We start from the raw sequence: 57434 nt of genomic DNA, 5'->3' as shown, positions 1-57434 counted from the left end.
TGACTGCACAACCGTCGGACGACGACGTGATCGGTCAGCTCGGCCAGCTTCGCGACGGTGCGCGGGAGATCTCGCGCCAACTCACCGATCCGAGCAGCGACTACCGTGGCGGGCTTCTTGCCGCGGCGGCCGGTGCAGGTGAACTCAACACGGGACTAGGCCAACTGTCCGACGGCGCAGGCCAACTCGCTACCGGCGCACAGGAACTCTCCACCGGCCTCGGGCAGTTGGACACCGGAAGTATCGCGCTCCGTGACGGTCTCGGGCAGCTATCGGCCGGCGTCGGCGAGCTCGACGCGGGCAGCGCAGAACTCGCCACCGGTTTGTCCGACGGCGCCGCCCAGGTGCCGCAGTTCTCGGACGACGAACGCGCCACCACAGCCAATCTGCTCTCGTCCCCGGTTGCCGTCGACGCGCGGAACAACTATCCCGCAGCCGGTTTCGGACCGGGAGCCGTCCCTGCCGTAATCTCGGTGGCACTGTTCCTGTGCGGAATTCTCACGTGGTTCGTCGTCCGTCCACGACGCGGACGTTCACTGAACTCGCACACCAGCGTGGTGCGTGAGGGGCTGCGCCGCTACCGCATTCCCGCCCTGGTCACCTTGGTCGCGGCGCTCGTGTTGTCGGTGGTGTCACTGACCGTGGCAAACGTCGAACCACCTAGTGTTCTGGCGATGATCGCAGTGATGATCCTGGTGGGTGCCGCCGCGGTCAGCTCGGGCAGGCTCTTCACCGTTGTGTTCGGAGCCGTCAACGGAACCTTCATCGCATTGGGCGCCTTGATGATTCAGATCTTCGCCTTCGGCGCGGTGTACCCCATCGAACAGATGCCGACGGTTCTGCAGTGGCTGCACGCCCTGATGCCACTCACGTGGGCGCGCAACGCCATGCGCATGGTCCTTGTCGGATACTACGGCCCGAAATTCTGGGTGGCGGTAATCGCTCTGGCTGCCTTGGTGATCGGAGCCGTCCTGTTCACCATCTGGTGGCGCCGCCGACAAGAACCGCCGACCGACGCCGATGACGACGCGCCGATCACCGAGGAGATCGTGTACCTCCAACCAACGCAAATGTAACTCGGCGCAAACCTGAGTCAGCGCAAACGTGAGTCGGATCAGCGAACGAGCGTCGTACGCATCAACATGACGTTGTAGTCGGCCCACGTGGTGGCAAGGAAGTACAGATCCGAACCACTGGACCACGGGTGGATGTATGCAGCGTAGATACCGGGAACCTCGACCAGATTGACCAATGTTTCCGGTGCCGTCCACGGACCGACCGGACTGGTAGCGGTTCGCATCACGATCGAACTGAACGCGTCGGCGTACATCGCCACGAACTTGCCGAGGAACTCGTTGTACTGAACGGAGATCTCCCCGATGCGGCCGTCCATGACGGGTACGGCCGCAGCGGGATCGGCACGGATCCAGCCGTTTCCGTTCCAGTACTCGTAGGCGGAAAGATCGAGGATCGCCCCCTCGGGCGCGCGAGAAAGTCGAACCTCGCCGGATCGTCCCGCGGGGGTTCCGTAGTTGTAGACGAACCCGCCGTCCTTCACCATCGAGCTCATCTGGAAGTTCTCGCTACCGGCGACGGGGGCGACACCCGCGGGAAGAACCCCACCGATGTTGGGGCGCAGCGTCTCCGGACGCGTGGTCCACGTCTCGCCGTTGTCCGAGGAGGTGGCAATCTGTGAGTAGTTTGTACTCCACTGCCCGGCCTCGCCCCAGTTGCGCACCGACATGTAGCTCAGATACTGCACACCGTTCACTGCTATGCCGCTCGTGGGGATACTGGAAGCCTCGACGCCCGGAATCTTCAGACCGGAGATGATCTCACGCGCCTGACCGGTACCGTCCTTCGGCGCGCTGTCGATGCGCATCCCGTCGGCGAGTACCCGATCCGAGCTGCGGAAGAGCACATTACTTCGCCACTCGCCCACCAAACCGTCGCAGGTGGGGTTACGACTGAGCCCGGTGGTATCGCCGAAAGCGGTCAGAATCTGCCCCGCACCGTTGTCCCACATGATGCCCAGGTCGGTTCCCAGGACATTGAAGCGATCAACCGTCTTGTTGGGACTGTATGTGCCGGTGATTTTTTCGATCGCGGTAGTACGACCGGACAGACCTGGCAACCCTCCGGTGTTGCCGTTGAGCCACGGCGCCGCATTGGCCGGACCTCCACTACTACCGACGCCACTGACTCCGACGCATCCCGGCGCAGCCATCGCCGGCGAAGCCACCGCCGTGACGGCAGCAGCTGCCAGAGCAGCAACTACCCCGAACACCCCCAACGATCTCCCCGCGCGAAACATGACTCCCCCATGGCCGGGATTGTTGGTGTTGTCGTCGTCGTTCCCCCCGAACCTCGGACAATCTAGCAACTGCAGTCACAGATAACCCAATCAGACAAAGACGCGAAAAGGCCTGAAAGTCATAGTAGTTCAGACTTTCAGGCCTTTTCGGACAGAGAAGATCAGTCAGTAGGTCAGCGCGCTCCGCTCGCACCGCCGTCGAGTGGAATCACCGCGCCGGTCAGATAAGCCCCGGCACGTGAAGCCAGGAAAATGGCAAGACCTGCAGCATCCTGGGGAGTTCCGACCCTGCCCAACGGGACCGAGTCTGCCACAGCCTTTGCACTTTGCTCGTCCTCGAGGAGGAATGCCATCATCTTCGACGGGAACGGGCCCGGCGCAATGGCATTGACCGTGATCTGTTCCCCCGCAAGCGTTGCCGCGAGCTTGCGCGTCAACATGTGCACCGCAGCCTTACTGGCTCCGTACGAGAAGTTCTCCGAACCCGACACCACGAGTCCGTCGATCGATCCGATATTGATCACGCGCGCGGGATCTTCCGCAGTGGCTGCAGAACGCAACTGCGGCAACAGCTTCTGCGTCAAGAGGAAGATTGCCTTGACATTGATGTCGAAAATCTTGTCGAAGCCGGCGGCCGGAAAATCGTCGACGGAAGCTCCCCACGTGGCACCGGCGTTGTTGACCAGTACGTCGAGCGTCGGCGAAATCTCGGCGACCTTCGCAGCGAGGCTCTCGATCCCCTCGTCCGTGGACAGATCGGCCGGATGCGAAATGCAGGTGCCGAACTCCGAAAGCTCTCGCGCGGCTTCGTCACAGGCTTCGGCTTTTCGGGCCGAAATGACGACCGTCGCTCCGCCTTCGACAAATCCGCGAGCGATCATGTATCCGATGCCGCGTGATCCACCGGTGACCACAACGGTCTTGCCACTGACGTCGAACAGTCCCTCGATCAAGCTCATGCGACCTCGAAAAGCCCGGCAGCACCCATGCCGCCGCCGATGCACATGGTCACCACCACGAGCTTGGCTCCGCGCCGTTTTCCTTCCAGAAGAGCATGGCCGACCAGACGAGCACCCGTCATTCCGTACGGATGGCCGACGGAGATACCGCCGCCGTCGACGTTGTACTTCTCGGGATCGATCCCGAGCTTGTCGCGGCAGTACAGGGCCTGAGAGGCGAAGGCCTCGTTGAGTTCCCAGAGATCGATGTCGTCGACCTTCAGTCCGTGAAGATCCAGCAGACGCGGAATCGCGAACACCGGTCCGATGCCCATCTCGTCGGGAGCACAACCCGCGACAGCCATCCCACGGTAGATACCGAGAGGAGCCAACCCGCGGCGTTCCGCCTCGCCTGCCTCCATCAGCACCGAAGCGGAGGCACCGTCCGAGAGCTGAGACGAGTTGCCCGCAGTGATGGAGGAATGCGCACTGACAGTCCCGTCGGCCAGAACCGGTCGCAAACTCGACAGCCCTTCCAATGTGGTGGAAGCGCGGTTGCCTTCGTCCAGGGTCAGCGTCACGGACTCGCTGCGGATCTCACCCGTCTCCTTGTCCTGCACCTGCTTGATCGAGGGCAGCGGGACGATCTCGAGATCGAACCGACCTGCGTTCTGAGCTGCTGCGGTTCGCTGCTGCGAGACGAGCGCGAACTCGTCCTGCTGCTCGCGGGTCACTCCGTAGCGCTCGGCGACGATCTCGGCCGTGTGCAGCATCGGCATGTAGATCGACGGCTTGTTTTCCTTCAGCCACGGATCAGCCGCGCGGAAGTTGTTCATATGATCGTTCTGGACCAACGAGATCGATTCGACTCCGCCGCCGACCGCGATCTGCATTCCGTCGTCCACGATCTGCTTTGCTGCGGTCGCGATGGCCATGAGCCCGGACGAGCACTGACGATCGATCGTCATTCCGGAAACCGAGTCCGGAAGCCCGGCCCGCAGCACCGCTTGCCGTGCGACGTTGCCGCCGGAAGATCCCTGCTGCAGCGCGGCGCCGAGGATGACGTCCTCGACCTCGCCGCCCTCGAGGCCCGCGCGCTGAACTGCATTCGAAATGGCATGTGCAGCAAGCTCTTGAGCCTGAGTGTTGTTGAACGCGCCGCGGTACGCCTTACCGATCGGGGTACGGGCGGTGGAAACGATGACAGCTTGCCTCATCGGGGAAACCTTTCGTCGAACACGAAGTGCTGTGCGCCTTTATTAACCGCCGGGGGTTAATAAAGGCGCACAGCAAGAATCAGGGCTGGAAAACGACGCGACCGACAGTGGTGCCGTCGCCGAGGCGACCGATACCGTCGGCAACGTCCGTCAACGACAACCGCTCACTGATCAGTGGTTTGACCAAGCCGGCATCGGCGAGCCTGGTGAGCTCGACGTGGCAGTCGTCGATGGCCTGCTGGTTGTAGGCCTTGTACAGCCCCCAGTGCAGTCCGATGATCGAATAGTTCTTGATGAGAGCGTGATTGAGGGCCGGCTGCGGGATCGTGCCACCGGCGAAGCCGATGATGACGATCCGTCCCTCGAAGGCGATGCACTTGGTGGACTTCGCGTAGGCGTCGCCGCCGACCGGATCGAAGACCACGTCGGCGCCCTTGCCGCCGGTGAACTCCTTGACCGCTGCCACGAAGTCTTCACTGTGACGGTCTACGACGAGGTCTGCGCCGAGCTTGCGCGCGTACTCGGCCTTGTCCGGGCCGCCGACGACACCGATGACCTTGGCGCCTGCCGCCTTGCCGAGTTGCACTGCCGCACTACCGACACCACCCGCAGCAGCGTGGACCAACAACGTCTCACCCTCGAGCAGTTGGGTGCGGCGATGCAGAGCGAACCACGCTGTCTGATAGCCGATGCTCAGAGCGGATGCTTCCGCGTCGTCGAGAGCCGACGGCGCCGGGAACGTGTTGTTCTGATCCAGTACCGAGTACTCGGCGAATCCGCCGGACGGCAGACTCGGATTACCGATCACCCGGTCCCCCACTGCGAACTTGGTCACCGATTCACCGACCGAGACCACTTCACCACACAGTTCGACACCGGGTGTGAAGGGCAGCGGCGGCTTGATCTGGTACTCACCCCGGCACATGAGGACGTCGGGGAAGTTGGCCGGAGCCGCCAGCACCTTGACCAACATCTCCGTCGCATTCGGGGTGGGATCCGCGGTCTCCTCCAACGCGAGCACATCGCGGGGTTGACCGAGTTCGTTGACGCGCCAAGCCTTCACAGCAATTCTCCAGACAGATAGTGGGTGAGTTTCAGGACGAGATCGGGAGGTCGACCAACTCGGCGAGGCGTGCCCGATGCTGATACGCGGTTCCCAGCGACAGCTGATCGCTCTTCGCCCGTTTGAGGTACAGGTGCGCCGGATACTCCCACGTCATTCCGATACCACCATGAAGTTGGACGCATTCCTCCGCAGCATGAACCGCGACGCCGCTGCAGAATGCCTGGGCCACCGTCGCTGCGATCGCCGCATCGGCGTCGCCGCGCGCATAGGTGTCCGCCGCATATCGTGCTGCCGCTCCCGAGGAGCTGACTTCGAGCCAGAGATCGGCGAGGCGGTGCTTGATCGCCTGGTACGAACCGATCGCCCGGCCGAACTGCTTGCGCTCCTTCACATACGCGAGAGTCGTTTCGAGGCACCACTGAGCTACAGCGAACTGTTCGGACGCCAGAAGTGCGCTTCCGCAGAGCAACGCTTCCTCGACCGCTTGCGCCGCATTGCCGCTGTCGACACGGACCGACGACGAACCCGAGAACTCGACGTCCGCCAATCGGCGCGTCATGTCCAGGGACAGAACCGGCGTGACGGTAGCGTCGGCGATCCGAACGGTGTGCAGCTCAAGGCCGCTCTCACCGGCAACCGGAACAACAAGAACATCGGACTCGGCGACGCCGGCAACCGTCGTGACGCTGCCGACGAGTCCACTCGCCGTTACCTTGACAGTAGGTGTGAAAGTTCCTGGTGCAGTGGACAACGGGACGACCAGAGCAGCCGTCGAATCCCCCGCTGCCAATTGACCGAGCACCTCGGTCTCGCCGGCCTTCAGCAACGCCGTCGTCGCCAGCACCGCGCTGGTGAAGAACGGAACGGGAGCGACCGCACGTCCGATCTCCTCCATCACGACCGCCGCCTCACGCGTCGACGCACCTGCACCGCCCAGTTCCTCGGGTACCAGCAGTCCCGCCAAACCGAGTTCCGACGCCAGCGACTTCCACAGCCCGGTGAAGTCGGCGGACACGTCGTCGTACGCCGTGACCACGGTGTCGGCGCCGGCCCGCTCGCTCAGCAGTCGTCTGACGCTAGCTCGCAGATCTTGTTCGGTCTCGGAGTACAGCAGATCGGCGCTCATCGGGGTAGGTCCTTCCAGGCGATGTCCTTGTCGACGCGATGCTCGGGCGGCAACCCGAGTACACGTTCTGCGATGACGTTGCGCAGGATCTCCGACGTTCCGCCCTCGATCGAATTGCCCTTGGCTCGCAGGTACCGGTATCCGGGTTCACGCCCGGTGAAGTCGACGGAATCCGGTCGACGCAGCGTCCAGTCGTCGTAGCGCAGACCGGCTTCGCCGTGCAGCTCGAGGTCGAAACCCGAAATCTGCTGAGCCAAACCGGCAAACGCGAGCTTCATTCCCGAGCCTTCGGGGCCAGGCTGGCCGGCGGCGAGCTGCTGGCGCAGTCGCTCACCGGTCAGACGCGCAACTTCGGATTCGGTCCAGAGCCGCATCAACTCGTCGTGCATCGCCGGATTACGCAGCTCGGGCTCGTCACGCCAGGCCTGAGCGACCTTTCCGATCATGCCTCCCTCACGCGGTGCGCCCGAACCGATGGCAACACGCTCGTTGTTCAGGGTGGTTGTCGCAACCTTCCACCCCTGGCCTTCGGCTCCGAGGCGATTGGCGTCCGGAATCCTGACGTCCGTGAGGAATACCTCGTTGAATTCGGCCTCGCCGGTGATCTGACGCAGCGGCCGGACATCGACGCCCGGGTCGGTCATGTCGCAGATGAAGTAGCTCAGACCCGCATGCTTGGAACGTGACGGATCGGTCCTGGCCACGAGAATCGCCAGCTGCGCATTCTGCGCGCCCGACGTCCATACCTTCTGCCCGTTGACTATCCAGTCGTCGCCGTCGCGGACGGCGCGGGTAGCGACGGCCGCGAGGTCCGACCCTGCGCCCGGTTCACTGAACAGCTGGCAGTAGACCGTCTCCGCAGTCCACAACGGGCGCAGGAACTTCTGCTTCTGCTCCTCGGCACCGAAGGCGGCGATGGTCGGTGCCGCCATGCCCAGTCCGATGCCGTTCTTGCCGGTGGCCGGGCCGGGTGCGCCGGCGGCCTCCAGCTGAGCGTTCACCTGACGCTGAAAGCTCTGCGGTACACCGAGTCCCCCATGACCTTCGGGGAAATGAACCCACGCCAGTCCGGCGTCGAATCGTGCGCCGAGGAAATCCGACACCGACACACTGTTCGGATCGTTCTCCGCGAGAAGCGTGTTCACCTTTTCGGTGAGATCACGCGATACTGCCTCTTCGTCGAAAGCCATGCCCATTCCTTCGGTTCGAGCGGTGAGCGGACGGTCAGTCCTTGGGTCCACCGGCGACGTAGACGACCTGACCGGAAACGAAGCCCGCGCCTTCACTGACGAAGAACGACGCGGTGTGCGCGATGTCCTCGGGCTGACCGACGCGGTTGACCGGAATCTGCGAAGCGGCAGCGGTCTTGAAGTCCTCGAAGCCGACTCCCATGCGCTCTGCCGTTGCGGCGGTCATCTCGGTTTCGATGAATCCGGGGGCAATGGCGTTGGCGGTGACGCCGAACTTGCCCAATTCGAAGGCCAATGTCTTGGTGAATCCCTGCATGCCGGCCTTGGCTGCGGAGTAGTTGACCTGTCCGCGGTTGCCGAGAGCCGACGTGCTCGAGAGGTTCACGATGCGGCCGAACTTCGCTTCCACCATGTACTTCTGCACCGCACGCGACATGAGGAACGCTCCGCGCAGATGGACGTTCATCACCGAATCCCACTCGGCGACGCTCATCTTGAACAGAAGGTTGTCGCGAGTGATGCCGGCATTGTTGATCAGCACGGTAGGTGCACCGAGTTCTGCGGCCACACGATCCACCGCTGCAGCAACCGAAGCCTCGTCGGAGACGTCAGCGCCCACGGCCAGTGCTTGGCCGCCTGCGGCCTTGATCGCGTCGACGGTTCCGGCACACGCTGCTTCGTCGAGGTCCAGCACGGCAACGGCAAAGCCGTCTTCCGACAGTCGCTTGGCCACTGCCGCACCGATTCCGCGTGCTGCACCCGTGACAATTGCGGTTCTACGTTCCTGGCTCACTGGCCCTCCATAATTTCGTGATTCGACGGACACCGGACGATCTCGTCAGATCCCGGCCTGATCTGCAATTTCCCTGGCTTTGGCTACCAAGGCGTCAATACGTTCCACTGTGGGAGTTCCGCTCTCGGCGGCATTCTGCGGTTCGTCGCGGGCGCGACGCATCACGCCCTCGGCGATCACGGCGATCTTCCACAGCCCCAAGGTGTGCCAGAACTTCAGCGCAGCCGGATCCCGTCCGGTGGCCTCGAGATAGATCCGGGAGATCTCCTCTCGCGAAGGGAATCCCGGGAGCGCTGACGCCGGGAAATCGCCACCAGTGTCCTCCCCGGCCGCCGGCCAGTACGCCAACAAGCTTCCGACATCGGCCAACGGATCACCGAGTGTGCAGAGTTCCCAGTCGAGGGCCGCGACAACTTCGCCGTTCTCAGCGGAGGTGATCACGTTGCGTAGGTGAAAGTCGCCGTGCACCAACGTGGTTTCGGTGTGAGCCGGCTGAGCTGCAATGAGACGTCGGGTGAGATCGTCCAGGTCAGGACATTCCCGCGTCTTCGACTGTTCCCACTGTCCGCCCCAGCGCTTCAGCTGCCGTGCAGCGTAAGGCTTGTGGCTTGCCAGGTCGTCGAGACCGGCCTGCTCGAGGTCGACGGCGTGTATCTTCGCCAGCGTCTGAGCGAGCGAGATTCCGATTGCCCGGCGACGATCTTCCGACAACGCCTCCGCAAGAGGCATTCGGTCCACCACTTCGCCGTCCACGAATTCCATGAGGAGCAGCGGAACTTCGGTGACAGCTGGATCCTCGGTCAACCCGAATACTCGCGGCGAAGGCACGTCGGTGGATTCGAGAGCGCTCAAGATTCGAGCTTCGCGCGCCACGTCGTGAGCCGAGGCCAGCAGGTGCCCCAGCGGTGGGCGTCGTAGCACCCAGCGATTGCCGTCTTGATCGCGAACCAGGTACGTGAGATTCGACTGCCCCAGGCCGATTCGATCGAAGGACAACGGCCCGGTGAAGTCGATCCCCAGGCCTGCTATCCACCCGGTGACCGCTTCGGTATCGAGTCCCACTACTCCGACGCTAGCCACCGACGGACGCTCCCTGCCGGAACGGGAGTGCATCACCCAACAACTGGCCACCGTCGATGGTCATGATCTCTCCGGTGATCCACTGGGCTGCATCCGAAACCAGGAAGGCGATGGCAGCGGCCACGTCCTCGGGTTCACCGATGCGTCCGAGAGCGGTCGACGCGGACACCGCTTCTTCATGTTCTTTCCACAGAGCTTCGGCGAGTTTGGTTCTCACCACTCCCGGAGCAACGGCGTTGACACGAATCTTCGGTGACAACTCGAGCGCCAACTGCTTGGTGATGTGGATCAGAGCAGCCTTCGACGCGTTGTACGTGCCGATCCCGGCCTCGAACGCCATGCCGCCGATCGAGGCGGTGTTGACCACGGAACCACCGTGCTCGCCCATCCAGGCCCGCGCTGCCAGGCCGGTCCACAGGACTGGAGCCCACACGTTGACGTCGAAGGTCTTGGCGAAGCGCGAGTGATCCTGGTTGATGATCGGCCCGAACGACGGGTTGGTGCCCGCGTTGTTCACCAAGATGTCGAGACTGCCGAAACGCTCGATCGTCTGCTCGACGCACTTGCTGGCAGCATCCTCGTCCGTCGCGTGAGCGCCGACGCCGATCGCGTTGCCGTTCACCTGCGCGGCAGCCGCATCTGCGGATTCCTGTGAGCGCGAAGTCAGTACGACGTTTCCGCCCGCCGCCGCAATCGCCTGCGCGGTCGCGAGGCCGATGCCCCGCGATGCGCCTGTGACGATTGCCGTCTTACCGGTGAGATCCAGTCCTGCCATGTCAGTTCGCCTTGACTTCGCGGTACTTGCGCAGTTCCTGCTTGGCGATGGCGCGCTTGTGCACCTCGTCCGGGCCGTCAGCCAGGCGAAGGGTGCGCATGTGGGCGTAAGCCATCGCGAGCGGGAAGTCGTCCGTGACGCCGCCGCCGCCGTGAACCTGGATGGCGCGGTCGATGATCTTGAGCGCGATGTTCGGCGCTGCAACCTTGATGGCTGCGATCTCGGTGCGCGCTTCCTTGTTGCCCACCGTGTCCATCATGTGTGCGGCCTTGAGCGTGAGGAGTCGAACCATCTCGATGTCGATACGAGCCTCGGCGATCCAGTCCTGGATATTCGCGTTGTCGCTGACGGGCTTTCCGAAGGTGATGCGGGTGGATGCGCGCTTGCACATCAGTTCCAGTGCGCGCTCGGCCATTCCGATTGCACGCATGCAGTGGTGGATGCGGCCGGGGCCGAGGCGGGCCTGGCTGATCGCGAATCCTTCGCCCTCGCCGGCGAGAATGTCCTTGGCCGGGACGCGCACGTCCTCGAAAGTGATCTCGCCGTGTCCTTCGCGGTCCTGGTAGCCGAAGACCGGCAGGTTGCGCAGGATCGTGACGCCGGGAGCATCGATCGGAACGACCATCATCGACTGCTGACGGTGGGTGGCGGCATTGAAGTCGGTCTTGCCCATGACGATCAGAACCTTGCAGTTCTGGTGCAAAGCGTTGGAAGCGAACCACTTACGGCCGTTCAGTACGTACTCGTCGCCGTCACGGTCCATACGAAGCTGGATGTTGGTGGCGTCGGAACTGGCAACCTCGGGCTCGGTCATCGCGAAAGCAGAACGGATTTCGCCTTCGAGAAGCGGCTTGAGGTACTTCTCCTTGTGCTCGTCGGTGCCGAAGAGCGTGAGCACCTCCATGTTTCCCGTGTCCGGAGCGGCGCAGTTGGTGGCCTCGGAAGCCAGGTGGCTGCGGCCCATGATCTCCGCGAGCGGTGCGTATTCCAGGTTGGTCAGGCCGGGGCCCCATTCGGGATGCGGGTGAAAGAGGTTCCACAGCCCGCGCGCCTTGGCTTCCTTCTTCAAGTCGTCGATGATCGGCGGCTGGAAGTGCGGGTTACCGGACTCACGCATCTGCTCTTCGTAGACCGCTTCGGCCGGGTAAACGTGCTTGTCCATGAAATCGAGCAGTTCGGCCTGGTACTTCTTGGTGCGATCCGAGAACTCAAACACTGACATGTGAACTCCTGACAGAGAGGGAAGGAAAATTGGGGGCTCGATGTTCGAGATGGCTGTTGACGCCCTCGACGACATCCGGGCCGTGAAATGCATTCAGCATCAGCGATTCCGCACGCCTGGCGGAATCGGTGAAGGTCGAGTGCGCGTCGGCACTCATCTGAGACTTGATGACGGAGAGGGACGTCGGCGAGCAGTTGGCCGCGATGTCCTCGGCGTAAGCAATCGCCGCATCCAGAACGTCACCGCCGCTGACCAGGTGGTCGATCAAACCGATACGGTACGCCTCGTCGGCATCCACCATCCGGCTGGAAAGCAGAAGATCGACTGCTCGACTGTGACCGACCAAGCGGGGCAACATCCAGGAGATGCCGTACTCCGCAATCAGGCCTCGACGCGCGAACGCGGTAGTGAATCGCGTTGCGCTCGAACCGAAACGAACGTCACAGTACAGAGCCTCGACCATTCCGAGCCCTGCGGCGACGCCGTTGACGGCAGCGATCAGCGGCTTGCGAACGGTGGTCGGGAAATCACGGTCCCGTGGTCGGACAAGATCACTTTCGGAGACGTCGCCGACGTTCTTCAAATTGCCGAGGTCAGCCCCCGAGCAGAATCCTCGACCGGAGCCGGTGACAACAATTGCTCGGACACTGGGATCTTCGTCTGCTGCGGCCAAAAGGTCGTAGTACTGATCTTCGAGCTCGTTGGTCCACGCGTTGAGAACGCGGGGCCGATTGAATGTCAGGACCAGCACCGCTCCTCTCTGCTCGGAGAGGACGAGTTCCTCGGTCATCGCGTTCCCGCGAGCAGCGACGCCTGGTACCGGCGCATACCGCGCAGCCAACGGTCGTAGTCGGCGCCCTTCTGCCGGTACATGTCCAGAACGTTCTTGTGCGGAAGGATGAGGAATTCCTCGGCATCTACTGCGGCAAGAACGATTTCGGCGCATTCAGCAGGCTCGAGAACATTGCCTGCCGCAAGCACGGCCCCGGTTGCGGCCTTGCCGACCGGATCGCCGGAGTTCTCGCCTTCGTAGAGAAGCTTGGTGTTGACACCCATCGGACACAGGCAACTGACGCGAACGCCCTGATCTCCGTAGGTGATCGAGAGCCACTCGGCAAACGCGACCGCGGCATGTTTAGTCACCGAGTACGCGGCGGACCCGACCTGACTGAGCAAGCCGGCAGCAGAGGCAGTGCTGATGAAGTAGCCTTCCCCGCGCTCGGTCCAACCAGGGACCAGGAGCCTGGCGGCACGAATGTGGGCGCGAACGTTGACGTCGATCGTCGTGTCCCAGACGTCCTCACTGATGTCGAGGCCCATGCCTCCGGTGACGCCGGCATTGGCGAAGTAGAGGTCGACCGGGCCGAATTCCTTTTCCGCCTGCGCGATGAGGCCCGCAATGACCGTCTCGTCGGAGACGTCGCCACCCGCAGACACTGCTGCGCCGGGATGCTCCATGTTGATCGCCTCTGCCACTGCCGAAGCTGCCGCCCCGTCGAGGTCGGCTACTACGACGCGAGCGCCCTCTGCGGCCAGTCGCTGCGCCAACGCACCGCCGATCCCCCCGCCGCCACCGGTGACAATTGCTACCTTCTGGGCAACCTTCATGAGCGATTCCTCTCGCTTGCGTCATACCTACGCGCTGACAGTGATCCACGTCTCCCCTCATGTATAGTTGAATCCGGCGTCAGTTTCAACCGTCGAATCGCGACGGTCACCCGAACGGCCCGTTCCGTCCTCCTGAACTGCGAGTAAAGGGATCAACGATGACTGAAAACCAATTGCCCGTCCGCCCGTCCACCTTCGCCGAGCTCGAGAAGCTCATCGGCCAGGAACTTGGCCCGACGGAGTGGTACGACATCACCCAGGAGCGCATCAACGCGTTCGCCGAAGCCACAAACGATCATCAGTGGATTCACGTCGACCCGGAACGAGCCGCATCGAGCCCGCTCGGCAGCACGATCGCGCACGGACTCTTCAGCCTCTCGCTGGGCCCACAGTTCTCCTACCAACTCATCCACTTCGACGGCTTCGCCCACAGCCTCAATTACGGCTACGACAAGGTTCGCTTCCCCGCTCCCGTTCCCGTGGGATCCCGGGTCCGCATGCGTGCAACCGTTGCGTCCGCGGAGCAGTTGCCCGGCGGAATCCAGGTGAAGATGAGCCAGGTGGTTGAGCGCGAAGGTTCCGACAAGCCAGTCGTCGTGGCCGAATCCGTCGCTCGCGTCGTCGAGAAAAGCTGAACAGAGAAAAGCTGAAACAAGACTCGGCACGTCCCGGCCGCTCGAACGTCGATACGGCCGGGGCGACCTGCCGCTTCAGGATCGGTCAGGGAACTTCAGCGCGTTAGCCCACAGGTCTGTCACCGTGGCGACAATCTGATCGAACTCCGGCGAACGCCCGTCCACCTCACCCTCATGGAGGGTGAACAGACTGTAGGCGAGCCGACTCACCATGCCGGACAGAGCAATTGACGCTGTCATTGGATCCAGCGTCGTGTCCGCGATACCACGACTCTGCAGATCTGCAATCCCGCGGGCATTACGGCGTATGAACGCATTGGCACGCTCGCTGCGGAACTTTCGGAACTCCGGGTCGATGTGAGCAACCTGCTCCATCAGTCCCATCAATTTCGCATTGCGTTGATACGCCGCCAGATACGCTCGATTACTTGCCTCTAGCACGGCGTACGGATCGTCTGCGCCCGCAACGCGTCCCATGCCCGGGTGCATCATGTCGTCTCGCGCGACCTCGAGGACGGCGGCGAAGACCTCTTCCTTGTTCGCGAAGTAGGTGTAGAACGATCCCGTCGCGCAGCCGGCTTCTTTGGCGATGTCGATCAGACGGGCATCGAGATAGCCACTACGCTCGAATACCGTGCGGGCAGCGGCAATCAGCGCTGCGCGCGTGCGGGTTCCCCGCTCGGTGGTGGGCCGATCTCGGAGCAGCGCAGGCGGAGCCACCGGCAGGGCGGCAATTCGCGATTCGTCATCGAGCACGGTGCGCTCCCCATCCTTCCGAGCCAACATCATTTCGGGACAATCCCAGCAGACTCGATGTTGACGCCGGATTCAAGTGTACGCTCTGGTGAGACCCAGGACACACAATCGGTCGATTCCTCCCGAAAGGCAGAACCATGGTTAGCGTTCTCGACCCGGTGACCCGTCACGCGGAAGTCACTCCGGACAACATCGCAATTCGAAACAGCACTGCGATCCGCGGCACGGATGAACACTGGACTTACCGGCAGCTCCACGACGCGTCCCTGGCGTTCGCCGGCCGCATTCGCGATGCCGGGTTGAGCGTAGGCGATCGGGTTCTCCTAGCGGCACCGTCGGTAGCGGAATTCGTCGTGGCGTACATGGGAATTCAGGCCGCCGGTTGTGTCGTGGTGCCGATCAACACGATGTCGGCGCAACCCGAAGTCGAGTACGTTCTGGACGACGCGGAGATTTCCCTGGCCATCGCGTGGCATCAGCTCGGTCCCGCAGTCCAGGATGCAGGGAGTGCGCGCGGTGTCCCGGTGTGGACACTCACCGAAGAATCGGCGCAGGCCGATCATGCACCCGCAACTGTGGTCGACCGTGACGCAGCAGACACAACGGCGATTCTCTACACCTCCGGCACCACCGGACGCCCGAAGGGCGCTCAGCTGACCGTCGGGAATTTGTTGTCCGCCGGTGAGATCGGCGCCGAGAGCAGCCGCGGAAACCCTTCGGACCGCACCGGAACCGGACTGCCGCTCTTCCATATCTTCGGCCAGGGTTCGGTCATGATGGCAACCTTCACCGGCGGCGGATCACTGTCCCTGCTCGCCCGGTTCGACCCCGCTGCCATGCTCGACCTGGTCCGCCGGGACAAGCTCACCATCATGGCCGGTGTCCCCACCATGTGGAATGCCATGCTGCACGCCGCCGCCGATGTGGACAGCTCCGACTTCGAACAACTCAGGATCGCAATCTCCGGTGGCGCATCACTTCCCGGTGAAGTCGCTCGCGCCTTCGAAGCACGGTTCAACTGCACGATCCTCGAGGGCTACGGCCTCACCGAGACGAGCGCGTTCGGGACTTTCAACAGCATCGACCGCGTCGCAAAGATCGGATACACCGGCCGCGCCGTACCGCGCACCGAGGTCGAGGTGCGTGATCACGACGGAAATGTCTGCGAGGCAGGGACAGTGGGCGAGGTGTTCATCAAAGGACCGACGGTCATGAAGGGTTACTGGAAGCGCCCTGAAGACACCGCCGCCGTTCTTTCCGACGACGGATGGTTCCGCACCGGAGACCTCGGTGAGACCGATCCCGACGGGGACCTTCGCATCGTCGACCGAGTGAAGGACCTCATCATCCGTGGTGGATACAACGTCTATCCGGGCGAGGTCGAAGAGGTGCTCTACCAGCACCCCGACATCATCGAAGCCGCAGTGATCGGCATACCCGACGACTACTACGGGGAGGAAGTTGCCGCAGTGGTGGCCGTGCGTCCAGGCTCCGACCTCGAAGCAGACGCCGTCACTTCGTGGGCTCGGGAACGTCTCTCCGCCTACAAGATTCCCCGAGTCGTCCAGTTCATCGACGCACTCCCGAAGGGTTCGACGGGAAAGATCCTCAAGCGATCGATCGACCGAACCGAACTCCTCGCCCAGAAGCAGAGCTGAAAACACAGGTGAGCCCCGGCGAGATTTCGCCGGGGCTCACCTGTTCACTCGCTCAGAGAGCGTCGAAGTACTCGATCTGCGGGGCGCCGGCGAGGAAGGGCGCCATCGCCTTTCCTGCAGCCTGGAAATGCTCGGACGTTCCGTGAGCCTTGATGGCAGCACCGTCCTGATACAGCTCCATGAACTTGTAGGAATTCGCATCCGTTTTCGATCGGATCAGTTGATACAGAACCGTTCCGGGCTCCTCCGTGCGCACCTTCTCCGCAAGTTCGGCGATTACGGCTTCGAACTGCTCGCCGCTTCCGTCCTTGACGGTGATATCCGCGATGACAGCAATCATTCGTTCCTCCAAAAGTGTTCCAGCAGTATTCGAGTGTTACCGAGAAACCTACAGTTTCACTGCGTGGGCAGTAGTCCGAACGTCGATGCCAGTTGCCTGCGAGTGCTTTCCGCGTCGGTGTGGAGAATGCCGGCGATCCCCAATCGTGCCGCACCGTCGAGATTCTGTTGCAGATCGTCGATCATGACGGCATCTTCGGGCGCGACGCCCAGGCGCTCACACGCGATGATGTAGATCTGGCGGGAGGGCTTACGAATCCCGACTTCCGAGGAGATCACCACTTCGTCGGCCAGGTCCTCGAGGACAAAACCCGAATAACAATCACGCCCGAAAGCATTGGACACGAGCGCAACAGGGTGTCCCGCCGCCCGCACGTCCGCGAGCAGACGCACCATCTCCTCGTCTCGAATCAGCCCGGCTTGCATACGGTCGACCAATCCAACGCTGTCGACGACTGCGCCGTGCGCTCGTAGACGTTCTCCGAATCCGGCCTCGAAGGCCTCCTGGTCGATCTTTCCGGATTCGTGATCGGAGAGCAGCCTCTTCGAGACGTCGTCGCGGGAGAGCAGGGTCAACGGAAGTCGTGGGTCTCCCCCAAGCGAGGCCCCGAAATCTTCGAAGGCCTGAAGAACACTGGAGGTGAGAACTCCACCGAAATCGACGAGCACTGCCGTACGCGTAGGTGTCATTGCTCCATCAGACACCAAACATGAACCCGGCGTCAACATCAGTTTTGGCGCAGCGAGAATTGTAAAGTGTTGATCCACAACCGGTTGACCGTATCGAGCAGACCATCGAAGGTCACTCCGGCGGCGCCGTCCTCGCCGCCGCGGGATACGAAGTACCCGAACGCAAGTCGACTGATCATCCCGGAGAGTGCCCGAGACGTCAGTAGCGGATCCAGGTTCGCGTCCGCCAGACCGGCTTTCTGCAGCTTCTCGATACTGCGCGCGTTGCGTCGAACAAACGCGTCAGCACGCTCGAGGCGGAGAACCCGGAACTCCGGATCGATACTTGCGACCTGCTCGAGCAGTCCCATCAGCTTCGCGTTACGTCGGTACGCCTCGAGGTACGCGCGGTTGCTCGCCGCGATGACCTCAGCGGGATCCGCGCCTTTCGGAGTGTGCGGCATGCCCGGATGCATCATGTCTTCGCGCGCCAGCTCCATCACAGCCGCGAAGATCTCCTCCTTGCTTGCGAAGTAGGTGTAGAACGTACCGGCCGAGCACTGCGCCTCCACCGTGATGTCGATCAGACGCGAGTCCAGATAACCGGTCCGTTCGAAGACGGTGCGAGCCGCATCGATCAACGCTCGACGCGTACGCAAACCACGCTGAGTGGAGGGGAGTTCCCGTGACACTGTCGACGAAGCATCTTCGGAGCCTGTGCGTGCTGCAGCCATGCTCCAGTTATACGTCAGACGCCCGCTACCGGTGACCGATAGCGGGCGTCTGTTCGAGACCGAAGGTATTACCTGGCGTAGAGGTGCGCGCCCGGAATTGCGTTCGGATCGTCCCGAACTTCCTTCGGATTGGTCTCTTTCAGCACCCAAGCGCTGAAGAAGGTCACCAAGCCCATGAGTGCCACGAACACGGCAACCCATGTCGTGGTTCCGGTCTTCGCGATAAGTGCTGTCATGATGAACGGGGTGCCGCCGCTGACCGTGATCGCAGCCAACTGGTAGGCCAACGATGCTGCCGAGTAGCGCACGTTGGGTGCGAACAGTTCACCCATGTATGCCGCGATAGGCCCGTAGGTCATCGACTGGAACACGCTGCCGACCGTGACTGCGATGAAGAACAGCGGCAGGGACTTGGTGTTGATCAACCAGAAGTACGGGAATGCCCAGACCACGATCGCCGCGGCGCCGATCAGGATCATCGGACGACGACCGATCTTGTCGGACATCTTCCCGGACCACAGCACCACGCCGACTGTCAGCAACGCGCTCAGGAGCGAGATGATGAGCAGTGAGTTCCGCTTCAACCCCAGTTCGGTTGTGCCGTAGCTGAGTACGCCGGCAATGCTGATGTAGAACAGTGCATTGGTGGCGGCCAGAAGTCCGCAGCCAAGCAGGATCTTGCGCCAGTGATCCTTGAGCGCCTGCGCCAGTGGAGCCTGAACGACGACATCCTTTTGGTTCTTCTTGGCGTCTTCCTGCAACTCGAGGAATTCCGGCGTGTCCTCGACCTTCGTCTGGATGTACAGAACCACGGGGAAGAGCAGCGCGCTGGCGAAGAACGGAACCCGCCAACCCCAGCTCAGGAATGCTTCGTTGGAAATGGTCGCGGTCGCGACGAGGAAGACCAGGTTGCCCAGCACTACACCGAACGAGACACCCATCTGACCGAAAGTGCCTGAGAATCCACGCTTCTTGGGACTCGCGGATTCGGTGAGGAGAAGGACGATTCCGCCCCACTGGCCACCGCAGGCGAGACCTTGGATGAATCGCAGTGTCACCAGAAGAATCGGAGCGACGACGCCGATTGCCGACGCACTAGGGATCGCGCCGATCAGGAACGTCGCGACGGCCATCAGCAACAGGCAGGTGACGACGGCGGGCTTGCGTCCGTACTTGTCGCCGAAGTGTCCGGCGACCAAACCGCCGATGGGGCGGGCAACGAAGCCGGCCCAGAACGTACTGAACGAGAGCAAAGTGCCCATCAGTGCGGATGAATCGGGGAAGAAAACATGCGGAAAGACCAGTGCCGCAGCCGTTCCGTACAAGAAGAAGTCGTACCACTCGATGGAACTGCCGAGCAGTCCCGCGCCGAGAAGTTTGCGGTGCGCTTTCTTCTTCTTCCGTTCCTGATCGGACAGGCCCCCTGCCTGCGTGCTCGAATCCACTGCCGATCTCGTCATGGGTTACTCCTCGATGGGTCGGACGCTCGTCGCGCCGGGAGTTGAGAAGTGAAACCGGGCCAGAAGTAGAAACTGACACCAACTTCAACTCTGTGGCGTTGCGATCAGTCTGCGATACAAAAAGAGTGATGTCAATCACTGAAATGCATTGCCGCATAAGGGACTAAATCCCCTATCGATGCTCGCCGATCACCACGACGAATGGCCGGCTCACCTTGTCGGCGGCCGGCAATTCGTTTGTCAGGCAGATCTAGTTCGGTACCCGCAGTTCACGACGAAGAATCTTGCCGCTCACTGTTTTCGGCAGGTCATTCATGACCTCGACGATGCGTGGATACTTGTATGCTGCAAGCCTTTCCTTGCAGAACTCGACCAGATCCTCGGTGGTCGCCTCGGCACCGTCCTTGAAAGACACGAAGGCCTTCACGGTTTCGCCGCGATACGGATCCATGACACCGACGACGGCAGCCTCTCGTATGGCAGGGTGTTCGTAGAGAACATCTTCCACTTCGCGTGGCCACACTTTGAAGCCCGAGGCATTTATCTGATCCTTCATCCGGTCGACGATGTAAAACCACCCGTCGCCGTCCATGAATCCGATGTCGCCGGTGTGAAAACGCCCGTCCGGCATCGCATGTGCGGTCTCGTCCGGCTTGTTCCAGTATCCGAGTGCAACCTGGGGACCGGAGACCACTATCTCGCCGTACTCCCCGATCTGTACCGGCCTGTCGTTCTCGTCCACCACCTCGGCGTACGTATTCGATACCGGAACGCCGACAGCAACGGCCCCCGACGCCGGATCTACCGGCGCTTCACGCGAATTCGGCACCACGATCGCCGGGCTGTTCGTCTCGGTCAGCCCGTAGCCGTTGTGAATGTAGTGACCGAACTTCGCCCGGAACGCTTCCAACGCCGCGTGCGGGATCGGCGCGCCACCTGAATACACCGACTCGAGAGAGCTCAACGATTCCTTCGAGACTGCGGCGCTGTCCGTCCACGCGATGAATACGGTGATCGCTCCGATGATCGCGGTAGCCCGATGCTCCGAAATCGACTCCGCTGCAACGATGGGATGGAAGCGGCAGGTCAGAATCGTGGGCGCGCCGGCCAGGAGTGGAGCCGCGACGTGCCCGATCAACCCGGTGATATGGAACAGTGGCGCCACCGCGAACATCGCGCCGCCGGGGCGCAGCCCCAACCAGTCCCGATAGATCTGCGCTGCGAACACGACATTTGCGTGCGTGTTCATCGACCCCTTCGGCGGGCCGGTCGTCCCCGACGTATAAGGAAGGTAGGCAAGGTCTTCCGGGGACAGATCGACCTTCTCGGGCTTCTGTCCTCGATGAGCCTCGATCAGTTCCAATAGGTCCGGAAATCCATCATGACGAATCCTGGACGCCGAACCGAAGATCCGTTCATCGTCGCGCGACTGAAAATCCCGTTCCGACGTGGTGATGACCCGTCGCACTTCGGTGCCCTCGGACGCAGTCGCCACGGTCTCGGCCGAGGACTCGAGACAGATGACTGCTACCGCGCCGCTGTCCGCGAGTACGGTGGACAGCTCACGGTCCCGGTACATCGGATTGACCGGAACGACGACAGCGCCGAGTTTCCAGACTGCGACCGTCGCGATGACGAACTGCGGAACATTCTGCAGGACAAAGGAAACTCTGTCGCCGAACCCGATTCCGTCCACGGCGAGGGCTACGGCAAGCGCATCCGACATCTCGTCGAGCTCGGCAAAGCTGACGGTCCTGTCGAAGTACCTGATGATCGGGGCGGTGCGATCGCGCTCCAGCGACGCACGGAACATCGCGAGGGCGTTGGCATGCTCGATGTCCACGTTCGGCGGAGTGTCGGCGTCGTAGTTGGCGAGCCACGGCTTGCTCTCGTACACGTTGGTCATAACTCAGCTCTCGAAGTACCGACGCGGATTATCCACCAGCATGGTGTTGATCTGATCCTCGGTGACGCCGCGCTCGAGCAGCGTGGGAATGACCTGATCGCTGATGTGGGTGAAATTCCAGTTCGGCACTGCGGCTGCCTTGGCCTCACTCGAGAACCAGTCGATGAAGCACGAGGCATCATGTGCCAGAACCATTTTCTCGGCATAGCCACGGCGGGCCAGTTCCACGACAGTGTTCACCCGCTCCTCGAACGGCAGCAGAACATCGAGACCGAAACGGTCCATCCCGAGTAGCGAACCCGCATCGGCAAGTGCACACAGGTAGTCCAGGTCGGTCGAATCACCCGAGTGCCCGATGACGACCTTGCTCAGATCTGCACCTTCCTCGGCCAGAACCTTCTGCGCAACGAGGCCCGATTCCGTGTGCGGGTTCGTGTGAACCGTGATCGGTACCCCGGTTTCGACCTGCGCCTGACCGACCGCTCGCATCACACGCTCGACACCGGGAGTCAGACCAGGTTCTTCGATGGCGCACTTGAGGAATGACGCGCGGATGTCTGTGCCGGCAATGCCGTCCTTGATGTCCTTCACAAATAGATCAACCATCGGCTCGCGCACGTCGAACAGCAAACCTGGACCGGTGTAATGGAATTGGAACGGAATGTCGTTGTACGTGTAGACGCCGGTGGCGACGATGATGTTGAGATCGACCTGCTCGTTGATCCGCGCAATACGCGGGATGTAGCGACCGAGTCCGATGACCGTGGGATCGACGATCGTGCTGATCCCTCGCGACTTCAGTTCGGACAGCTTGGTCACCGCATCGGCTACTCGAGCCTCCTCGTCCCAAGGCTCCGGGTAGTCGGGATAGTTCTGACGCATCTCCTCCCCCAGAACGAAGACATGCTCGTGCATCAACACCTTTCCCAGATCGGCTGTGTCCACCGGCCCACGAACGGTTTGTACTGAACTCATCGATCGAACCCCTGACTGTGATCGCCATCACTAACATGAGACAATGAGCTAGTGTGTCTCACGTCGCTTGGTTCGTCAATAGGCTCGAGCCACCCGAAGCCCACCTCTGTTCGACCGCCGAAATTGTGCAGTACCGGACAACCGGAGAGAATGTCCCGATGCCTACCGACCTCGAACGCCGACGCGCGATCGACACCGCCGCGAGCATGTACCTCGCGGAGGAACCACTCGACATGTCACTGCTCGCCGAACGTCTCGGAGTAGGCCGCGCGACGCTCTACCGCTGGGTCGGCAATCGCGACGAACTGCTCGGAACAGTGCTGGCCGAGGCCACCGAACGGACATACCGGAAGGCGATGTCACAGGCGTCGGGGCAAGGTCCGGAGTACATCCTCGACGTCTTCGGACGCGTCATGCGGTCGGTGGAATCGTCGACCGAACTGCGAGCGCTGACCAAACGCGAACCGATGGTGTTCATCAAACTCGCGATGATGCCCGGCTCCATCGAATCGATCTCCGCCTCCATCACCGCCGAAATCTTGCAGTCCCAGGTCGACGCCGGCCAACTGACGATCACGCTTTCGCCGCAAGTGCTGGGCGAAGCTCTCGTTCGCATCTGCGACGTACACCTCTACGCCCCTCTACTCGGGCGGGAAAAGGCGGAGATCGAGACGGCCCTCGACCTGATCGCACTGCTCCTCGGCGTCACCCGTAACTGACGGTATCGACTGCGTGAGCACTGCTCCGACACACGGCCCACCCAAGTCCTCAGACGTCTGATGAGTTGTTACGCTGTCGGTACCCCCACGAGAGGCGAGCCGTGTCCGACGACCACACAGGATTCACACTTCGCAGTGGTCCGCTGGTGCCGCAACTCGAACAGTTGCTTCGCGGGCGAATCAGGCAAGGAACGTGGGCGCCGTCCGAGCGCATACCGAGCGAGGCGGCCCTTGCCGTCGAACTCGGCGTCGGGCGTTCCTCGATTCGCGAGGCAATCCGCCTCCTCGCTCGCGACGGACTACTCGAAGTCCGACACGGCGTCGGCACCTTCGTGGCTGCCGCGTCCGAACTCGAGCACGTCGACGAATTCACCAAGCTACTTCGACGCTCACGCATCCTGGAGGTCTTCGAAGTCCGTCGCGCACTCGAGATCGAGGCCGCCAGACTGGCCGCGGAGCGGGTACAACCCGAGGACCTCGACGGCCTGCGGCGGCGACTGACCATGCGACACAGTCATTTCGAGGGTGACGTTGAAAAGTTCGTCGACGTCGACCTCGACTTCCACACCGAAGTCGTTCGGTTGTCCGGAAACGCGGTTCTACTCTCGCTGTTCACGTCGGTGCGTCCACTCCTTCGTGAATCCCTCGTCGAGATGATGGCCCACGAGGCCGGCGTCCCCGACACCTCACATGCCCATGATCAGTTGGTCGAGGCCCTTCAAGACGCCGACCCAGAAGCCGCGGTAGCGGCAACCCGAGCAAATATCGACACCGTCTTACGGCGGTTGCGTGTGCTCGACGCCTAAGAGAGGTTAGTTCTCGTGCAACACCCCAATGGCACAGTTCTGTCGACCGAACACGTGGATCTCGTCCGCGACGGCCGATACTTGTTGAAAGACATCAACATTTCGATCGAACCCGGGCAACACTGGGTACTCCTCGGCGCGAACGGTGCAGGCAAGAGCACCCTCCTGAGCCTTCTCGGAGCAACCGCCCACCCCACTCGCGGTTCCGTCTACGTCCTCGGGCACAAGCTGGGCCGAGTCGACATGAGGGAACTGCGGATGGACATCGGGCACGTGAACCCGCGCCACACGATCGGAATTCCGATCACCGTCCGCAACGTCGTGATCACCGGCCTCACCAACACCACCGAGGTAATGCCGCGGTGGTCACCGACGCCGGAGCAAGAGGCTCATGCCGACGCACTGATCGATCTACTCGGGATGAGTCCGCGTTCGGACGCACTGTGGCCCAACTTGTCCCAGGGCGAACGGGGGCGAGCCCTGATCGCCCGTGCACTCATGGTGGAACCACGCCTGCTCCTGCTCGACGAACCGGCGACCGGGCTCGATCTTGCTGCGCGCGAACAGCTCTTGACGGCTCTGGACGATCTCCGCAATCAGAACCCGTCACTTGCCAGCATCCTCGTGACGCATCACATCGAAGAGATCCCGAGCACCACCACACATGCTCTCCTGATCAAGGACGGCGTCGTGACCGCCAGCGGCCTCGCCGAGAATGTGATCACCACCCAGAACATCAGCGAGTGCTTCTCGCATCCCATCGAGATCGAGCGTCGTGGTGGTCGGTGGAATGCTCAGTCGCGGCCACGCGAAAGAGTTTGACCGACAGTAGTTTCAGAGACGTCTGGCGCCGGGTCCCTCCCGGCCCAGTTCATCTCCAGGGTTGAGCAGGTTGCATGTCTTGAGTGACAGACACCCACAGCCGATACAGCCCGTCAGTTCGTCCTGCATCCGGCTGATGGCCTGCTTGCGATCCTCGAGGCGCTGATTCCACTCCGTCGAAATCTTGCGCCAGTCCTTCTTCGTCGGAGTTCGTCCCTGCGGCAACGACCCGAATACTTCGGCAACTTCGGCCAGAGGTATCCCGAACCTGACTGCCAACTGGATGAGCGACACCCGCCGGATCGAGTGCCGCGGGAACTTCCTCATATTTCCTGCCGTCCGCTCTGCAGGAACCAGACCGAGTGTTTCGTAGTAGCGCACCGCCGACACGGCGACGCCGGTGCGCGCCGATACCTCACCGATCGAGAGAAGTTCGTCACTCTTACGGATCATTCTGCCTCCCAATGGCTGCGCGACATTGACCTGAAGCGCACTTGAGATTCTACCTTCGACAACATGCACTCCCCCACCGATGCTCCCGCCGGAACCTGGCGGCAGCTCCTGAGCGGTCGATACCTCGGCACCGCTACCGTCCTCGCAGGCGGCGTCGCGCTGTACGCGACCAACGTCTACCTGACGACCAGCCTGCTTCCGACTGCCATCGACGACATCGGCGGTCAGCAGTACTACGCCTGGACCGCGACGGTCTTCCTCATCGCTTCCGTCATCTCCTCGATGTTGGTCACCAACGTCCTCGCCGCCAGGGGACCGCGCGGGGCCTACCTGATCGGCCTCGCGATCTTCGCGCTCGGCACCGTCGTCTGTGCGGTCAGCCCGACCATGGAATTGCTGTTGGTCGGCCGCACGATCCAGGGTTCGGGAGGTGGCCTGCTGGCTGGTCTCGGTTACGCCGTCATCAATGCCGCGCTCCCCAGACATCTGTGGACCCGCGGGGCCGCGCTGGTTTCGGCAATGTGGGGAGTCGGCACCTTCGCCGGCCCTGCAATCGGCGGCGTCTTTGCTCAATTCGGAGCCTGGCGATGGGCTTTCGGCGTTCTGGTCATCGCGACGATCGCAGTCGCAGCTCTCGTCCCCAGCGCGCTACCGGCACATGAACCGGGCAGCACCACCAGTAGCCCGGTGCCGGTCCTCTCACTGGCATTGCTGACTGCCGCAGCTTTGCTGGTCAGCGTTGCCGGAATTCTGTCCAACCTCGCAGTGACCGCAGCAATGGTTCTCGCCGCTGTGCTGCTACTGATCGCCTTTGTCGCCGCTGACCGTCGCTCGCGCCACGGCGTACTACCGCCGTCGACGTTCAACGCGTCGTCGCTCAAGTGGGTGTACCTGACCATCGTCGTCCTAGCTGTTGCGTCGACCGTCGAGACGTTCATTCCACTCTTCGGCCAACGACTTGCCGGACTGGCACCGCTCGCGGCCGGATTCCTCGGGGCCGCACTCGCTCTCGGCTGGACTCTCGGCGAAATCCCGAGCGCCTCGGCGACTGCCCCTCGTATCGTGCGACGAATCGTTGTCAGCGGTCCGATCCTCGTCGCGATCGGGTTGGGCATCATGGCAGCATTTCTCACCGAACACGCCGGCGCCGGTGCGATGGTCGCGTGGGTGATCGGACTGCTGGTCGCCGGCGTCGGAATCGGCATCGCCTGGCCTCATCTTGCAGTCGGTGCGATGACCTCGGTCACCGATCCCGGAGAAGGTGCGCGTGCCTCCGCTGCCATCAACACCGTTCAGCTGATCGCCAATGCCTTCGGCGCAGCCCTGGCCGGAGTGCTGGTGAACATCGGCGAACCGTCGACGCTTCGTTCTGCGCAATTGCTTCTCTTCACCTTCGCCGCTATCGCGATCATCGGTATTGCCGTGGCAGCTCGCGCACTTCCGCGAACGCCCGACAAAATCGACAGCCCCGAAATCGTTCACGACGCTCGCTAAACTGTGGAAAACCCACACGGAGGAGTTGACCAGTGACAGAACCGGGTCCGGGCACAGTGGAAACCGACTTCCCGAAAACGGGAGCTCCCGCACAGCGCGCGCTGATCGGAGCGGGCTACACCCATCTCGCGCAATTGACGTCCGTGTCCGAGAAGGAACTCGGCGCTCTGCACGGGATGGGACCGAAGGCTCTGAGGATTCTGCGTGAAGCACTCGCCGAACGCGGCCTGAGCTTCGCCGACTGAGCTCTCACATCAGACCAGGCTCGCCCGAACCTGGTTGCCACCTTCGCGCTTCGCTTCGTACATCACCGAGTCCGCGACGCGGAAGAGTTCGGCAAAGGCTTCGTCGACCGACTCACCCGGATGCCGGGGCGCGGTGCGGACCGCCATTCCGATGCTCGCGCTCGTCGGTGGATCATCGGTCGCCCCGTCCATTGCCGAGCGGATCTGTCCTTCCAGCCTCGCTATCACGCTGACCGGCACCCGCTCGACCACGACGAACTCGTCACCGCCCACGCGGGCGGTCAGTGCAGCTTTGGTTGTCCACAGGCGAATACGCAGCGCCGTTCGCAGGATCGTGCTGTCCCCCACGTCGTGGCCGTGAACGTCGTTGATCGTCTTGAATCGGTCGAGATCGATCACCACCACGAGAACCGCGTCGGCCTCGGTCACCGGAGGCCCCATCAGATCCTTCACCCGACGCGAAAGCCCGCGACGGTTGAGCAGACCGGTCAACGGGTCTATGTCGGAAGTAGTGGCGTCAGATCCCAGAACTGCCAAGACAATTTGGGACACCACGGGAATCACAATGATGGTGGCCATCACGACCGCGATTTTCGCCAACCCCAAGCCGACGTCCGCTGCTGGCCCGAACAACAAAGTCCACCCCGAAAACACCGTGACCATCGAGGCGAAGACCAAGTGACCGACTTGGAGTTTCGGATTGTGGAAGAACGCAATATAGCCGCCGATCGACGCGAACACGACGCACGCGATGAGCCGTCCCAGCGGTTCCGAGTCGGTTGCGGCGGCCGCCGCAATCGCAGCGTCGGAACCCACGACAAAGGTGTACGACCACAGCGGCGTCGGCGGAAACAGCCACCAGATCAGGGCAGCGCCGAGGCACAACACGATAACCGTCAGATTGACCGCTCGCCAGAACGTACCTTGCGGACCGACGTCACTGAATCGCGCCGACAGCAGCACCAACCCCATCCAGAGTGCCGTTCCGCCGACCAGCGCCCGGCAGGAAGTCAAGAACCCACGATCTTCGAGGTACCTGCTGAAACTATGGAACTGGTCCGGCAACTGCCACCAGCGCATGACAACTTCGACGAAACCGTTCATCGCCGGTCAGCCGATTCAGGTCTGCAACTTTCGGGCATACTTCGACGTAGCGGACAAGCCGATTTCCCCCCGGAGCACACTGGCATATCCGGCAGCATAGTCAGCTGCAGTGGACGAACCAACCGTTCCGCCGGATTAGCGATCGAGCCCACAACCAGCCCCGTCGGCTACTACTCAGCAAGGATTTGAGTAGCGTTTCGCCCTCCCTGTCATATCGATCAAACGCAGTCACATCGATCAGCTCAGTGCGTCGTAGGCAGCCGATACGTACTGCGCCGATCTCTCGGAACCGAGCAGGCCCGGCCCCATCTTGTTCATCACGTACGAGAAGGTCATGCGCTTCTCGGTGTCGATGATGATCTGCGAGCCACCCCAACCTCCCCAGAAGCAGATTCGCCCCTCCGGAATGAACGGGACGGACTCGGGCGTCGGCAATCCGAATCCGACGCCGAAGCGGACCGGCACACCGAGGACGAGGTCGACCCCGTACGACTGCTCCTCGAAGATCTTGTCGATCGTTTCCTCCGACAGCAGGCGAACGTCACCGACCTTGCCACCGCACGCGATCACCGATTGGATCCTTGCGAGTGCCCTCGCATTCGAATGACCGTTGGCCGCACCGATCTCGGCGGCTCGCCACCCGTCGGTCCACGAACCTGTCGCGTCGGCCGGCGGTGCGGTGAAGGTCTTCACCATGATGTTGTCCATCCCGAGTGCCGCGATGTCGATCGGCAAAGGCGGTGGCGCAATCACATTCGAGACTCGCCCGTATTCCGACTTCGGCAAGCCCAGGCGGAAATCAGCATCGAGCGGACCGGCTATTTCCTCGTCGATGAAGCGGCCGAGGGTTCGTCCGTCGATGCGCCTGACGACCTCGCCGATCAGGTGGCCGTAGTTGAGGGCGTGATATCCGGATGCAGTACCCGGCTCCCACCACGGAGCCTGCGTCGCCAACCGGGCTGTGGCGTACGCGTCGTCGCAAATGTTCTCCAAGGTGAACGGTTGATCCCACCCCGAAACACCCGAAGTGTGCGACAACAGTTGCCGGACCTGAATACGGTCCTTACCCGCTGCTGCGAACTCGGGCCAGTACTGCGCGACCGGGGCATCGAGATCCAGCAACCCGCGGTCGACGAGCATGAGCGCGGCCAGTGCGGTCACGGTCTTGCTGCAGGACCAGACGTTGGTGACGGTGTCGCGGGCCCAAGGAGCAGTGTGCTCGACGTCGACCCAACCGCCCCACATGTCGACGACGGATTCGCCGTCGATCGTCAGTGCGATCGCTGCCCCGACGTCCTCGCCGGAATCGAGATTGTGTGCCAGCGCCTCCTTCAAGCCAGAGAATCGCTGGTCACATACGCCTTCGATGTTCGCCACTGACAGCCTCCCCAGGAAAGTTAAAACTTGACGTCAACTTCAACTATGTCGAGTATGTGTCCGATTCACCTGTGGTGTCAATCACTTCAAGTGTCAGAGTCGGCTCAGACCAACGGGATTCCCTTGGCGATGCGCCGGCGCAGATCCCAGAGATAGAAGTTGTAGGGGAACATCCGCAGAATCTTCGGGCTGAACCGATTGACAAGCGCGGCGACCCGCATGGATCGGTCGAAGTTACGCTGCTGACGCACTGACCACGGGAGCCGCATTTCGTCACGAAAGGCCTGGGGCAGGAACCCGGTGGTGACAAATCGGTTGAGCGGACCGACCACGGGATGCAACAGCTTCGGAGTGAAGGTCGCCGACGCGATCCCGTAGAGATGCTCACGAATCGTCTCGTCGATCGCCACCTTGTCGAGGTTCTCGTTCCAGTAGACCTCGAACGCATCCCGGTCCGCCGGCCACATGTCGCGTCGCATCTGAAGGGTTGTACCGAACGTGGCGCTTCGCTGATAGAACGCATCCTGGGTGACCGGATCGAGATCCCCGTACAAGATTCTGTAGACGTCCTCGAAGCCTCGGTACAGGCAGGCGGCTACCCACAACTGCAGTTCGGGATCGAACGCGTTGTATTCGACCGCGCTGTTCTCATCGGAGCGAACGTGCTTGTGAGAGCCGTTGACTGCGCGTCGGTACAGCTTCTTTTCTTCGTCCGTCGCCAGGCTCGCGACGGCGAGATACGTCAGCGTCGTCCGGGTTCGCTTCACCGGATGCCGATCCAACCGACCCGTCTCGACCTTGCTCTCGTACACGCCGTACCCCACCGCCGGGCGCGCCAACTGCATGATGACGTTGGCGCCTGCGGCCAACAGTCCGAGCCCGGACATCGCCTTTTCGACCTCGGCGTCGATGTCGACCGCCTGGACGCCGACCGCTCCGATGCCGCCTGCCACCGCTTCCTCGCGCCCGTCCATCGAATCCCTACTCACCGTCATGGCAGAACCCCTTCGAGTCGACATCTGCGAACGCATGTTCTCAGATGAGTGAAACGCCGAAATGCCGAGATGTCAAGCAATCTCGGGATGCAAAGATGGTCTTCATGAATGACCAACCGCGTTCGTACGGTGGCGTCGACGGCGCGCTCCGCGTAGCCCAACGACGAGAGACGCTGATCGAGGCCGGTCTGGAACTCATGGGCTCCGCCGAGCCCGAACTCACGGTCCGCGGAGTGTGCAAGAAGGCCGGTGTCGCGGCGCGGTACTTCTACGAGAGCTTCACCGATCGTGATGCTCTGATGTCGGCCGTCTACGACACCGTCATCACGGACATCGCCGTTTCAACCCAGGCCGCGGTGGACGCCGCCGAGACCGAACGAGGCAAGGCGCTCGCCGGAATCGCGAACATCGTCCGCACGATCGCGCAGGATCCCCGTCGCGGACGTCTACTGTTCTCCAGCGCCCTGACGAGCCCTGTCCTGGCCGAGAAACGACGAGCGTCGACGACGATATTCATCGGTCTCCTGGCCGCCAACGCCAAGACCTTCTACCGATTGAACGACAGCGGCCACTTGACGCTGACGGCAACCTTCCTGGTCGGCGGCCTGGCGCAGACCCTCAGTGCATGGCTGGACGGATACATCGACGTGACGGAAGAAGAACTGGTCGCCGAATGTGCAGCGATCCTGCTCGCTCCCGCCCTACCTCCGTCTTGAGCTCCTGATTCAGTCCCAGATCCCGATGTTGTCGAGGTGAGCGAGAAGTCGAGCAGCGCCGTCGGAGAACTGCAGACTCATCTGCGCGTCCACCTGTTCTCGATCGTGCTTCTCGAACGCCTCGATCAAAGCGTCGTGGCTCGATACCGCAAGCTCACCCCAGCCTGGATCCGTCGCGTAGAGACGAGCAGGGGTGTACCGAATCGCGCCGAACAGGAACCATGCCAGCTTCGCACCACCCGCAGCGCGATTGATCAAGCGGTGGAATTCGAATTCGCACTGCTCGATCGCAGCTGCATCCGAGGCGTCCACCGCCGCTCGCAAATCGGCGTTGAGTTCCGTGAGTTCCACCAGTTGATCAGCTGTGATGGTGTCCATCGCCCGCAAAGCCAGCTTGACTGCGATCTGCCCCTGCAACCAGAAGATGTCTTCGATGTCTTGGCGACTGAGGGGCGAGACGAGATAGCCGCGATGCGGAACCAGCTCGACCATTCCCTCGCCGCGCAATGCGACGAGGGCTTCTCGCACCGGCGTGACGCTGACACCGAGGTCGGCTGCGGTTTCGTCCAATCTGACGAACTCGCCCGGACGCACAGCGCCGGACATGATCAGGTTACGAACGTGGTTGGCCACGTCCTCCGACAACTGTGGCCGTCTCCTCAGCTCAGATGTCGCCCTCCGAGTGCGTGCAGACGTTGCCACAACCGATCCTCACAGTCCGTACGTTTTGCCGATGATGTCTCGCTGAATCTCGTTGGTACCACCATAAATGGAGGACACAAGAGTCTTTCGCACATGGTGCTCCATGTCGAACTCAGTCGCGTAACCGTACCCACCCATCATCTGCATCCCCTCGAGCGCGACCTTCTTGGCGGTCTCGGTCAGCTTCAGCTTGGCCATCGACGCTTCCCGCGGGAACATCTTGGTCGGGTTGGCGTCGACCATTCGGGCAACGCTGTAGACCAGCAGACGGCCGCATTCGATCTCCGTGGCGAGATCCGCGATCCGGTGGCGAAGCGCCTGAAACGATCCGACCGGACGGCCGAACTGCTTACGCGTGGTGACGAATTCGAGGGTGTCGTCGAAAGCGCGCTGCGCGGTCCCGAGCATCATCGCCGCGAGGATGAGGCGTTCGATGTTGAGTCCGGCCATGAGTTGACGCCAGCCGTTGCCGACTTCCCCAACCACCGCGTCCTCGGGCAGGAATGTGTCGGTGAAGTAGAGATCGTTGACCTCCTTGCCGCCCATGGTGTCGATTCCACTGATCTTCAATCCGGAGATGTCGGCCGGGACATGGAACATCGTCAGGCCCTCATGCTTGCCTTCACCTCGGGATGTGCGAGCCACCAGAAGGATGTTCTCGGCGAAGTGCGCGTTGGAACACCACGTCTTCTGGCCGTTGATCAGCCACCCACCGTCGACCTTCTCGGCGCGGCAACTCAGATTTCCCACGTCGGAGCCTGCTTCGGGTTCGGACATCGAGATCGACTGAGACGCGCCACGGACGATCCCGCCGAGCACTGCCTCCTTCTGGGCCGGACTGCCGAACTTCTCGTATGCAGCCCCGGTGATGACGGTCGGGCCGAGTCCACCGATCGGCGCCATGCCCTTGGCGGCTTCCTCCAGGAAGATGCACAGGTCGACCGTGCTTCCGGCAGATCCGCCGTATTCCTCCGGGACAGTCAGCCCGAGCCATCCCAATTCCGCCATCTTTTCGTAGAACGCCTGGTTGTGGTTATGGGCGCCATGATCGGTCAGCAGGTCTCGCTGCTCACGGGTACCACTTTCCTTCTTGCAGAACGACGCTACCGACTTGGCGAAATCAGACTGCTCCTGCGTGAAATCCATGTACATCGAAAACTCCCGAGTGAGATGAGGCTGGAGGCTTGTCGGAGCTCGGTCCGACGCATACTGTGACTACCAGCACAGTAAATCACATCACATATATGTGATGCACCGACATGTGGAGGATCTGAAGAACATGACAGAACAGCTCGGCCGCCAGAGCACGTCCACGTCGACAGATCCGAAAACGGACGATCACACCTTCGCGAGCCTCGACCCTCGCAACGATTCCGTGGTCGCGCAGCACCCCCTTGCAGATCAGCAAGAGATCGAGAAAGCGGTCGCCGCAGCACGCACGGCGTCGAAGTGGTGGGATCAACTCGGATTCCAAGGCCGCCGGAAGGTGCTCGGTAATTTCCGCGCCGCGATCGCAACTCACGCCGAATCGATGGCGGCGATCATTTCCGCTGAGACCGGAAAACCCAGCGACGACGCCCTTCTCGAAGTCATGCTGGCCGTCGAACATCTCGACTGGGCGGCACGCAACGCACAGAAAGTGTTGCGCCGCAGACGCGTCGGTGCAGGACTGATCAGCGCCAACCAGTCTGCATCCGTCGGCTACCGGCCGATGGGCGTCGTCGGTGTGATCGGCCCCTGGAATTATCCGCTGTACACACCGATGGGGTCGATCGGCTACGCACTGGCCGCCGGCAACGCCGTCGTCTTCAAGCCGAGCGAACTCTCACCCGGCGTCGGCGTCGAATTGGCCCGGCTGTGGAACATCGCCGCACCCGGACACCCTGTCCTGCAGACCATTACCGGTGACGGAAAAACCGGTGCACTTCTGTGTTCGTCCGGTGTCGACAAGATCGCATTCACCGGCTCGACGGCTACCGCAAAGCGCGTGATGGCCGCCTGCGCGGACACCCTCACTCCCCTGGTCGCCGAATGCGGCGGCAAGGACGCCATGCTGGTGGACTCCGACGCCAACCTCGATGCGGCCGTGAGCTTCGCTGCATTCGGGGCAGTGGGCAACGGCGGACAAACCTGTGCCGGCGTCGAACGAATCTACGTCGCAGCGCCCGTGTACGACGCCTTCTTGTCCAAGCTCACCGCCGCGCTTCAGGACGCCCACGCCGGCGCCACCGACAGCTCGACCTACGGGCCGATGACGCTGGGAAAGCAGACTGCGATAGTCCGAGGCCAGATCGAAGACGCTCTCAGCCGAGGCGCGAAAGCTGTACTCGGCGGGCTTGATTCGTTCAACGGTCCGTTCATCGATCCGATCATCCTGACGGATGTTCCGGAGGATTCCACGGCGATCACCGAAGAAACGTTCGGCCCGAGCGTCGTGGTGAACAAGGTCGCCGACATGAACGAGGGGATCGAGCGTGCCAATGCGTCGAAGTACGGCTTGGGGGCCTCGGTGTTCACCAAGAGTTCGTCGAAGGGTCGAGCGATTGCCGAGAAGCTCGAATGCGGTGTCGTCACGGTCAATTCGGTTCTCGGATTCGCCGGAATCGCCGCCCTGCCGTTCGGCGGGGTCGGCGATTCCGGGTTCGGGCGTATCCACGGAGCCGATGGGCTGCGTGAGTTCAGCAGTGTGAAATCACTGGCCGTTCAGAAATTCAGCGCTCCGCTGGACCTGCTGACCATCGAGCGAAAAGCTCGGGACATGAAGATCTCTCGTTGGATGCTGGCGAAGCGCCACGCAAAGTCCTGAGAGACCAGGCGATCAGCCGGCGGTGACGAGCACCTGCTCGTCACTGTCGGCTGCTTCGAGTTCACGAACCAGCGGGAGCACCTTGGCCCCGAAGTACTCGATCTCTTCCTGGAAGTGCAGGAATCCGCCGAGAATCAGATCGACACCGCGACGGCGATATTCGACGATCCGATGGGCGATCTGTTCCGGCGTGCCGATCAGTTGTGAGCGGAAGCCATCGTTGTACTGAACCAAGTCCTCGAACGTCGAATCTGCCCACATCCCGTCCTTGGACGAGGTCGACGCGCCGGCTTGTTGGACTGCATTCTTGAAACCCTCGACTGCGGGACGGTTCGCCTTGGCGATGATCTCGCGCAGCGTGTCTTTTGCTTCGGCCTCGGTGTCGCGGGCGATGATGAACCCGTTGAGTCCGAACTTCACCTCCCGATCGTTCTCGCGAGCAACACGGCGGACGTCGACCAACTGTTCCGTGACGCCGTCGTAGTCCTTGCCGTTACTGAAGTACCAATCCGAATAGCGACCGGCGTTCTCACGGGCTGCCGCCGAGTTACCACCTTGGAACAGTTCGGGATTGGGTCGCTCCGGAGTGTTCAGAGGCTTAGGCTTTAACGTGAAGTCGTGAATGCGGTAGAAGTCGCCGCGGAAATCGACGTCGTCCTCGGTCCAGATCTTCCGAAGAACCTGAAGGAACTCGGCGCTACGCCGATAGCGCTCGTCGTGCTCGAGCCACGGCTCGCCCAGATGAGTGAACTCGTCCTTGAACCAACCACTGACGACGTTGACGGCGAATCGACCGTTCGACAGGTGGTCAGCGGTAGCGCCCAGTTTCGCCAACACTGCCGGCTGCCAGAGTCCGGGATGCACGGCGGCGATGACCTTGAGCTTCTCGGTGGCCAGGAGCAGCGCAAGGCTGAAACTCGTGGATTCGTGCTGGAACTCGGCCCCGTAGCTCGCCTCGTAACGAACCTGACTCAGGGCGTACTCGAAGCCGTTGTTCTCGGCGGTCTGCGCCAACTTCTTGTTGTACTCGTAGTCCCAGCTGGTCCGCTGCTCGATGTCGGAGGTGACCAGACCACCACTGACATTGGGCACCCAGTAGGCGAACTTGATCTCGTCGGCGATACGTTCAGTAGACATGAAATCCAGCAAACATGCAGTTCCCGGGGGTTTCCAGGGTAGCGATCACACAGGTTGTAAGTGTTGGGTGGGTGCTGCGACTGTGAAACGGTGGCAGCATGACTGCTGTGGACATTCAGGAGATCGCGCACCGCATCACCAGTGAAGACGAGGCGCTCTCGGTAGCGTCACAGCTGTCCGACGAGTTCGCGGCAGGTGCCGGCGTCCGCGATGCGCAGCGCCTCCTTCCCCACGACGAGGTTCGCACCCTGGCGCAGTCCGGTCTGCTGGGGCTCTCGGTGCCGAAGGAGTTCGGTGGCATCGACGCGAGCACCGAGACGTTGGCCGAGGTCTTCCGCCTACTCGCCGAGGGCGATCCCAGCATCGCGCAGATTCCGCACAGCCACTTCACTTTCCTGGAAGCGCTCCGGTACCAGGGGTCTAACGAGCAGAAGCAGTTCTTCTACGCCGAGGCGTTGTCGGGTAAGCAGTTCGCCAACGCCCAGAGCGAGCGCGGCAACAAGACCATCGACATCGACGGCACGACTCTGACACCCGACGGGGAAGACTTTGTGCTCGAAGGTCGAAAATTCTATTGCACAGGAGCGCTTTTCGCAGATTGGATCGTGGTGCGTGCCGCCAATGCGGATCAGTTCACCGAGACCGGCGCACAGGTGAAATCCGCGGTCTACCTACCCCGGAATACTCCCGGACTGTCGATCGTCGACGACTGGGACGGCATGGGGCAGAAGACAACTGCGAGCGGAACCGTGACACTCGAATCCGTGTCGGTGCCGCGGTTCAACGTCGTACCCTTCACATCGTTGTTCACTCACCCGACCACCTACGGGGCACAGGCCCAGATTCTGCACGCCGCGATCGACACGGGCATAGCGTCGGCCGCATTGCGTGAATCCGTGAAACTCGCAGCAAAGGCGCGGCCCTTCTTCGAGGCGAAAGTCGATACAGCGGTGGAGGATCCACTGCTCGTTCAACTCGCCGGCGAAGCGGCAATCGAGGTTCGCGCTGCCAGATCCCTCTTGGCGGAAGCGGCGCGATCGATCGACGTGGCGCGTCGTAATCCCACCGAGGACTCCACGGCCCGAGCATCCATCGACGCTGCAACTGCCAAAGTGGTCGGTGCCAGGGCGTCATTGGCGGCCACGAGCACGCTGTTCGAGATCGGTGGCACGAGAAGCGCGGGCGAATCAGCGAACCTCTCGCGATTCTGGCGTGACGCACGCACGCATACTCTGCACGATCCGACGAGGTGGAAGGTCCAACACATCGGCCGCTGGACGCTGTCGGGGACAATCCCACCGAGGCACGGGCTGTTGTAAACACTCTCAGTCGGAATTTGTGTATCCACTGATCAAGACCTCGAGACCTTCCAGGTAACTCTCAGTCGTCGTCCCTCCCGGCCAGTCCTCGAGCACCTCACTGAGTACCGGCAGTTTCTCGGGACCGATTTCTCGGATCTTGACCGCGAGAGGTGACACACTGCCTTCCGGTCGTGTGGTGGTGTCGTAGATGTTGAGCAGTGCACCGAGTGTGTAGTTCCACAGCGCTCGATAGACCAACAGTGCGCGGCGCGGCGACATCCCGAGTTCGACACACGCGGCCATTGCCCGATCGACCAAGACCACAGCGCCGCTCCCGCCGCGCCCACCTCGCTGAAGCAACTCGATGATCCAGCGCTCCGATGCCAGCGTTTCGAAGATCGCGGTGAAGATCATGCGAAGCCGTTCGACCTGATCCTGCGGCAGGACCAGCGCGCCGAGATCTTGTGAGTACACATCGAGAACCGCGCTGATCAGCTGTTCCTTGTCGCCCACGTGCCGGTACAGCGCCATCGGCGTGGTGCCGAGCGACTTCGCCAACGCTCGCATGCTCAACGCGTCGGCGCCGCCGGACTGGAGTTGCCGTTTCGCCTCGTCGACTATCTGCTCCGACGTGATCGTCGGGGGACGTCCGAGCCGCGGTGATCTCGGTTCCATCTTTTCGGCCATCCGTCGATTGTGCGCGCCCCTGCTACGACGCTCTCGCCCGGGGAACCCCTTGCATCTCAGTCGTCAGCAAGGTAAACCTAACTACTTATGAGAACGCGTATACAAATTAGGTACCTGCAATGACAACAACAACTCGAGCGGTAGCTGCACCGGCTCTGGTCCTCACAGCCGCCGCGGCAGCGCAGTTCCTGGTGGCCTTCGACATGTCGGTCATCAACGTCGCGCTGCCAGACATCCAGGAATCGCTGAACTTTTCCGACGCCGGGTTGTCCTGGGTCGTCAACGCGTACGCCCTCGCCTTCGGCGGACTACTGCTTCTCGGCGGTCGCCTGTGCGACGTGATGGGCACTCGTCGAGTTCTGGTTTCCGGGCTTCTGCTGTTCGCCCTCGTCAGCATCGTCGGCACCTTCTCCGTGTCCGCCGAAATGCTTGTCGGAGCTCGGGCGCTTCAAGGCGTCGGCGCTGCACTGATCGCGCCGGCCGGGCTCGCTGCCCTCAGTCAGGCCTTTCCCACCGGACGCGCCAGGGCCAAGGCATTCGGCATCGGCGCAATGTCATCAGCACTGGGCGGCGCACTCGGTGTCGTCTTGAGCGGCATTTTGACCGAAGGGCTCAGTTGGCGATGGGTGATGTTCGCCGGCGCACCGGTGGCCCTGATCGCCGCGGTCGCAGGTGCCCGTGGCCTGCCGGCCGGCCAAGCCGCCCGAGGTGGCTCCCTCGATCTCCCCGGAGCCATCTTGGCGACGGCCGGAATCACCGCCCTTGTCGGCACAGTGATCGCCACGGAATCACATTCCTGGACTTCGGGTTACGTGCTGGGTGGATTCGCACTCACGGTCGTCCTGCTGACTGCCTTTGTCGTAGTCGAAAGCCGCTGCGCCACAACACTGGTACGACTGTCCACCCTGCTTCGACCCCGAATCGGACTGGCCAACGCCATCATGTGCCTGGTGTGTGCGGCCCAGTTCAGCGCGTTCTTCTTCGTCTCACTCTTCCTGCAACGCGGGCTGGGCTATTCACCGACCACCACCGGTCTGGCTTTCCTGCCTTTCTGCTTCGGCCTGGTGATCGGCATCCTCGCGTCCACCAAACTCCTTCCGCGCTACGGAGTTCGACCGCTGCTCGTGGTCGGAACAGCAGTCGCCGCAATCGGGACTTTCATGTTTTCGACCATGAACCTCGACAGCCCCTTCTGGGCCGTCATCCTGGTGCCTTCGCTTCTGGCAAGCATCGGCATCGGTCTGTCGTTCATGCCGCTCAGTAACGTCGCCACCGCCGACGCTCCCCCCGAAGAAGTCGGCATGGCATCAGGGCTACTGAGCACATCGCGTCAGATCGGCGGTTCACTCGGACTAGCCGTTCTCGTGAGCGTCGCCGCTTCCTCGACGTCGCACTCGGACAGCGCACCGACCGAAGCACTGGTTTCCGGATACTCCCAAGCCCTCTTCGTCTGCTCCGGCCTACTGCTGGCCGGCACCCTCCTGTCCTTCTTCTTCCCACGAATGGATCGTTGACCTCAGATGTTCACCACCCGAACCACATTCGGCATCGTCTCGGCGCTTCTCCTCACCGTTGCCGGCGCAAGCGCGTGCAGCAGCTCCGCCGAGTCCGAAACCGCTTCTGCAACTCGCTCCGTCACACACGAACTCGGCACCGTCGAAGTTCCGGCCTCACCGCAGCGCATTCTCGCGCTCGACGAGTACGCGGGGCTGAGTGCACTCGCACTCGGCGTGAAGCCCACCGTCGTCTACAGCACCCTGCGATCGGACGTCGCCAAGTCGATTCTGCGCGAGCAGGGCGTCGAAGTTCTCGACAAGCCGACTTTCTTCGCCAACCCCGCCGTCGAAGAGATCGCGTCCGTCGAACCCGATGAGATCCTGATGAGCAATGCCGGTCCACTACCGAGCCTGTTCGCGCAGATCAATTCCGTGGCGCCAACCTTGGTCCTCCCGTACTCGGCGCCGTGGCGTGATGTGCTCGAACAAGCTGGGGCACAGCTCGATCGAGGCAGCGAAGCAACCGCCATGATCGGAAAGCTGGAATCCGGCCTCGAAGACGTCAAGTCCGCGGCTGCCGGCCAGAGCCTTGCGATCCTTCTCGGCTACAGCGGAAACCTGTTCACTGTGCCTCCGACCACTCCCATCTCCACACTGGTCACCGAGGCCGGATTCACCAGGCCGGTATCGGAAGTCAACGCGACCAACAATCAAGACACCGGCACGATTTCGCCCGTCTCACCTGAACTCCTACCCGAGCATGCGGCGCAGACCGTCGCCGTACTTTCCGGGCAGCAGTACGACGCATCCATCGTGCGAAACACTCCACTGTTCGACAACCTGACACCCGACCCGGCGCACGCATTGGACGTCAGCGGCGATCTCTGGTTCGGCAGCCATCCTTTTGCCATCTACTGGATCATCCAGGATCTGGACGGCATCGCACATGGCAAGGGGCAGAACAGCATCGGAACCCTCGACAGCGCCGACGCGCGATGGGCGGCGTTCAGCGCGCTCTGACGTCCTGACGGAAGGTCAGCGGAGAAACACCCACCCGGGTGGCGAAGAATTTTGTGAAGTTCGCAGAATCGTCGAACCCCAGCTTCGACGCCACCTGGGTGACCGTGTCCGTGCCGAAAGACAGCAGACGTTTCGCTTCGAGCACCACACGCTGATCGATGTACTGCTTTGCCGTCATTCCGGCAGCAGCTCGGGTAGCCCGCAATACAGTCTTCTCGGAGTACCCGATCTTGTTGGCGTACTCCGAAACCGAACGGACCGTGGCGAAGTCACGTTCCACAACGGCATGAAACCTTTCGAACACGTCATTGTGTGCCAGCACGGAACTCTGTTCCTGTCCACCGAGGTGGGTCAGTTTCAACAGAATTGCCGTCAACGTGTGCCGCAGAATGGCCGCGCGAACGACCGGCGCAGAAGTATCCGGACAACCGTAATTCAAGTTCAGGTGTTTCATACCTGCGCTGATGGTCTCGAGGTTCTCGCCGGACAACTGCCACGCTGCCTGCCGACTGTGAGCGTTCCCGTCCAACAACTGCTGGCTGACGGCATCGAGCGACGAGGGTGTGAACAGAACAACCATCGCCTCGAAATCCTGGATTCGCCCCCACTGTTGCACCTGCCCCGGTCTGACCCAGAACACGGTCCCCGGGCTCACCGCGTAGTTGACGAAGTCGATGGTGTGTAGCGCCGAACCCTCGGTCACCAGCGCGAGTAAGTGAAACTGCGGGCGTTGGGGGCCGACGAACTCTGCACTACCCCCGTTGATGCGAATGGTGTCCAGGCTGAGTACTTCGATCTCGGTCGCGTCAGCCACCGAAGACGCGTACCCGACGTCCCGGACGGGTACTTGTCTGTTTTTCACTAGTTCGGGACTCATCTTCACCGTGACCGAATACCCGAATGCGACATACCGTCAGAGTATCAATCAGTTCGCGCTCGGATAGGAATCAACAGTGCAATCGACAGGCTCGAAAACAGCAGGCACGACGCAACTCACCTACGTCTTCGACGCCTATTGCGGGTGGTGTTTCGGCTTCGGCCCTGCTTTGACGGAGTTCGTCCGTCAAAATGCCGATTCCATCAACTTGTCCGTGGTCAGCGGTGGTCTGTTCACCGGTGAACGCGTCGCACCCATGTCTTCGGCTCCGTACCTGAAATCGGCCAACGCCACCATCGCAGCCCAGACCGGCGCCGTTTTCGGTGACGGATATTCACAACTGGTGTCTGACGGGCGGTTCGTCATGGATTCGACGGATGCTGCGATCGGACTCGCCGCGCTTCGCACAGAGGATCCGACACGCGCACTCGACATCGCGGAGGCCATGCAGACCGCGTTCTACCGAGACGGTCGCAGCCTCTCCGATCCCGAGACCTACCGAGCCATAGCTAAATCGCTCGGGCTCGACGCATCCGCCGCAGTGTCTTCCCTGTTCACCGCAGATTCGAAGGACGCCGCCCGCGCCGATTTCGTCCGGGCACGCAGGCTCGGCGCCACTTCGTTTCCGACGCTGTTGTTCCACGGGAGCGACGGGTCCGTCGTGAAATTCGGTTCTCCGACCAGTACAGCAGCCGATCTCACCCGCGACCTGAAGACGTGCGTGCGGGCGTATGCGGTGGCTTGACCCACCCACTTTCCGAGCGAAAGGTACGTTCAGCGCCTTCAGTACGCCGAACGTACCTTTCGCTCAGCGTGACTTCACCCAAATCACTCCGGCCCCCCTTCTGGTTTGATGAACACCGAACGAATCGCACCAAAGGGGAACGACAGTGGTTTCAGATCCGATCACGGGCCTGGAGATGGAACTTGCCGACATGTGGCAACGAGGACGCGCCCAGGCGCGCACCTATGCGCGTGCAATTCATCCCAAACTCGATCCGGCGCTCTACCCGGTTCTTGTCATCCTGAACCGTTCCGATGCCGTGCGGATGTCCGACTTGATCTCCACGCTCGATATCGAGAAGTCCACCCTGACCAGGCAAATTGATGCCGCAGCTCGGCTCGGCCTGGTGGAACGGATCCCCGACCCCGACGACGCTCGCGCGAAGCTGGTGACCCTGACCCCTGAGGCTCGGACGAAGCTCACGACGATCCGCAATCATCAGATCGATCGTTGGCGCGCCCGACTCGCAAAATGGGAAACTGACGACATCACCACGCTGACGGCCTTGCTGCACCGACTGGGCAGTTCCGAGGACTGACAACAAAGTAGTTGTGCAGTGCAACCAACTTGATCTATAGTTGCAAATATCAACTATTCGAGGGGGTGGCCGTGATCACTCTCGACAGTGCCGAGGCAATCCTCGACAACCTTCGCGCCCTAGTCCGGCGCCACCGCGAGGTTTCGTCGACCGGCTCACGCCAACTGTCCCCCGGCATGTTGCCGGACCCACTGGGCGCCCTCCTCTCGCAGTTGTCGGCCGCAGATTCCACGAGATCGACGGATCTGGCGGAAAAGTTGAGAGTGACAGTCTCGACGCTGAGCAGACAGATCACACACGCCGAATCTTGTGGATACATTCAGCGGCGACCGGACCCGGACGACGGACGGGCATCGCTCCTGTCCTTGACTCCACTCGGCGTCCAGACCCTGGTCTTCCATCGCCGCGCCCAGGCGCAGCGACTCATCGACCATCTCGACGGATGGACCGAAGAGGATGCCGTCGACGTCGCATGTGCACTCGATCGACTACGACGCTCGACCTGCCCAGAGTCCCACGCGGCGCACTGACCGACGCTGCACGATCAGATCGAATCATTCTCCGATGCAAGGACATTCATGAGTTCTTTCACGTCTACCGACGTTCCACCATCTCAGTCATCGACCGATGCGCCGATGACCCACAAGCAGAAGATCGAGGCACTTGTCGGGCTCCTACTCGGCATGTTCGTCGCATTCCTGTCGTCGACGATCGTCTCGAATGCACTCCCCACCATCATCACCGAACTACACGGCACCCAGGATCAGTACACCTGGGTCGTGACGGCAACGCTGTTGGCTTCCACCGCAACAACTCCCATTTGGGGCAAGTTCTCGGATCTGGTGAGTAAGAAGCTGTTGGTCCAGCTGTCCATCACGCTGTTCACGATCGGCTCGATCCTTGCGGGCATGTCGCAATCGGTCGGCATGCTGATCGGTTTCCGCGCTGTTCAGGGACTGGGCCTCGGCGGATTGCAAGCCCTCGTGATCATCGTGATCGCGGCGATGTTCAGCCCGCGTGAGCGTGGTCGATACCAGGGACCGATCGCAGCCGTCATGTCCGTCGCGACAGTCGCCGGCCCGCTGATCGGCGGCCTGATCGTGGACACTAGTTGGCTCGGCTGGCGCTGGACGTTCTTCGTCGGCGTGCCGCTGGCAGTCATCGCATTGATCGTCGTGCAGCGTACGTTGAACCTCCCGATCGTCAAGAAGGACGTCAGCATCGACTACGTCGGTGCAACCCTCATTGCCGCCGGTGTCAGCACTCTTTTGATCTGGGTCACTTTGGCAGGTAAGAACTTCGAGTGGGCTTCTGCGATGTCGTTCTTCCTCGTCGGACTCGGCGTCGTGCTGCTCGCCGCAGCGCTGTGGGTGGAAAGCAAGGTCAAGGAACCCATCATTCCGCTCCGCCTCTTCCGAGATCGGACTACCACGCTGGCAACGCTGGCAAGCATCGCCGTCGGCGTCGCAATGTTCGGCGGAGCAGTGTTCTTGGGTCAGTACTTCCAGATTGCCCGCGGCTACTCTCCCACTGCCGCAGGTCTTCTGACACTGCCCATGGTGATCGGTTCCATGCTCTCCGCCGGCCTGTCCGGGGCAATGATCACGAAGTTCGGGCGCTGGAAGGGCTTCCTGATCGCCGGTGCCGTCGCAATGTCGGCAGGCTTCTTCCTCCTCTCGACCATCGATCACGCGACGCCGATGTTCTGGGTCGGACTGTTCCTCTTCGTGCTCGGCGCCGGGATGGGCATGGTGATGCAGAATCTTGTTCTCGCAGTTCAGAACACCGTCGCGCCTAGCGATCTCGGCACCGCAAGTTCGACGGTCTCGTTCTTCCGCTCACTCGGCGGCGCGGCAGGCGTGTCCGTCCTCGGCGCAGTGCTCTCCACTCACGTTGCAGATCTTACGACCAAGGGACTCAGCGCAATCGGGGTCGATCTGAGTGCGTCCGGAGGATCCGGCGCAGGGCTGTCGAACCTCAACGAACTACCCGAAGCGATCCAGGATGTGGTCCGCGCTGCGTACGGCGATGCCACCGCACGGGTCTTCCTCATCGCCGGAATCCTGGCTCTGTTGAGTCTGATCGCGATCGCCTTCATCAGGGAGAAGGCGCTTCGGACGGAAAGTGGTGACGAGCAACTCCTGGCGAAGATCGCCGTTCCCGGTGAGATCGATTCCGACGCCGTCGATGCCGAACTTGCGCTTCTGACCGAAGGTGACGACGAGTTGCAACGACGAAAGTAGCAACCCAGAAACAGTTCCGCGTACCGTCCGGGTGATTCCGGCGGTACGCGGAACTGTATGGACAGCTGGGTGCGTCAGGTCGCAGCGATCACGCCTGCGACCGGGATCCGGCCGAGAACTGCAACCCGGAAGTCCACCATCGCGCGTTCCACGTGATTGGCGCTCGAGACCACAACCACGCCCGTTGCTCCTCGATCTGCGAGAATCCGCGCAGAGTTGAGCGCGTTCTCCACCGTGGACCACGACGTTCCTTCTTCGGTGATCCGGCCCGGGTCGACGCCGTTGGCGACGAGCCACTCGCGCATCGCCCTGGCTTCCGTCACTCCGGCCTTCGGGGCCCCACCGCTCGTGATGATCGGAGACTGCGGGTACTGACGAGCCAGCTGCAGCGCCGCCTGAAGTCGGTCGACCAGCATCGGACGCATCGTGCCGTCGTCGAAGAGGCCGGCGCCCAAGACGACGATGTTGGTACCCACCGGGTTGAGGTCGAGCAGCACGGGCGACTGGCGCGTCAGCGTCTCAGCACTCGTGCACGCAAGGATGAGAGACCGCACCGGCGTCTGGCAGCCGCCGACAGTCGACAAGATACCGTTGACGACCGTGGTCGGTGTGATGTCGGCGCTCGCTGTCGCCGGCGAAAGGCCCACGCCAGCTGCGGCGATCACCGAAGCAGCGATCAATCCCTTCGTCACAGACCTGCGAACATTTGCCATGTAGCCGAACCCCCAGATTGTCGGTTGTCCAGCACACGGTAGCGAACATTTCGCCACGGTTGCATCATTTGACTCAAATTTACTGTTCACTGACCGTCACACAGACTAAACATAAATATTGGGCAACAATTCGGGTTCGAAACCGTCATCTACCAGCATCTCGTATCGACGCGCCCGCCGCATTACCTATCTGAGCAGCAGAGTCACCGAGAAGGTTGACAACGCGGAACGGCAACAATTCGTTGTCACAGATCACGATGTTGCATCCAGGTGTTCCTGCCCCGTCCCGTCCAAGGTGTCGAAGATCAATTCAGGGTTCGCGAAACCGACAAGCTCTGCCGGGTCTCGACGGGCGGACCACCCGAACCGTGTGTGGGTGGCCCGACATACGGCGCCTGGCCATGTCTCCTCACCCGATCGCCGGCCCTCCGGCTCGTTCACCAAGAACCACAGACGCATCACGTTTGGGAAGAGTCCGCCTCCATACCGATTGCGCGACGCGCTCCCAGCGCCATGGTGACTTGCACAAGATCCTTCGGAGACGACAGGTCAAGTCCCGTCAGGGAACTCGCCTTTCGCAGGCGGTACACCACTGTGTTCGGATGTACGTGTAGCTGCCGGGCGGTGGCGGCTCGATCGAATCCGGAGTCGATGAAAGATTCGAGCGTCTCGAGTACCGCGCTATCGGACTCCAACGGCAACAACACATCTGCGAGTATCGGCAGCGCAGCACTGAAGCGGGTCAGTTGATACTCCACTGCAAGATCCTCGAGACGGACGACCCCACTGGTGCGTCCGTACTTTCGGGCAACGTTCAGCACCTCGCGCGCCTGCGTGACCGCCGCTGGAATTGCCGTGGGCGCCGCGACGTGTACAGCGGCAACCGTCGATGCACCGATGACCTTCTCGAGATCACCCAAACGTCGACACAATGACAAATACTGCGGACTCGACGCCCAGTTTCCCTCTGCAGGTTCCGATTCCACAATGGGAATCAGTACGGCTCCGCCGCTGCTCCCGAGCACCCCGAGGGCTTTGTCACGTCCCACCTGATCGAGCTCTCGTTGCAGGTGGCGCACCTTCCTCCGCTCGGCGACGGCAGTGTCCACCTCGGTCGAGGACTCGTCGTCATTCCGCTCGACGTGCAGAGCCACCACCCAGTACAGGCGCGCCAACCTGATTCCCACCTCGTCGGAGACGCGATCCACGTCGACACCCGTCGAAAGTGCTACGAACAGGGACCTTCGCGCCGAATCCTCGTCCGTCTGGGTGGCGTGGTCGGAACCGTAGCCGGCAAGAACCGCGGACGTGGAGGCCGCGGTGTATGCATTCAGGAGTCGTCCGGTGCGGGCAAGTGCAACACCGTCTTCCGGGACCGCCCATTCGCTGATCGTCTCCCACCACAACCCTGCTGCCAGGTGATATGCGCGCAGTACCTCACTGAGCGGAACCAATTCCTGCGCCCGTTGACGAGCCGATTCGCTGATGTCGGCGAGCAACTCGGGCGCCAGATCTGCGCCCGTCCGGAGCATCGAAATGAACAGTTCCAAATTTCGCCTCACGATGGTCGTCACGTCGTTACGCAACGCCTCGTCCGGAAGCAACCGGTAGAAGGTGACGTCGCGGTGGACCAGATCGACCGTCGCATTGACCAGCGGATGGGTGCGTTGCGCCAATCGGTCGGCTAGAGATCTGCCGCCAACCACTATCGGTTCGAACGGCAGACCTTTGTTTCCTGACACAAAACCCTCCACAGAATTGAATTGCCACCACAAGGCCGACCTGCCTTTTTCCTATCACTATGTAACCCACGCCACTCTCGAATTCACAATCAGCGGCGTACCTGGAAGCCCCACCTTCGACCAAATAGGAGCCTCGAGTGACGTGGAAAACGCACAGCGCAGCCATTCTGGCAGGCGTCGTGGCTGCCGGTTCGTTCGCGGCACTCGGGACCGGTGTGTCACATGCCGAAACGCATGCCAGCCCCATCCAATACGTCGCTCTCGGCGATTCCGCGGCGGCCGGCCCGCTGGTCGCCGAACAAGATTCATCGGCGCCGGGCTGCCTACGATCACTAGGCAACTACCCTTCCGTGGTGGCGCAAAGACTCGACGCTCACCTCACGGATGTGACCTGCTCGTCGGCGCGATCCGCCAACGTCACGGACACCGCACAATCGACGTTCTCCGGTCAAGTACCGCCGCAGGAAACAGCATTGGGGCCCGATACCGACCTCGTCACCATCACAATCGGCGCCAACGACATCTCGTTGTTCCCGACAGTTCTGAGCTGCGTAAATCCTCTCCCCGAACCCACCGGAACGTCCTGCCGTGACAAGTTCACCGCAGGCGGCGTCGACCAACAGCGACAGTTGGTCGAAAATGCCTCCGCAGGTTGGAGTTCCATGCTCGAATCGGTTCGCGACCGGGCGCCCTCGGCGCGCATCGTCGTGATCGGATACGGAACATACATCGCCGCCGACGGATGCCCCGGCACCCAGCCGTTCTGGCCGCGCGACGCCGACTATCTCCAGAGTGTGATCGACTACGGCAACACGGTCATGGCAGCAACGGCGGCCCGTCACGGCGTCGAGTACATCGACATCACCGAAGCCACTGCCGGGCATGACATCTGCACTGACCCTGCCACTGCTTACTACACCGGAATCGTCCCTACCCAGCCGGCGGTTCCACTGCATCCCACTGCGGCCGGGATGCAGGCGATCGGCAAAACCGTCGCCGACGCTCTGTCCTGAGCCTCTCCCCCAACACAATTCATTCAGCACTCGCGAAAAGGGTGGAACAATCATGTCAATTCAACGAGACGCTCCGCCGCTGCCGTCCATCGACGGCGCCCCTGTCGGAACACGCGACAAACTTCTCGGCGGCACACTCGTCGCACTGTTTCTCGCAAACATGCTCAACTTCTTCGACCGGGCGATCCCCTCGGTCGTTGCCGAGCCGATCAAGAACGAGTTTTCGCTCAGCGACTTGCAATTGGGATTGATCACCTCTGCATTCACCCTCGTCTACGCAGTCGCAGGTCTGCCTCTGGGCCGGTTGGCCGACACGAAGAACCGTCCCAAGATCATCGGGATCGGACTCCTGGTGTGGAGCGGACTGACGGCAGCAACCGGTGCCGCCGGCAGCTATGTGCTGTTCATCCTCGCGCGTCTAGGCGTCGGTGTGGGCGAAGCGACCTTTACACCCGCAGCCAACTCGATGATCGGTGATATCTACCCGGCAGAACGACGCTCACGCGCACTTGGTGTCTTCATGCTCGGTTTGCCGATTGGCCTCATGCTCGCCTACTTCACCGTCGGCAAGATCGCCGAGGCATTCGACAGCTGGCGTGCACCGTTCTTCCTCGCGGCGATTCCCGGTGTCCTGCTGGCAGTCGTGCTCTACCGCATGGCAGATCCGGTTCGTGGAGGTTCCGAAAGTCCGGAGGCCCGCGCAGCCGCTGTTTCACAGGCACCGATCACCCGTCCGATCCGTCGTCTGCTCGCAATTCCCACGCTTCGTTGGCTCATCCTTGCCGGACTGACGTTCAACTTCGCTGCCTACGCAGTGAATTCGTTTGTCGTCCCGCTTCTGATGCGCCAGTACCACCTGAAACTGACTGCTGCGGCATCGGTCACCGGCATCATCGTCGGAATCACGGGCCTGATCGGATTGCTTCTCGGCGCTCGCTACGCTGACAAGGCCAGCGCACGCTCACCGCGCGCACGGTTGATGATCGGTGTCGGAACCTCGGCATTGGCAGCACCTTTGACGGCACTGGCACTGTTGCAGCACGGCGGGAACGTCGTGATGTTCACGCTCTTGTTCTCGGCCGGGTGGTTGTTGGCCTACGGCTTCTACATCAGCGTCTACCCTGCCATTCACGACGTCGTGGTTCCCAGGCTCCGAGGCACTGCGACGGCGTTGTTCTTCGCTGCCATGTATCTTCTCGGCGGATTCTCGGGACCAGTTGCCGTGGGCGCGATTTCGGACTGGTTCGCCAAGCGCGCGCTTGCCGATGCCGGTACCGGGAAGTTGGCTCAGTACGCCGGCGACGGGTTGAACTCGGCCATGTATCTCGTGCCGATCATGTTGGCGCTCACTGCGGTATTCATCTACCTGGCCACTCGCACTGTCGGCAAGGACGCCGCGCGTATGCAAGCGGAGGGGGGGGGGGGGCCCCGAGGCCCCCCCCACCGCCGAGTTCAGTTGACCGTGATCGCCAGAGTTGCCAGCATGGACCGCAACATGTCCGGCAAGCGAGCGATCATTCTCTGCTCGGTTATCCGAACGGAGACGGGCGCTGCCAGCGTCGCTCGCCACAGTTCCGGTTGATTGTTCATCAGGTTGTTGTAGACCGGGAGCAGCTGACCGTTGATGTAGGTCCAACGACCGTCCCGGTCCGCCCAGTTGAAGTCCGGAAGCGGTGTTTGCACAACGGCATTGCCCACCGCGAACGAGAGCGGGTTCGACTCACGCGGCGGTACGACGCCAGGCATGGACGGTGATGCGGCGAAGGTGGTCAGGTAGGTCAACGAGCGACCGACGCTGCCGCGGTAGGCCTTCGCCTCGTCCCACTGATCACCCACCGACTGGTACTGCTCACGGCGCAGCAGACGCACATTGCCGTCGAAGACCGACTCCGGTGTCCCCGAAGCAATGTTGTCCCACGCGATACGGGCGTTCTCGTCGAGCAGCCCTGCCCGATCGAGCTCGGCGATGCCGTCGACACCGTCGTGAACCCACGCCATGTGCATGGGAATCAGATCCGAGAAGATGTGTTTGCTCATCGCAATCACTTTCCCCTGGAACCACATCACGTCCTCGGGGCGGATGTCGTGGCCGACCTGGAGCAGCGCCGCAACGTCCTCGGGTGCTCCCATCGACGTTGCGACCGGCGACCCGATGCGGTCGATCTCTCGCCACACCAGTGCCATCGCTTCGCTGATCGCTTGGACTTCCAGCACAACCCGCCCGTAGTCCAAGTCGAGGAGTCCACCGGCAAAAGCGGGCCCGACCATTCCGCCCATGCCTGCCCACTGCAGTTCTTGATGCTCGAGCTGCAGTCGCTCGTAGAACTGGAAAGTGTTGGTGAGGTTTCCGAGATTCGCGTGCACACCGTCGAAGGGAGTCCACGAAGCGAGATCGATACCTGCCGACTCCGTCCCGACTGCGAGCCAGTACTGCTTGAGCAGTGTCTGATAGCGGTGCGGAGCCACTCCCGATGCTCGGGCGGTATCGACCAAACTCCGCAGCGTCGCGGAATCCGACGGCAGTGAAGGATGCAGACCCCCCGCGGCTTCGGCGTTTGCGTTCACCGCTTCCAGGTCGAGGTACCTGTCGAGTTCACCAGTACCCGCAGACGCCCGGCCTCCCAGTACGACCGCACCGCCGATGCCTGCCGAAGCGACGAGAACTGTGCGCGCGAAATCCCTGCGTGTCAAAGACTTCCGCATACTCATTTCCCTTCGGCTTCGTCGAACGTCTTCGCCAGCCAGGCGATGTCCTGCATACCCAGCTGATCGGTCACCGTCTTGTACAGGTTGGTCACGTAATCGAGCGGCCCGCACTGCGACGGGAGCAGGTCCACGTCGCCGCCGTCTGCTCGATATGTCTGCGCCAATTGCTCTGCCTCACTGAAGGGAACGAGGAAGTCGTCCTCACAGGAAGAAATCAGAAGCTTCGAGGCCGGCGCCTGCTTTCCCAACGTGTTGTCCGCGTACGCCGCGGCCAGTGCCGGGATCGTTCGGGGCGCCGGATTGGTGAGCAGGACGTCGAAGGGAACGAACGGGAGTCCGAGGTAGAGCGCCTGGCAGGACGCGCGGAATGCTGCGGCGACGTTGTGACCGATCGGAGTGAGATGATCGTCGAGCCGAACGTCGGGGTAGCCCGCGTCGAATCCGAGAATGCTCGAGAAGGCGAAGCCGGAACCGATCCCACCGGCCGCCGTCTCCTCGAAGGTTGCCGGGTCGATCATCATCGCCTGGATGGCGCTGGCCTGCACGTTCAGTTCCGGCGCGTAGTCATGCGCCTGTTCCGCGGCAAAGCCCGCTGCGACACCGCCGCCGGCGACACCGTAGATGCCCACAGGGGTGTCTGATTCGAGACCGGCCTCCGGAAGCGCGAGTGCTGCCCGAACGCCGTCGAGCGTTGCCTTGCCCGAGAACTGTCCGATCGAGAACGGATGGGGAGAAGTGTCGCCGTCGTTGCCGACGTCGCTCATCATCACTGCCCAGCCGTGACCGAACATCTGGGCCACCGGGCCGAGCGCCGAGAACATCGCCGGGTCGCTCTGATTGCCGCCGGTCCACTGGTGACTTGGTGCGCAGTTCGCCCCCAGGCTGTCGTTCGCTTCGGCGTATCCGATGATCTTGCGATCGCCTGGCGCAGTTCCGTCCTCGGGAATCATCAGAATTCCGGTACTGATCACCTGGCGACCGAAGTGATCAGTGGTTGTGTACATGAGTTGGTGAGCCGAGACCACGTCAGGGCGGACCTGGTAGACCTGAACACTGACCGGACGCGCTTTGAGAAGAGTTCCGGGGGCGGTGCCGGGCTCGATTTCGGGCTCGTCGAACCACGGATCGTCGGACGAGAGCCCGAGTGGCGTCAATTCGGTAGAGATATCAGCGCCTTGAAGTGCCTTCACGACCAACGGGTTGAACACGTCGGCCAGGTCGACGGTCTCCTGCGCACCAGCCGGCGACCCCACCGCAAACAAGGCCACTGCCAGGGCCGATGCCGTTCCGGCGCGCCATGACCACCGTCGCCACGTCGAGTCAAACATCGTTCACAGGTTCCTTACTTTCGGGTAATGAGCACCCCTACACTCCCATTCACCTGCATTAACAGACAAGTCGGGCACCGATCCGTTGGCCGAAAACCTCGATCGGGCTTAGGCTGACGGCACCTGTCCGGCAAGTCTGGCGTGGGAGGTTTGTCTGTGAGTGCTCCGACCCGTGTATCGCGAGCTACCGGCGATTCACCTCGCGCTCGACCGCGGCCGTCCAATATCACGTGCAAAATTCTGATGGCCGTGACGGGACTGATCTTCGCCGCTTTCGTGCTCGTCCACATGATCGGAAACCTGAAGGTCTACACCGGGGCCGATCACTTCGACGACTACGCACACTGGCTACGCACAGTGTTCGAACCCTTCCTGCCATACGAGGGACTTCTGTGGATTCTTCGCATCGTCCTGCTCGCGTCATTGGTCGCACACGTCTGGTGCGCCTGGTTGCTCACCGTCCGTGGCCGCCGAGCTCGAGGGAAGTTTCGACGTAAAAGCTTGGGAATCAAGTCCTTTACCGCGCGCACAATGCCCGTCACCGGAGCAGTGCTGCTGCTGTTCGTCATCTTCCACATACTCGACCTCACCACCGGAACCCGCCCCATCGGCAGCACCGAGTACGAAGCGGCCACGCGCACGCAGAGTTACGCATACGACAACCTGATCGCCAGCTTCGAGCGTCCACTGGTGGCGTCGTTCTACATCGTCGCGATGGCTCTGCTGGCAATGCACCTCGCGCACGGACTCTGGAGTGCGGTCAACGATCTCGGCGTGACCGGCCAACGGCTGCGCCAGATTGCCGTTGCACTCTCCGGAATCTTTGCGCTCGTCGTGATGGTCGGAAACATGTCGATCCCCATCGCGGTGATGACCGGCGTCATCTCGAAGACAGGAGCGTCATAAGTGAACAGCTTCGAACTCGACGATCTGCGCAGCATCGGGACGCCGGTGGACGGTAAGGTCCCGGCCGGCGATCCGGAGACAGCCTGGCCCACTCGCAAACTCGACTACAAGCTCGTCAGCCCGCTCAACCGGCGCAAGTTCACGGTCATCGTCGTCGGTACCGGACTCGCCGGCGCGGCCTGCGCCGCCTCACTTGGTGAACTGGGCTACCACGTCGAATCCTTCACCTTCCACGATGCACCGCGCCGTGCACACAGCGTCGCCGCGCAGGGCGGCATCAACGCCGCTCGTGCCCGAAAGGTGGACAACGACAGTCTCGCCCGCTTCGTGAAGGACACCGTCAAGGGCGGCGATTTCCGCGGCCGCGAGGCCGACTGCTTCCGACTCGCAGAGGAATCCGTACGCGTCATCGATCACATGAATGCCATCGGAGCACCGTTCGCCCGTGAGTACGGCGGCACTCTCGCTACCCGATCCTTCGGCGGCGTACAGGTGTCGCGCACGTACTACACGCGCGGGCAGACAGGCCAGCAGTTGCAGATAGCGTCGTCGCAGGCACTGCAACGTCAGATCGCAGCCGGAACGGTCAACCTCCACACCCGAACCGAGATGCTCGATCTCATCGTTTCGGACGGCCGAGCACAAGGGATAGTCACACGCGATCTCGTGACCGGTGAGATCGGCGCCACCACAGGCCATGCCGTCGTACTGGCCTCCGGTGGGTACGGCACCGTGTTCCACAAGTCCACACTTGCGAAGAACTCCAACGCCACCGCCGCATGGCGAGCGCACCGACGCGGCGCGCTGATTGCCTCACCCTCGTTCATCCAATTCCATCCGACGGCACTTCCCGTCAACTCCGAGTGGCAGTCGAAAACCATTCTGATGAGCGAATCACTACGCAACGACGGCCGGATCTGGGTACCGGCCAAGCCCGGAGACGATCGCGAACCAGGCGACATTCCCGAAAATGAGCGCGACTACTACCTCGAGCGCAAATATCCGGCGTTCGGGAACCTCTCTCCCCGCGACGTCTCTTCACGGGCCGCCCGCGAGCAAATCGACTCCGGTCACGGCGTCGGCCCTCTGAAAAACAGTGTGTACCTTGATTTCCGCGACGCATTGGCACGGCTCGGCCGCAAGACCATCGAGGAGAGATACGGAAATCTGTTCTCGATGTATCGCGACGCCACCAGCGAAGACCCCTATACGGTGCCGATGCGCATCGCCCCCGGAGCCCACTTCACCATGGGAGGACTGTGGAACGACTACGACCAGATGACTTCCATCCCCGGCTTGTTCGTCGGTGGTGAGGCAGGGTGGGGATACCACGGGGCCAACCGCCTCGGCGCCAATTCGTTGCTCTCGGCATGCGTTGACGGCTGGTTCACCCTCCCGTACGCGATTCCGAATTATCTTGCGCCGCTACTCGGATCCGCACCTCTCGAACTTTCCGATCCCGCAGTGACGTCGACGCTCAATGACGTGAGCGGTCGGGTGGACCTGCTGCTCTCGGTCGGCGGAACACATGGCCCCGACAGGTTTCATCGACAACTGGGCGAGATCCTCTATGCGGGTTGCGGTGTCACCCGAACGGCCGAAGGCTTGACCAAGGCCATCTCCGAAATCCGAGCATTACGAGGCGATTTCTGGTCGAACCTACGAGTCGCCGGCAGCGGAAACCAGTTCAACCAGGAGCTGGAAAGGGCCGGCAGGGTAGCCGATTTCCTCGAACTCGCCGAACTGATGTGCGTCGACGCTCTCGATCGTGACGAGTCCTGTGGAGCCCACTTTCGTGCCGAACATCAGACTCCCGACGGCGAAGCGCAGCGAAACGATCAGGACTGGTGCTTCGTCTCCGCGTGGGAAACCGCCAAGGACGGCAGACACATTCGACACGACGAGCCGTTGTCCTTCACCGCTGTTCCACTGCAGACGAGGAACTACGTATGAAAATCACCGTGGACGTGTGGCGCCAATCCGGACCGGACTCGTCCGGTGCATTCGACACCTACCAAGTAAACGACGCGACAGTGGAGATGTCACTGCTGGAACTTCTCGACCGACTCAACGACCAACTCGTGGAGAGCGGCAACGAACCCATCGCCTTCGATTCCGACTGCCGAGAAGGGATCTGTGGATCCTGCGGCATCACGGTCGACGACGTTCCCCATGGGCCGGTTGCGAACACTCCCACGTGCCGTCAGCACCTGCGCAGCTTCTCCGACGGTGACCGAATCAAACTGGAACCGTTCCGCTCCGCCGCTTTTCCGGTGGTCCGCGACCTCGTGGTCGATCGTTCGGCTCTCGACCGGGTCCTCGAAGCCGGTGGCTATGTATCGGTCAATGCGGGAACTGCACCAGACGCGGACAGTCAGCCACTCTCGCATCAAAGTGCCGAAGCTGCACTGGACTTCGCCGCGTGCATCGGCTGCGGCGCTTGCGTGGCAGCCTGCCCCAACGGTGCCGCGCACCTCTTCACCGGGTCCAAACTGACCCACCTGTCCCTCGTCACGCAGGGCCGCAACGAACGTGGCAAGCGGGCCCGAGCGATGTCGCACCAGATGGAGGCCGATTTCGGGCCGTGCTCGACCTACGGTGAATGTGCAGAGGTGTGTCCCGCGGAGATACCTCTGACCGCGATTGCCGCTGTCAACAAGGAATCGATGCGATTCGGATTGCGGCGCAAGGACAACTGATCGTCACCAGGCGCCGATCAGCTTCATCCACGCGCCGCCGATGATCGTCCAGATCAGGATGATCACGACGCTCATCACGAAACCGATTCGGAACCATTCCGAGGTCTTGATGTATCCGGAACCGTAAATCACTCCGGCCGGACCGGACGCGTAGTGCGAGATACCGCCGAACAGGCTGCCGATGAAGCCGAATACCAGGGCTGAGAACAGCGGCGGTGCACCGGTTGCCACCGCCGCGCCGAGAAACACCGCGTACATCGCGACGATCTGCGCGGTGTTCGACGCAAACAGATAGTGCGCGTAGAAGTACACCAAGGTCAGGATCGCAAAAGCCCAGATCCACGGCAAACCGTCGACACTCGAGGAGACCTGGGTTCCGATCCACGAGATCACGCCGAGTTCTTCGAGATGGCTTGCCATACCGACCAGAACGGCAAAGAAGACGAGCGTCTGCCACGCCCCGGTGTCGTGGACCAGGTTGTTCCACGTCAGCACCTTGGTCACCAACAGGATGCCGATTCCGACAAATGCTGTTGTAGTGGCATTGACGTTGAGCTGCGAGCCCAGGCACCAGAGCACCAGCAGCAGAACGAAGGTGGCGGCCATGATCTTCTCGTTGCGGCTGATCGGACCTGCCTTGCGCAGTTCCTCCCTGGCTTGCTCGGGTGCTTTCGGAGTCTTCAACATCGTGGGCGGGAAGATCTTCGACATCACCCACGGAATCGCGATGAGACTCGCAATTCCCGGAACCGATGCTGCCAGCGCCCATTTGCCCCACGAGATGTCGATGCCGATCTTGGCAGCCGCATCGACGGCGACGGGGTTACCCGCCATGGCGGTGATGAACATCGCGGAGGTCACGACGTTGACTTGCAGCGACGTGAGCAGCAGATATGCTCCGAGCTTCTTGCGAGAATCCTCGGGCTCGGGATTGGAGTCCTCCAACTTGCTCAGTGAGACGATGATCGGATAGACGACGCCACCGGCGCGGGCGGTGTTCGACGGTGTCGCCGGAGCAAGTATCAAGTCCGTCAACGCCATTCCGTACGACAATCCGAGGCTCGACTTGCCGAGTTTGGTCACGAACATGAGCGCAACCCGTTTGCCGAGTCCAGTGACCAGAAAGCCCTCGGCAATGAAGAACGATGCGACGATCAGCCAGATCGTGGTGTTACTGAAGCCGGACAACGCTTCTGTCGGCGTCTCCGTCTGGGTGATCATGGCGATGGACAGGCCCACCAGCGCCACCGAACCCGTCGGCAGTGGTTGCAAAATCAACGCCACGATGGTGCCGACGAAGATTCCGAGCATGTGCATGCCCTTGGGGTCCACACCGTCCGGAACCGGCATGAAATAGATGATCAAGCCGAGGATGACGGGCACCGCAGCCGGGTAGTACCGCCTGAGCACCGATTGTTTCGACGGCTCCGTCGGCGGTGTGTTGGCCGGCGGTGTCTTTGCCGGCGGTGTCGTTCCAGCGAGAGATTCGGTGCTTTCGGATTTGGCCTCGGACATGTACATCTCCTCGACTTCTCGCCCCAGGT

54 protein-coding genes and 1 pseudogene (1 of these 55 cut by a window edge) are annotated in these 57434 nt (G+C 61.9%); 22 read left to right on the top strand and 33 right to left on the bottom strand.

Annotated elements, in window-relative coordinates:
• A protein-coding gene (locus AC1DVN_RS25830; RefSeq protein WP_041815349.1) for a YhgE/Pip domain-containing protein crosses the window boundary here: on the top strand, positions 1–1076 show its 3' portion. It extends 964 nt beyond the left edge of the window; the window shows 1076 of its 2040 coding nt (coding positions 965–2040); its start codon lies beyond the left edge, outside the window; it ends in the stop codon at positions 1074–1076.
• A gap of 38 nt (positions 1077–1114) precedes the next feature.
• Here AC1DVN_RS25830 and AC1DVN_RS25825 read toward each other — a convergent pair whose 3' ends face one another.
• The 12 genes from AC1DVN_RS25825 to AC1DVN_RS25770 form a co-directional block, all read right to left on the bottom strand.
• Positions 1115–2314, bottom strand: a complete 1200-nt coding sequence (locus AC1DVN_RS25825) for a DUF4185 domain-containing protein (protein WP_134998935.1) — start codon at positions 2312–2314, stop codon at positions 1115–1117.
• 173 nt (positions 2315–2487) lie between these two features.
• Entirely contained in the window at positions 2488–3273 is a 786-nt protein-coding gene (locus tag AC1DVN_RS25820) for a RhlG family 3-oxoacyl-ACP reductase (protein ID WP_172932687.1), read from the bottom strand.
• Entirely contained in the window at positions 3270–4469 is a 1200-nt protein-coding gene (locus tag AC1DVN_RS25815) for an acetyl-CoA C-acyltransferase (RefSeq protein ID WP_029256469.1), read from the bottom strand. The genes AC1DVN_RS25820 and AC1DVN_RS25815 overlap by 4 nt, the downstream gene beginning before the upstream one ends.
• Positions 4470–4548: 79 nt before the next feature.
• Positions 4549–5532, bottom strand: a complete 984-nt coding sequence (locus AC1DVN_RS25810; protein WP_003943088.1) for an NADPH:quinone oxidoreductase family protein — start codon at positions 5530–5532, stop codon at positions 4549–4551.
• A 31-nt stretch (positions 5533–5563) separates the two neighbouring features.
• Positions 5564–6661: an acyl-CoA dehydrogenase family protein gene (locus tag AC1DVN_RS25805; protein ID WP_021345810.1), complete on the bottom strand. Its 1098-nt coding sequence runs from the start codon at positions 6659–6661 to the stop codon at positions 5564–5566.
• Positions 6658–7851, bottom strand: a complete 1194-nt coding sequence (locus AC1DVN_RS25800) for an acyl-CoA dehydrogenase family protein (RefSeq protein WP_134998936.1) — start codon at positions 7849–7851, stop codon at positions 6658–6660. The genes AC1DVN_RS25805 and AC1DVN_RS25800 overlap by 4 nt, the downstream gene beginning before the upstream one ends.
• Positions 7852–7885: 34 nt before the next feature.
• Positions 7886–8644, bottom strand: a complete 759-nt coding sequence (fabG, locus tag AC1DVN_RS25795; protein ID WP_020909429.1) for a 3-oxoacyl-ACP reductase FabG — start codon at positions 8642–8644, stop codon at positions 7886–7888.
• 45 nt (positions 8645–8689) lie between these two features.
• The gene (locus tag AC1DVN_RS25790) at positions 8690–9757 is read right to left on the bottom strand and encodes a phosphotransferase family protein (RefSeq protein ID WP_069145443.1); all 1068 of its coding nucleotides are present in this window, start codon (positions 9755–9757) and stop codon (positions 8690–8692) included.
• A complete protein-coding gene (locus AC1DVN_RS25785; RefSeq protein WP_019745700.1) occupies positions 9717–10499 on the bottom strand; it encodes an SDR family oxidoreductase in 783 nt (260 codons plus the stop codon). Before AC1DVN_RS25785 ends, AC1DVN_RS25790 begins: the two co-directional genes overlap by 41 nt.
• A 1-nt stretch (position 10500) precedes the next feature.
• Positions 10501–11721 (bottom strand): acyl-CoA dehydrogenase family protein, encoded by a 1221-nt coding sequence (locus AC1DVN_RS25780; protein WP_019745701.1) that lies wholly within the window; start codon positions 11719–11721, stop codon positions 10501–10503.
• Complete coding sequence (locus AC1DVN_RS25775; RefSeq protein WP_019745702.1) at positions 11708–12511, bottom strand: enoyl-CoA hydratase-related protein; 804 nt, start codon at positions 12509–12511, stop codon at positions 11708–11710. The genes AC1DVN_RS25780 and AC1DVN_RS25775 overlap by 14 nt, the downstream gene beginning before the upstream one ends.
• A complete protein-coding gene (locus tag AC1DVN_RS25770) occupies positions 12508–13329 on the bottom strand; it encodes an SDR family oxidoreductase (RefSeq protein WP_020909431.1) in 822 nt (273 codons plus the stop codon). Before AC1DVN_RS25770 ends, AC1DVN_RS25775 begins: the two co-directional genes overlap by 4 nt.
• 158 nt (positions 13330–13487) lie before the next feature.
• Here AC1DVN_RS25770 and AC1DVN_RS25765 point away from each other — a divergent pair, with 158 nt between their 5' ends.
• Positions 13488–13964, top strand: coding sequence for a MaoC family dehydratase (locus AC1DVN_RS25765; protein ID WP_172932688.1), 477 nt, complete (start codon positions 13488–13490; stop codon positions 13962–13964).
• 75 nt (positions 13965–14039) lie between these two features.
• Here the strand turns inward: AC1DVN_RS25765 and AC1DVN_RS25760 are convergent, their stop codons facing one another.
• Positions 14040–14753: a TetR/AcrR family transcriptional regulator gene (locus tag AC1DVN_RS25760; RefSeq protein WP_019745704.1), complete on the bottom strand. Its 714-nt coding sequence runs from the start codon at positions 14751–14753 to the stop codon at positions 14040–14042.
• 104 nt (positions 14754–14857) lie between these two features.
• Here AC1DVN_RS25760 and AC1DVN_RS25755 point away from each other — a divergent pair, with 104 nt between their 5' ends.
• Complete coding sequence (locus AC1DVN_RS25755) at positions 14858–16378, top strand: AMP-binding protein (protein WP_046379449.1); 1521 nt, start codon at positions 14858–14860, stop codon at positions 16376–16378.
• Between the two features lie 52 nt (positions 16379–16430).
• Here the strand turns inward: AC1DVN_RS25755 and AC1DVN_RS25750 are convergent, their stop codons facing one another.
• From AC1DVN_RS25750 to AC1DVN_RS25725, 6 genes are all read right to left on the bottom strand, one after another.
• Entirely contained in the window at positions 16431–16718 is a 288-nt protein-coding gene (locus tag AC1DVN_RS25750) for a putative quinol monooxygenase (RefSeq protein ID WP_019745706.1), read from the bottom strand.
• Positions 16719–16774: 56 nt separating this feature from the next.
• Positions 16775–17407, bottom strand: coding sequence for an HAD family hydrolase (locus tag AC1DVN_RS25745; RefSeq protein ID WP_046379450.1), 633 nt, complete (start codon positions 17405–17407; stop codon positions 16775–16777).
• Positions 17408–17445: 38 nt separating this feature from the next.
• Positions 17446–18120: a TetR/AcrR family transcriptional regulator gene (locus tag AC1DVN_RS25740; protein WP_019745708.1), complete on the bottom strand. Its 675-nt coding sequence runs from the start codon at positions 18118–18120 to the stop codon at positions 17446–17448.
• 68 nt (positions 18121–18188) lie between these two features.
• The gene (locus tag AC1DVN_RS25735; RefSeq protein ID WP_020971085.1) at positions 18189–19580 is read right to left on the bottom strand and encodes an MFS transporter; all 1392 of its coding nucleotides are present in this window, start codon (positions 19578–19580) and stop codon (positions 18189–18191) included.
• A 250-nt stretch (positions 19581–19830) separates the two neighbouring features.
• Positions 19831–21486 (bottom strand): AMP-binding protein, encoded by a 1656-nt coding sequence (locus AC1DVN_RS25730; RefSeq protein WP_477994346.1) that lies wholly within the window; start codon positions 21484–21486, stop codon positions 19831–19833.
• 3 nt (positions 21487–21489) lie between these two features.
• Complete coding sequence (locus tag AC1DVN_RS25725; RefSeq protein ID WP_019745711.1) at positions 21490–22461, bottom strand: phosphotriesterase family protein; 972 nt, start codon at positions 22459–22461, stop codon at positions 21490–21492.
• Between the two features lie 158 nt (positions 22462–22619).
• On the opposite strand from AC1DVN_RS25725, the gene AC1DVN_RS25720 reads away from it, so the two are divergent.
• The 3 genes from AC1DVN_RS25720 to AC1DVN_RS25710 all read left to right on the top strand — a co-directional run bounded on the left by AC1DVN_RS25720 (position 22620) and on the right by AC1DVN_RS25710 (position 24808).
• Positions 22620–23180: a TetR/AcrR family transcriptional regulator gene (locus AC1DVN_RS25720; protein ID WP_003943195.1), complete on the top strand. Its 561-nt coding sequence runs from the start codon at positions 22620–22622 to the stop codon at positions 23178–23180.
• 101 nt (positions 23181–23281) lie between these two features.
• Positions 23282–23986: a FadR/GntR family transcriptional regulator gene (locus AC1DVN_RS25715; protein ID WP_019745713.1), complete on the top strand. Its 705-nt coding sequence runs from the start codon at positions 23282–23284 to the stop codon at positions 23984–23986.
• Positions 23987–24001: 15 nt separating this feature from the next.
• Positions 24002–24808: an ABC transporter ATP-binding protein gene (locus AC1DVN_RS25710; RefSeq protein ID WP_020909438.1), complete on the top strand. Its 807-nt coding sequence runs from the start codon at positions 24002–24004 to the stop codon at positions 24806–24808.
• A gap of 12 nt (positions 24809–24820) precedes the next feature.
• On the opposite strand, the gene soxR is transcribed toward AC1DVN_RS25710, so the two are convergent.
• Positions 24821–25261: a redox-sensitive transcriptional activator SoxR gene (gene soxR, locus AC1DVN_RS25705; RefSeq protein WP_020909439.1), complete on the bottom strand. Its 441-nt coding sequence runs from the start codon at positions 25259–25261 to the stop codon at positions 24821–24823.
• Between the two features lie 63 nt (positions 25262–25324).
• On the opposite strand from soxR, the gene AC1DVN_RS25700 reads away from it, so the two are divergent.
• Positions 25325–26755, top strand: a complete 1431-nt coding sequence (locus AC1DVN_RS25700; RefSeq protein ID WP_019745716.1) for an MFS transporter — start codon at positions 25325–25327, stop codon at positions 26753–26755.
• A gap of 32 nt (positions 26756–26787) precedes the next feature.
• Positions 26788–27000: a helix-hairpin-helix domain-containing protein gene (locus AC1DVN_RS25695; RefSeq protein WP_019745717.1), complete on the top strand. Its 213-nt coding sequence runs from the start codon at positions 26788–26790 to the stop codon at positions 26998–27000.
• A gap of 9 nt (positions 27001–27009) precedes the next feature.
• Here the strand turns inward: AC1DVN_RS25695 and AC1DVN_RS25690 are convergent, their stop codons facing one another.
• The 3 genes from AC1DVN_RS25690 to AC1DVN_RS25680 all read right to left on the bottom strand — a co-directional run bounded on the left by AC1DVN_RS25690 (position 27010) and on the right by AC1DVN_RS25680 (position 30455).
• On the bottom strand, positions 27010–28104 hold the full coding sequence (locus tag AC1DVN_RS25690; RefSeq protein WP_019745718.1) for a GGDEF domain-containing protein: 1095 nt from the start codon (positions 28102–28104) through the stop codon (positions 27010–27012).
• A 237-nt stretch (positions 28105–28341) separates the two neighbouring features.
• On the bottom strand, positions 28342–29481 hold the full coding sequence (locus AC1DVN_RS25685; protein WP_019745719.1) for an EstA family serine hydrolase: 1140 nt from the start codon (positions 29479–29481) through the stop codon (positions 28342–28344).
• 104 nt (positions 29482–29585) lie between these two features.
• Positions 29586–30455, bottom strand: coding sequence for an oxygenase MpaB family protein (locus AC1DVN_RS25680; RefSeq protein ID WP_051119002.1), 870 nt, complete (start codon positions 30453–30455; stop codon positions 29586–29588).
• Between the two features lie 116 nt (positions 30456–30571).
• Between AC1DVN_RS25680 and AC1DVN_RS25675 the strand changes: the two genes are divergently transcribed.
• Complete coding sequence (locus AC1DVN_RS25675; RefSeq protein ID WP_019745721.1) at positions 30572–31192, top strand: TetR/AcrR family transcriptional regulator; 621 nt, start codon at positions 30572–30574, stop codon at positions 31190–31192.
• 9 nt (positions 31193–31201) lie between these two features.
• Here AC1DVN_RS25675 and AC1DVN_RS25670 read toward each other — a convergent pair whose 3' ends face one another.
• Both AC1DVN_RS25670 and AC1DVN_RS25665 read right to left on the bottom strand, forming a co-directional pair.
• Positions 31202–31894: a GntR family transcriptional regulator gene (locus AC1DVN_RS25670; protein WP_019745722.1), complete on the bottom strand. Its 693-nt coding sequence runs from the start codon at positions 31892–31894 to the stop codon at positions 31202–31204.
• Between the two features lie 9 nt (positions 31895–31903).
• Complete coding sequence (locus AC1DVN_RS25665) at positions 31904–33046, bottom strand: acyl-CoA dehydrogenase family protein (protein WP_007730792.1); 1143 nt, start codon at positions 33044–33046, stop codon at positions 31904–31906.
• A gap of 127 nt (positions 33047–33173) precedes the next feature.
• On the opposite strand from AC1DVN_RS25665, the gene AC1DVN_RS25660 reads away from it, so the two are divergent.
• On the top strand, positions 33174–34700 hold the full coding sequence (locus tag AC1DVN_RS25660; protein WP_477994345.1) for an aldehyde dehydrogenase family protein: 1527 nt from the start codon (positions 33174–33176) through the stop codon (positions 34698–34700).
• 12 nt (positions 34701–34712) lie between these two features.
• On the opposite strand, the gene sfnG is transcribed toward AC1DVN_RS25660, so the two are convergent.
• A complete protein-coding gene (gene sfnG / locus AC1DVN_RS25655) occupies positions 34713–35837 on the bottom strand; it encodes a dimethylsulfone monooxygenase SfnG (protein WP_024487492.1) in 1125 nt (374 codons plus the stop codon).
• 98 nt (positions 35838–35935) lie between these two features.
• Here sfnG and AC1DVN_RS25650 point away from each other — a divergent pair, with 98 nt between their 5' ends.
• Positions 35936–37156 (top strand): SfnB family sulfur acquisition oxidoreductase, encoded by a 1221-nt coding sequence (locus AC1DVN_RS25650; protein WP_047888996.1) that lies wholly within the window; start codon positions 35936–35938, stop codon positions 37154–37156.
• A gap of 6 nt (positions 37157–37162) precedes the next feature.
• On the opposite strand, the gene AC1DVN_RS25645 is transcribed toward AC1DVN_RS25650, so the two are convergent.
• Entirely contained in the window at positions 37163–37825 is a 663-nt protein-coding gene (locus AC1DVN_RS25645) for a TetR/AcrR family transcriptional regulator (protein ID WP_021331743.1), read from the bottom strand.
• A 119-nt stretch (positions 37826–37944) separates the two neighbouring features.
• Here AC1DVN_RS25645 and AC1DVN_RS25640 point away from each other — a divergent pair, with 119 nt between their 5' ends.
• Entirely contained in the window at positions 37945–39339 is a 1395-nt protein-coding gene (locus tag AC1DVN_RS25640; protein ID WP_477994344.1) for an MFS transporter, read from the top strand.
• A 6-nt stretch (positions 39340–39345) separates the two neighbouring features.
• Positions 39346–40341: an ABC transporter substrate-binding protein gene (locus AC1DVN_RS25635; protein WP_021331741.1), complete on the top strand. Its 996-nt coding sequence runs from the start codon at positions 39346–39348 to the stop codon at positions 40339–40341.
• Here the strand turns inward: AC1DVN_RS25635 and AC1DVN_RS25630 are convergent.
• Positions 40328–41155, bottom strand: coding sequence for a helix-turn-helix domain-containing protein (locus AC1DVN_RS25630; RefSeq protein WP_020971101.1), 828 nt, complete (start codon positions 41153–41155; stop codon positions 40328–40330). The genes AC1DVN_RS25635 and AC1DVN_RS25630 overlap by 14 nt on opposite strands.
• Positions 41156–41294: 139 nt before the next feature.
• On the opposite strand from AC1DVN_RS25630, the gene AC1DVN_RS25625 reads away from it, so the two are divergent.
• The 4 genes from AC1DVN_RS25625 to AC1DVN_RS25610 all read left to right on the top strand — a co-directional run bounded on the left by AC1DVN_RS25625 (position 41295) and on the right by AC1DVN_RS25610 (position 44783).
• Positions 41295–41963, top strand: a complete 669-nt coding sequence (locus tag AC1DVN_RS25625; protein ID WP_477994343.1) for a DsbA family protein — start codon at positions 41295–41297, stop codon at positions 41961–41963.
• Positions 41964–42108: 145 nt separating this feature from the next.
• Entirely contained in the window at positions 42109–42540 is a 432-nt protein-coding gene (locus AC1DVN_RS25620) for a MarR family winged helix-turn-helix transcriptional regulator (RefSeq protein ID WP_019745731.1), read from the top strand.
• Positions 42541–42611: 71 nt separating this feature from the next.
• A complete protein-coding gene (locus AC1DVN_RS25615) occupies positions 42612–43070 on the top strand; it encodes a MarR family winged helix-turn-helix transcriptional regulator (RefSeq protein ID WP_387403417.1) in 459 nt (152 codons plus the stop codon).
• 105 nt (positions 43071–43175) lie between these two features.
• Positions 43176–44783, top strand: a complete 1608-nt coding sequence (locus AC1DVN_RS25610) for a DHA2 family efflux MFS transporter permease subunit (RefSeq protein ID WP_092764834.1) — start codon at positions 43176–43178, stop codon at positions 44781–44783.
• A gap of 74 nt (positions 44784–44857) precedes the next feature.
• On the opposite strand, the gene AC1DVN_RS25605 is transcribed toward AC1DVN_RS25610, so the two are convergent.
• Positions 44858–45586, bottom strand: a complete 729-nt coding sequence (locus AC1DVN_RS25605) for a YdcF family protein (RefSeq protein WP_029256486.1) — start codon at positions 45584–45586, stop codon at positions 44858–44860.
• Between the two features lie 368 nt (positions 45587–45954).
• Positions 45955–47238, bottom strand: coding sequence for a PucR family transcriptional regulator (locus AC1DVN_RS25600; protein ID WP_060938237.1), 1284 nt, complete (start codon positions 47236–47238; stop codon positions 45955–45957).
• A gap of 137 nt (positions 47239–47375) precedes the next feature.
• Here AC1DVN_RS25600 and AC1DVN_RS25595 point away from each other — a divergent pair, with 137 nt between their 5' ends.
• Positions 47376–48251, top strand: a complete 876-nt coding sequence (locus tag AC1DVN_RS25595) for a GDSL-type esterase/lipase family protein (RefSeq protein WP_172932698.1) — start codon at positions 47376–47378, stop codon at positions 48249–48251.
• Between the two features lie 52 nt (positions 48252–48303).
• Positions 48304–49455: pseudogene (locus AC1DVN_RS25590) on the top strand (spinster family MFS transporter); the annotation flags it as partial.
• 248 nt (positions 49456–49703) lie between these two features.
• On the opposite strand, the gene AC1DVN_RS25585 reads toward AC1DVN_RS25590, so the two are convergent.
• Entirely contained in the window at positions 49704–50954 is a 1251-nt protein-coding gene (locus AC1DVN_RS25585; RefSeq protein WP_225989586.1) for a Tat pathway signal protein, read from the bottom strand.
• 2 nt (positions 50955–50956) lie between these two features.
• On the bottom strand, positions 50957–52285 hold the full coding sequence (locus tag AC1DVN_RS25580; RefSeq protein ID WP_477994342.1) for a lipase family protein: 1329 nt from the start codon (positions 52283–52285) through the stop codon (positions 50957–50959).
• Between the two features lie 156 nt (positions 52286–52441).
• Here AC1DVN_RS25580 and AC1DVN_RS25575 point away from each other — a divergent pair, with 156 nt between their 5' ends.
• The 3 genes from AC1DVN_RS25575 to AC1DVN_RS25565 are packed head-to-tail and all read left to right on the top strand — an operon-like array spanning position 52442 to position 55890.
• The gene (locus AC1DVN_RS25575) at positions 52442–53191 is read left to right on the top strand and encodes a succinate dehydrogenase cytochrome b subunit (protein WP_084325459.1); all 750 of its coding nucleotides are present in this window, start codon (positions 52442–52444) and stop codon (positions 53189–53191) included.
• A complete protein-coding gene (locus AC1DVN_RS25570; RefSeq protein WP_021345838.1) occupies positions 53192–55144 on the top strand; it encodes a fumarate reductase/succinate dehydrogenase flavoprotein subunit in 1953 nt (650 codons plus the stop codon).
• On the top strand, positions 55141–55890 hold the full coding sequence (locus AC1DVN_RS25565; RefSeq protein ID WP_020909463.1) for a succinate dehydrogenase/fumarate reductase iron-sulfur subunit: 750 nt from the start codon (positions 55141–55143) through the stop codon (positions 55888–55890). The genes AC1DVN_RS25570 and AC1DVN_RS25565 overlap by 4 nt, the downstream gene beginning before the upstream one ends.
• Before the next feature lie 3 nt (positions 55891–55893).
• Here AC1DVN_RS25565 and AC1DVN_RS25560 read toward each other — a convergent pair whose 3' ends face one another.
• Positions 55894–57405, bottom strand: a complete 1512-nt coding sequence (locus AC1DVN_RS25560; protein ID WP_047889067.1) for an anion permease — start codon at positions 57403–57405, stop codon at positions 55894–55896.
• Positions 57406–57434 lie beyond the last annotated feature (29 nt).

The organism is Rhodococcus sp. P4_E4, assembly GCF_056401575.1.
This window is presented reverse-complemented; position numbering and strand designations above follow the sequence as displayed.

What these genes read in the sequence shown, in the direction of transcription:
- AC1DVN_RS25740 (WP_019745708.1), bottom strand. Translation starts at nt 18,120, where the DNA reads ATGGCTGCAGCACGCACAGGCTCCGAAGATGCTTCGTCGACAGTGTCA.
- AC1DVN_RS25665 (WP_007730792.1), bottom strand. Translation starts at nt 33,046, where the DNA reads ATGTACATGGATTTCACGCAGGAGCAGTCTGATTTCGCCAAGTCGGTA.
- AC1DVN_RS25580 (WP_477994342.1), bottom strand. Translation starts at nt 52,285, where the DNA reads ATGTTTGACTCGACGTGGCGACGGTGGTCATGGCGCGCCGGAACGGCA.
- AC1DVN_RS25825 (WP_134998935.1), bottom strand. Translation starts at nt 2,314, where the DNA reads ATGTTTCGCGCGGGGAGATCGTTGGGGGTGTTCGGGGTAGTTGCTGCT.
- AC1DVN_RS25680 (WP_051119002.1), bottom strand. Translation starts at nt 30,455, where the DNA reads ATGGACGGGCGCGAGGAAGCGGTGGCAGGCGGCATCGGAGCGGTCGGC.
- soxR (WP_020909439.1), bottom strand. Translation starts at nt 25,261, where the DNA reads ATGATCCGTAAGAGTGACGAACTTCTCTCGATCGGTGAGGTATCGGCG.
- AC1DVN_RS25660 (WP_477994345.1), top strand. Translation starts at nt 33,174, where the DNA reads ATGACAGAACAGCTCGGCCGCCAGAGCACGTCCACGTCGACAGATCCG.
- AC1DVN_RS25735 (WP_020971085.1), bottom strand. Translation starts at nt 19,580, where the DNA reads ATGACGAGATCGGCAGTGGATTCGAGCACGCAGGCAGGGGGCCTGTCC.
- AC1DVN_RS25635 (WP_021331741.1), top strand. Translation starts at nt 39,346, where the DNA reads ATGTTCACCACCCGAACCACATTCGGCATCGTCTCGGCGCTTCTCCTC.
- AC1DVN_RS25675 (WP_019745721.1), top strand. Translation starts at nt 30,572, where the DNA reads ATGGTCTTCATGAATGACCAACCGCGTTCGTACGGTGGCGTCGACGGC.
- AC1DVN_RS25610 (WP_092764834.1), top strand. Translation starts at nt 43,176, where the DNA reads ATGACCCACAAGCAGAAGATCGAGGCACTTGTCGGGCTCCTACTCGGC.
- AC1DVN_RS25650 (WP_047888996.1), top strand. Translation starts at nt 35,936, where the DNA reads ATGACTGCTGTGGACATTCAGGAGATCGCGCACCGCATCACCAGTGAA.
- AC1DVN_RS25640 (WP_477994344.1), top strand. Translation starts at nt 37,945, where the DNA reads ATGACAACAACAACTCGAGCGGTAGCTGCACCGGCTCTGGTCCTCACA.
- AC1DVN_RS25785 (WP_019745700.1), bottom strand. Translation starts at nt 10,499, where the DNA reads ATGGCAGGACTGGATCTCACCGGTAAGACGGCAATCGTCACAGGCGCA.
- AC1DVN_RS25745 (WP_046379450.1), bottom strand. Translation starts at nt 17,407, where the DNA reads ATGACACCTACGCGTACGGCAGTGCTCGTCGATTTCGGTGGAGTTCTC.
- AC1DVN_RS25730 (WP_477994346.1), bottom strand. Translation starts at nt 21,486, where the DNA reads ATGACCAACGTGTACGAGAGCAAGCCGTGGCTCGCCAACTACGACGCC.
- sfnG (WP_024487492.1), bottom strand. Translation starts at nt 35,837, where the DNA reads ATGTCTACTGAACGTATCGCCGACGAGATCAAGTTCGCCTACTGGGTG.
- AC1DVN_RS25775 (WP_019745702.1), bottom strand. Translation starts at nt 12,511, where the DNA reads ATGACCGAGGAACTCGTCCTCTCCGAGCAGAGAGGAGCGGTGCTGGTC.
- AC1DVN_RS25720 (WP_003943195.1), top strand. Translation starts at nt 22,620, where the DNA reads ATGCCTACCGACCTCGAACGCCGACGCGCGATCGACACCGCCGCGAGC.
- AC1DVN_RS25755 (WP_046379449.1), top strand. Translation starts at nt 14,858, where the DNA reads ATGGTTAGCGTTCTCGACCCGGTGACCCGTCACGCGGAAGTCACTCCG.
- AC1DVN_RS25690 (WP_019745718.1), bottom strand. Translation starts at nt 28,104, where the DNA reads ATGAACGGTTTCGTCGAAGTTGTCATGCGCTGGTGGCAGTTGCCGGAC.
- AC1DVN_RS25725 (WP_019745711.1), bottom strand. Translation starts at nt 22,461, where the DNA reads ATGAGTTCAGTACAAACCGTTCGTGGGCCGGTGGACACAGCCGATCTG.
- AC1DVN_RS25560 (WP_047889067.1), bottom strand. Translation starts at nt 57,405, where the DNA reads ATGTCCGAGGCCAAATCCGAAAGCACCGAATCTCTCGCTGGAACGACA.
- AC1DVN_RS25815 (WP_029256469.1), bottom strand. Translation starts at nt 4,469, where the DNA reads ATGAGGCAAGCTGTCATCGTTTCCACCGCCCGTACCCCGATCGGTAAG.
- AC1DVN_RS25770 (WP_020909431.1), bottom strand. Translation starts at nt 13,329, where the DNA reads ATGAAGGTTGCCCAGAAGGTAGCAATTGTCACCGGTGGCGGCGGGGGG.
- AC1DVN_RS25760 (WP_019745704.1), bottom strand. Translation starts at nt 14,753, where the DNA reads ATGATGTTGGCTCGGAAGGATGGGGAGCGCACCGTGCTCGATGACGAA.
- AC1DVN_RS25765 (WP_172932688.1), top strand. Translation starts at nt 13,488, where the DNA reads ATGACTGAAAACCAATTGCCCGTCCGCCCGTCCACCTTCGCCGAGCTC.
- AC1DVN_RS25750 (WP_019745706.1), bottom strand. Translation starts at nt 16,718, where the DNA reads ATGATTGCTGTCATCGCGGATATCACCGTCAAGGACGGAAGCGGCGAG.
- AC1DVN_RS25790 (WP_069145443.1), bottom strand. Translation starts at nt 9,757, where the DNA reads ATGCACTCCCGTTCCGGCAGGGAGCGTCCGTCGGTGGCTAGCGTCGGA.
- AC1DVN_RS25780 (WP_019745701.1), bottom strand. Translation starts at nt 11,721, where the DNA reads ATGTCAGTGTTTGAGTTCTCGGATCGCACCAAGAAGTACCAGGCCGAA.
- AC1DVN_RS25820 (WP_172932687.1), bottom strand. Translation starts at nt 3,273, where the DNA reads ATGAGCTTGATCGAGGGACTGTTCGACGTCAGTGGCAAGACCGTTGTG.
- AC1DVN_RS25565 (WP_020909463.1), top strand. Translation starts at nt 55,141, where the DNA reads ATGAAAATCACCGTGGACGTGTGGCGCCAATCCGGACCGGACTCGTCC.
- AC1DVN_RS25645 (WP_021331743.1), bottom strand. Translation starts at nt 37,825, where the DNA reads ATGGCCGAAAAGATGGAACCGAGATCACCGCGGCTCGGACGTCCCCCG.
- AC1DVN_RS25805 (WP_021345810.1), bottom strand. Translation starts at nt 6,661, where the DNA reads ATGAGCGCCGATCTGCTGTACTCCGAGACCGAACAAGATCTGCGAGCT.
- AC1DVN_RS25700 (WP_019745716.1), top strand. Translation starts at nt 25,325, where the DNA reads ATGCACTCCCCCACCGATGCTCCCGCCGGAACCTGGCGGCAGCTCCTG.
- AC1DVN_RS25585 (WP_225989586.1), bottom strand. Translation starts at nt 50,954, where the DNA reads ATGCGGAAGTCTTTGACACGCAGGGATTTCGCGCGCACAGTTCTCGTC.
- AC1DVN_RS25800 (WP_134998936.1), bottom strand. Translation starts at nt 7,851, where the DNA reads ATGGCTTTCGACGAAGAGGCAGTATCGCGTGATCTCACCGAAAAGGTG.